A 54,082-nucleotide genomic window follows, 5' to 3' on the forward strand; every position below is an offset into this window, starting at 1 on the left:
GCGTCCTGTACGACGGCGACCTCGTCGCTGAGGGGTCACCAGCGGAACTGACTGACGGCGTCGAGTCCGGGAGCACGCTCGAAGACGTGTTCCTCGACGTGACCAGCGAGCACCCGGGTGAGCGATGAGGCGGCCGAACGGACGACGGATGCGACTGATCGCACGGACGGAACTGCGCCGTACCTGGCGCAAGCTCATGGGCACGGCGCGCGGGACGCTCATGTTACTTGGCGGGGGGCTGGGCATCACCGCATACAGTCTCGCTATCGGCGCTGGGGCGTTCTTTTTCGGTGGCGTTCTCGCCGACAGCGACCCCCACACGGTCAGACTCGCGACGACGGCGGGCATCGTCGGACTGCTCGGACTCGTCGGCTTTTTCACACTCCAGCATACGGTGAAATCGGCCGGCGAACCGGACGCTGCCGACGGCCTGCTGACGACGGTCCCCTACGAGGACGCGGCGGCCGGGCTGCTCGCCGCTGAGGTTGGTCGAGTATTGCTCGCGCTCACCATCCCGATTCTGGCGCTAGTGGGCGGGCTTGCAGTCGGTGATGCCGGGGTACTTGTCGCTGTCGTGGCCCTCATCGGGTCGGTCACGGTTGCCCTGCTGGGAACGATCCTCGGCTTTGCTCTGGGGCTAGTGACGAAACTGGTCGCGAACCGCTCGGCCTTCATTGCGCGGCATCGCGCGAGCGTCGGGGCTGCCGTCTCGCTCGTCCTACCGCTTGGCTGGGTCGCGATGACGACCGTCCCGACGGTACAGTTTCGCGTGCTCCAACTGGCGACCCAGTCCCCGCTCTCGTGGCCCGCCGACGTAGTCCTGCTCGTGCTGGGGGCCGGCGGCGATCTGGTCGCTGCCACCATCGCCACAACGGGGATTCTCGGCGCGCTTCCGGTCGGCGCGGTTGCGTGTCTGTGGCTAGCTGCGCGGGCCTGGTATGTCGATCCGGTCCAGCCTGACTACGAGTTCGACGCAGACAAGCAGACACTCTCGGACCGTCTGCTGAGAGGACGAGTCTCGACGGCGACCCGCGTGGTCGCCCAGAAGTCGTGGCTCCGTGCCAAGCGAGCACCCATTTCCGTGCAGTTCGCGATCATGCCGTTTTTCTTCCTGGTGTATCATCTCCAGATCGTCATTCTGGAGCGAGTGGTCCCGCCAACGCTCCCCCTCAGCGCTGGCCTCGCCAGCGCGGCGGCGTTCGGGGCCGCGTTCTCGCTCAATCCGCTCGGCGGCGAGGAAGGAGTGCTGCCGTTGACGCTGACCGCTAACGTTTCCGGCCGAGCGTTCGTCACCGGGCTCGTTCTCGCGGGCGCACTCCCCGGTGTCGTGATGACGACGCTACTGGTCGTCGGTCTCGGTGTCGCCGCCGGAACGCCACCGGTCACGCTCGCTGCCGGACTCACAATCGCACTGGCCGCAACCCTCGCCGCACCGGCTATCGCCGTCGGAGCCGGCGTCGTGTTCCCGAAGTTCGAGTCGTCGTCAGTGCAGGGCCGCGAAGTAGTGGTTCCGAGTGGCTGGGCGTTCGGGCTGTACTTCCTCGTTCTCGGTGTGGCCGTCGCGCCGGGGAGCCTGACGTACCTGCTCGCCGTCCGTGACCTGTTCTCGCTACCGTTCGACAAAATGTGGTTCCTCGGCGGGGGTCTGGTGGTGAGCACTGGGATCGCCACCGCTGGCGCTGTCGCCGGGTTCCTCTATGCCGCCAATCGCGTCGCGACCTACCGACTTGACTAGCAGACCGGCTTCGGGTCCAACCCCATCGCCTCCAGCGTCTCCGCGTAGTCGTCGTACGCCGCTCTAATGGCCTCCGTCGCGGCCGCCGCTGCCGTCTCGCGCTCGGATTCCGAGAGGTGTTCGAGGGCAGTCACCCCGTCGTCAAGTGCCGACGCCTCCCGTCGAATCTCGCGGAACATATCGGCCCGCTGTTCATCCGCCTCGTTGATGAAGAAGCTCACCACCTGCAGGTAGAACCGGTCGGCGACCAGCGGCGCGGCGACGAGGCCCGCCCCGACGCGCCGTGCAGTCCCGCTGACGGTTTCGAGGTGGTCGATGAATCCATCTGGGCCACCGGCGTCTGCGTCGATGCGGTCCGCCCGCTCGGTCGCGGCCTCGGCGGCTGCCTCGAACTGCGCCGCCACGTCGCTGTCTGTCTCGGCGGCCCACTGGCCGAGGATATCTGCAAGCCCGGACTCGCGGGTCGCCGCTGCCGTGAGCACCGCCTCCGTCTCCAGTGTCGCATCTGTCGCTGCGATAAGCACTTTGTCCGATCCCAGCCTGTCCCGTTCCGTCTCAGTCTGGTCACGCACAGCATCGATAGTAGCTCCGGCGTCCATACGTCCGCTGGGCGCGGCGGGGGCTTCAAATCCCCGCCCGATTTATCCGCCGGGGAGCGCTACAGTCGATATGGCCGAGGACTACCCTGACCCGCCGACGGACCCGCCGTCACTATCGGCAGCAACGTTGCAGGCGAAGCTGGACGCCGGTGAATCAGTCCGGCTGCTCGACGTTCGCGACCGTGACGAGTACGAGGAGTGGCGACTCCGCGGCGAGTCAGTAACAGCAACACAGCTCCCCTTTGCGAAGTTCCTCCAGGCGAAGGTGACCGGCGAAGTGGACAGCCTCGTCGCAGATGTGGCCGGCACCGGCCCGATAACGGTCGTCTGTGGCCGCGGCGAAGCCAGCGCCTTCGTTGCCGGACTGCTGACTCAACATGACATCAAGGCGCAAAACCTCAGTGACGGCATGGAGGGGTGGGCGCGGCTCTACGAGGCCCACGAGATTCCCTGCGATGACGCAACCGTCCTCCAGTATCGCCGTCCGTCATCGGGCTGTCTCGGCTACATGATCATCAGCGACGGCTCAGCCGCTGTCGTCGATCCGCTCCGGGCGTTCACCGACCGGTATGCCGCCGACGCTGCCGACCACAACGCCTCGCTCACCTACGCTATCGACACGCACGTCCACGCCGACCACGTGAGTGGCGTTCGCCGCCTCGCCGAAGAAACCGGTGCTGAGCCGATCCTTTCCGAGCGGGCGGTCGCCCGCGGTGTCGAGGACGTGACTGCACTGGCCGACAACGAAACGCTACGTGTCGGCTCGGCTACGCTGGAGCCTTGTCCCCTACCCGGCCATACGACTGGCATGACTGGCTTCACTATCGGCGACGTGCTTCTGGCCGGCGACAGCGTCTTCCTCGACAGCGTCGCCCGCCCAGACCTCGAAGCCGGGAGCGACAGCGCTCGTGACCTCGCCCGCGACCTCCATCACACGCTGACCAACCGACTCGCAGCGCTATCCGACGAGACACTCGTCGCCCCGGGCCACTACAGCGAGTCGACAGTCGCGGCTGACGACGGCACGTTCACAGCCTCGCTGGGCACGCTCCGAGACCGAGTCTCAGGGTTCACAATGGACCGCGAGGCGTTTGTCGAGTACGTCTGTGACGATATCCCGCCGCGCCCCGCCAACTTCGAGCGGGTTATCGCAATCAACCTCGGAACGGAGACGGCCGACGACAACACCGCATTCGAACTCGAACTCGGCCCGAACAACTGCGCGGCTGCGCCGATGGACACAGTGTGACAGGGACACGAGAGAGTCGCAGCTACAGCGGGAGCAGCTTGCGAATCTGGTCGAAAATCGATTCGTCCTCGTCCGGCAGTGACTCACCCACCACGCCCTCTCCTGGCAAAATCACAGTCCGTTCCCCGTTGTCCTCGACCTCAATGAGGCCGTCCGCCTTGAGAGCCGCAAGTGCATCCTCAATGCGGTCGATATTCTCTTCCGTCCGCGACCGTAGCTCGAAGACAGTCATCCCCTCATCGCGGCGGTCAGCGAGCGCATCGAGCACCGCAACCTCAGTGTCGTCCCGGTCGCGATACTCCGGCTTCGCTCTCATATCTTCCTCTAAAACCGGCTGGGTCTAATCTTTGTCCCTCGGAATTGTGATATGCGTGCTCTGTGCGGCAAGTCGGGAACTGTCATAACAGACCAGAGACCGTGTTGCTTTGCTCAACTGCCACGGGCTCTGCGGTCGCTTCTTTCGTTTCTGCCGGTGTCGGTGGGGCCTATCGTCTGACTGTCTTGGCGTCGCTGGCGCGCGAGCGAAGAAACAAACACACACTGCACGCTATTGACCGGTCGACAGTTGACACCTCTCACTCGTGTTGTTTCGACAAGTGACCGTCGTGGCACCTGAGAAGCTCAGTCGTCGCCGACAAACGCTCTGTAGATTATGATAACGAGGTCAGTAACTCGCTACTTCCACTTGTCATGATAGGCTGGTCCCTCTTTCGTGGTAGAGCCATACTTTGCCATGAACACCCGGAGTGACCATTCATCGGTGTAGTACTTGTACGCCCAATTGTACTTGATATAAGTTGTCTCGAAAGCCCCACCGTCCTCGGTAACGAATGTTATATTGACAGTGTCGGGGATGTACGTGTGGTCCCGATCTGAATAGCTATCGTCATTATCATTGTAGTCTTCAACAATAACATAGTAGTTCCAAAGTGGGTCAAGCCGGTCATCTACGGTTTTAGAACGATTTGTGGTGTCCCGCATCTGGATAGTCATGTGGTATGAGTCGTTTTCAGGGAAAATTTCTGTCTCGGCAGACCGATTATAGTCGAGTTTACGGTATATCCGCTGCATATTTTCATCGAACTTCTCAAACTTCTCTGCCTTACTGAGTTCCCTTTCAGTGGCAGATTCGGTTTTTGTTTCAACTTCCTCAGTAGCAACTGGCTTATTCTTGGTTTCCGTAGGTACGGGCGTTGTAGTCTCAGTAATCTCTGTCATCGGTTCTGGCGTCTGTGTCGGCATATCTGTCTCCTCAGCTGGTCCGCTCCCCCCGATAAACGTGGAACAGCCGGCAGACATGATCAGGAGAGCGAGCGCAACACCGCCAAACATAGTTTTGATGTTAGTCATAGCTCTTGAGTATCGTTATTGAGGGACGTGCCCTTTCTGTTTCTTTAGCAAGAGAATCAGATTTTCAGTCAAGCCTTGCATTATTTCTGGTGTCAAGCCAATCACCAATTCGCCCCAATCCCCCGCTGAAAGTGAACTAAACACACTCCGATAGCTAGAAATCAATAATATGATTCCACAGATAGAAGGAACAAAACCTCCCGCGTAGGTGAACGTAGTCGGGCCGCTGTCGAACTCCTCCATAGACGGTATACTGGGCATCCGTGAAGACGCATCTGTTGAGCTGAAACCATTCATCGATATAATAGCTAGAGCGATGACTGAGGGGGGATCCCTGCAACTGTTGCTAACTGATCGGCTGCTCTCAACCTGGCTTTCAATTTTCTCCCCATCTCGTTAGAAAATTACGATAGTATTCTTTATAAATTCTATTATTTTATATAGGTATCGAATAGATCACCAAAGACCCCATCCTCCGTCGCTGTCGTCGCCGTTGTCTTCGTTGCCACCGACTCCAAACCAACCACCATCGTCATCATCATCATCATCATTATCGTTGCCACCGGCCTCGCCGCCGAGTAGACCACCGAGGATACCTCCATCATCCTCATCAGCATTGCCATTACTATCGCCGGCACTACTACTATCCTCACTATTTCCGGTACGACCACTGTCACTACTGCTGCTTCCGTCATCATCGTTGTCATAAGACCAGTCGTACCCACCATCGTTCCCGTTACTATCTTCTTCACCGCTTGGGTTCATTAGGTTGTTCGGCACGCTAGAGTTTGGGCGGGTGCTACCACCGTCATCATGAATACCGTCGCTTGAACCGTCGTTATTGGGTTTTTCAGGCTCTTCAGCAGCGGCATCTCGTTCTTTTATTTTATTTTTTTGCTCGTCAATAGTCTCTTTACTGAACGTGCCTCCGTAGCCGTCCTCAGAGTACTTGTTCATATTGTCTTCCGAGATGATCTTGGTAAGTTCACTGTCCATGTACAGCCACAGACCGTCTCGGCCGTCAGTATCGACGATGGTGTCGCCGATGGTCATGGCGGCACTCGTACAGCCCTTGTTTTCACCATCGACGTAGTAGCTCCCACTGCCGCCCGGACAACTGTCGACACCGCCGCTGCCACCGTTGCCAGATGAGCGGGCGACTTGGATCGTCCGATTAGCGACGCCACGCCGTCCGGCGGCATCGTAAGCGATCGCACGGACGGAGACAGAGCCGGAGTCGTTGAACGTGTGCGTAATGGTTGAGGTGGCGTTCTCACCGGTGAGTCGCGTCTGGTTTTGTGCGGTGCCGTTGACGGCCCAGGCGAGCGTTCGGAGGTCAGCATCGCCGGCAGTCACGTTGGCAGTCAGATTCCGCCGGAGACCAATGGGTACCGCGGCCGGGGCTGAAACTGAGACTGACGGCCCACCGGCGGCCACCACGTCGACATGAAGCGTGTCCGAACGCGACACACCGTCGTCATCAGTGACGGTGACAGTGACGTTGTATTGGCCGGTGTCGGCCGGTGAAAACGTCGTCTGGACGCAGGTTGGGCAGTCGGGCGTGTGTGTGGTGCCGTCCGGCGTTTCGATGGACCACTCGATATTTTTGATTGTGCCGTCGGGGTCACGCGAGCCGTTAGCGTCCAGTTGGACTGTCGTTGCTCGCTCAGCGGACTGGTCCAGCCCGGCATCAGCGAGCGGTGGCTGGTTCCCGGTCGCCACCGCTGTCCCACCGAGGAGTGCCGAGAGGGCGAGGACCGACACCACGAGTGTCGTCGTCCGCTGCATTAGCGTAGCGTAGCATCTGTATCGGTATAAAATTTCACAAACTAGGTTGAAATTAACATAGCGGCGTCGCGAAACAGGTAGCTTCCCGCCACGAATGGTCGAGCCAACGGGCAGGGTTTAAGTACACCACGGTGGGAAGTTCTGGCAATGGGTCTCAAATGTTCCGTCCTCGGGCACAAGTACGGTGAGACCACCGTCGAGCGCGAGCGCGAAGAGCAGGGTAGCGAAGTCGTCATCACCATCCAGGAACGGGAGACCTGTGAGCGGTGTGGAAATACGCGCATTGTCTCGGAGAACAAGGAGGTAACGGCTATCGAGACGCCGTCGGATATCGCCAGCGACCTCGTCGAAGACGAGTCCAAATCCGAAACGGCGGAACCCGAGTCACCGCCGGAAGACCAACCGGCTGATAGCGCGGCCGAACCCACAGGCGAGGGAACAGAGCGCTCGGACGGCTGGGACAGCGTCGACGACCCGGTCAAAGCACCAGGAGAAGCGGGAGTCGGCGACGACAAGGACGACGGCGAAGCGGTCGACCCGTCGGCCGACGACGCCGAGATCATCGACGACAGCGATAGCGAGGGCAGCGGCGACGTGGAACTGGACGAGCCGACGACGATGGTTGACGTCCCGGACGCCGAGGGTGAGGAGCCGGTGACCGAAGACGAGACTGATCCGGAGAAAGACGACGGGGTCATTCTCGGCGAGGAAGAGGAATCGGAGTCAGCCGGCGACGACCGACAGCCTGGAGAGTGGCCTGATGAGCCGGGAGACGACGGAGACGGCTGGTCGCCGGAAACGATGCCGGTCGACACTGGAGCGGACGACGATTCAAGTGTTGAGTCGACCAGCGACAGTGCCGTGACGGTTCCGGAGGGCGAGTTCGCCTGTCCGGAGTGTGGATTCACCACTGAGGTGGAGTCGACATCGTTGCGCGCCGGGGACTTCTGTCCGGAGTGTCACAAGGGGTCACTTATCACCCGTGGCGAGGAGTGAACGCAAAGGGTAAGACAGCCCCTCGCAAAAACTCGCCCATGCGAGAGTACAAGATGCGACGGGGCGAGCATCTCGAAGACCGCGTCCCTGACATGGAAGCGTTCGTCGAGGAGTATTTCGGCGAAGTAACGGATACAGAAGAGTACGAAGATACCGACTTGCTGGTCGTCGACGACCCCGACAACCCCGTGTTTGACCGGGTTGTCGCGGGCCGCGTCGAGTACGGCTCAAAGAAAGACAAAATCGCGCTCCACATCGACGAGCGACCGGCTGAGGATGTCATCGCCGAAGGCAACGTCGATGCGGCCGAGGACGCTGTCGCCATCAAGAACGATTTCCTCGAGGAGGCAACCGACCGCGACGCAAAGGCACGACGTGACTCGCTGAAGCGCTCGGTTGAGGACGACGCCGACGCCCCGGACAACGTCTAACGACGGCTGTCGACCGCGCGCAGTCCGTGAGTGTCGGCAGACCGATACTGCGCTATCGCATTCAGCACGGCTCGCGTAGCCGTTCGGAAATTCTTCGATACCGTACATCGCCAGTATCACTCAGCGTCAGACGGGCGTCACATCTAAATACGCTTGTGTCATACATTCGCATACGCCTCACCCGGAGGCGCGCACAAGTATCCGGGGCACGAGATACCCCTCGTGTTGCCACGGCAGCGGATTCCGGGGCAACCTGTCATAGTTTGTCCGCCCGCCGGAGCGGACCCAATCCGGCATTCGCGGCCAGGTCAGTTAGCGAGTCGGCATTTCTGTTTTATCGGCGTGAGATTGGTGGCAGGGTTTGTTAATGACTGGAAATAGGTGACGGACAGAACGGCGCTATTCGGCGAGTCCGTAGCCGCGCCTGAACAGCACGTAGTCGATTGACAGCACAACCACGGTCGTCCCGGTCAGAACGGCCAGCGACGTGTTCGGGTCGATTTCGGTGACGCCGATCATGCCGTAGCGCACGCCATTCACCATGTACACCATCGGGTTGAGCAGCGAGACGTTCCGCCAGAATGCCGGAAGAACTTCGAGCGAGTAGAACACCGCGCCGAAGAACACCAGTGGCCGGAGGATGAACTGATTCATCACCGTCAGGTAGTCGAAGTCACTCGCCCAGAGGCCGCCGATGACGCCGAGTCCGCCGAACAGCGTGGTAATCACCAGCAGGAACGAGACAAGATACACGGGGTTAGCGACCGGAACCGGAGTGAATATCAGTCCCACGCCGACGATCAGCAGCGACGTGACGACCCCCCGGAGCGCGCTGGCCGAGACGTAGGCCGCCACCATACTTCGGTTCGACATCGGCGATGTAAGCACAGCCTGAATGTAGTCGTTCCAGCGTCCGTGGAAGATAGTGAAGGAGGCGTTCTCGAAGCTGTCTGAGATAGCTCCGAGCACAACCAGTCCAGGCAGGACGAACTGGAGGTAGCTCACGCCAGCGATTTCACCGATTCGGCTCCCCAGAATCACGCCGAACACGGAGAAGTACAGCGCGTTCGTGATGATCGGCGGGAGGAACGTATTGTACGGCCGGCGCACGAACCGAAGGATTTCCCGGCGGACCAGCGTCAGAAACTGCGTCGTGTTCTGGTTCATGCGGACACCTCCGCGTACTCGCGGTCGTCGCGGGTCATGTCGACGAACACCTCTTCGAGGGACGCGCGGCGGATGTCCAGCGATGTGACAGTGTGGCCCTGCGCTTCGAGGTCACGCATGATCGCCGGGGCGGTCTGGCTCCCGCCCATTGCGGTGACGGCCAGCCCCTCGTCAGTCAGTTCGATGTCGGTGATCCCGTCAACGTCGAGCCTCGGGGCTGTCCGTGGCATCTCAGCGAGTTCGAGAACGATAGTGTCCGTCCCGCGGGCCATCAGGTCGTCGGGGGTCGCCACTTCGACTTTCTGCCCGTCATCCATGATTGCGACCCGGTCACAGAGACGTTCGGCCTCCTCGATATAATGGGTCGTCAGCAAAATCGTCGTCCCAGCGTCATTCATCCGGTTGATAATATCCCAGAGATCGTGACGAAGCTGGACATCGACCCCGGCCGTCGGCTCGTCGAGGATGAGCAGGTCCGGGTCAGAGACGAGCGCACGCGCGAGGACGAAGCGGCGTTTCATGCCGCCAGAGAGCCAGTCGAAGCGCGTGTCTCGCTTGTCCCAGATCCCGACCGTCTTCAGCGCGTCTTCGGCGCGCTCGCGGGCCTCGGCCCGACCGATGCCGTGGTAGCCAGCCTTGTGTTCGAGCACCTCGATGATAGGGAAGAAACGGTCGACGTTGAACTCCTGTGGCGCGACGCCGATACGGTCACGAGCCTCTCGGTAGTCGTCTTCAACGTCGAATCCGAACACCTCAGCGGTCCCGCGGTCCTTGTGGACGAGGCCGACCAGCGTGTTGATGAATGTCGTCTTGCCGGCTCCGTTTGGCCCGAGCAATCCGAAGAACTCACCCTGTTCGACTGTCAGTTCCAAGTCGTCAAGCGCTTGCACATCGCCGTAGCGCTTCTGTAACCCACTGGCGCGTATCGCCGGTTCAGTCATTGCCGCCCTTAGCGTGGCGACACCGAAAAACGCATTGAAGCCCCCGAAAACCGGCAGTTAGAGTGATACAGGCTGACAAGATCGATCGAACAGCAATGTCGCATCGACCGGACTATACACTCCTATCGGCCGAGTCGTTCCCGAGAGATGCCGACGCCAGCCGGCGTGATGATGAGCTGGTCGTCATCCTTCTGGACGATGTCGCCGCCGACCTCGTTGGCGACCTGCTTGAGTTCGTCGCTGATGTGTTCCATCGTGCGGTCCTGCGTGGAGTGGCGCGTGATGTCCGCGACGACCACGTCGCCGTCGTAGACGGCGTCTTTGATGTCGATGACGTCCTGCTTGTCGCTGATGCGGGCGATCCGGACCTGCCGTTCGAGTTCCGTCCCGGTCATCTCGAATTCGTTCGCGTTCAGTTCGACGTAATCCTCGGTGTTCCGAGAGGATCCAGACTCTCCGAGGATCTTGCTCATCAGTCCCATGTCACTCACGGCGTGCGCTACCCGTTTCAACTTTTCGTCCATCGAACGTATCGCTACAGCACACCCTGATCTGCCGTGGTGGCGATTGAGGGCGGGGCGCGCTGCACAAAACGTTATGCGGGTGATCAGACAACTATCGACACGGATGCGCCTGCCCTCCATCGGGATGACTCCCAGTGCCGTCGCAGCCGGCGGCGGCATCCTCTATGCCATCGGTGTACTGTCGTGGTTGTTTGCAAACGGCGTCCACTTCGCGTCACAGGACACAGCGGCCCTTGCGTTCGGTGCCAGTTATGCTGTCGTCGGGATGTTCCTCACGGGTGCCGTCCCGCTGTATCTCTGTAGCCGGTTCTCGCTTGGTACGCCGGTGTTCGTGACGCTCTGGCTACTCGGAAAGACGGTGTCTGAGTGGCTGTACGGGACGCATCTCCACCCGCTGTCGTCGTATCTCACTGTCTGGCCACTACTGCTCGGGGTAGCTGTGGGCGCTGGCGTGGCCGAAGCGGTTGTTAGAATCAGCATAGACCGTACCCTCGACCGGTTCGGGCTCGGGCCACTGGTGTGACTGGAATGCGATACCAGTAAACTGCACTACACCGAGAACTCGAACAGGTCGTCGCCGACGTGGTGGAGCGATTTGACGACCTTCCCGCTGTCACCGACCATGTCGTCGCCGTCGGTCTGTGCGCGGCCGACAGCGAGGAACTTCCCATGGGACTCCTCGTTGATGACGATCAGGTCGTCCTGACTGATGTCGTCGTCGGCCTCGGTGATACCCGGGCGCATGATGTCAGCGCCGTCCGAGACAAAGGAGACAGCCCCGGCGTCGACGGTGACGATGTGTTTCTCCGGCGGGTACTGATTGGCACCCTGAACGGTCAGGAACGGTTCGCCGTTCAGATAGAGGACGAGCGGGTCGCCGTCGACGAGGACGACGTCCCAGTCGCTGTCGTCGAACTCGACTTTCTCGAAGCTGTCCGCGTCGAGTTCGACACCGAGGTTCTCCGACAGTGCCGTCGTGATGGTGTCGACCTCATCCGAACGGAGGTGGTGTCGCGACTTGACTTCCATGCTCGCGTCTCGTCGGCGACAGAGGGTAAGCGTAACGAAGCGTGTGGGCGATGTGACGGACGCAGGTTTTTGTCCGCGCGGCCTAAGGTCAGAGTATGCGAGTCGTCACGCTCCTGCCCTCAGCGACGGAAATCGTCTACGCGCTTGGCGTCGAGCCAGTCGGTGTTTCACACGAGTGCGACCATCCGCCAGCGGCCCGCGAGAAGCCGTCAGTCAATCGCTCGCGAGTCGACCCGACGGCATCGAGTGGCGAGATCAACGAGCAGGTCGCGGCTGCCGAAGAGAGTGCCGGCGTCTACGCCATCGACCATGGGACACTCGCAGAACTGGACCCTGACCTCATTGTCACCCAGGGCGTCTGTGACGTGTGTGCCGTCGACCACGTGGTGGTCGCCGAAGCCGTCGAGGAACTGGGGCTGGACGCCGACGTCCTGACACTCGATGTCCACAGTCTCGACGACCTGTTCGACTCCATCCACCGGGTCGGCGCGGCGGTCGAGCGCGACGAGCGCGCCGCCGAACTCGTTGCGGACCTCCGGGACCGCGTCGCAGCCGTGGAGACAACAGCGGCACGAGCAGAGACGGTCCCCCGCGTGGCGGTGCTCGACTGGCTCGACCCGGTGATGGCTGCCGGGCACTGGGTCCCGGAAATGGTCGAGATGGCTGGCGGTGCCTACGGGATGGAGGAGGACGGTGCGCACTCCCGACCGCGCGAGTGGACGGAAGTCCGCGAGTACGATCCCGAGGTGCTGGTGGCCGCACCCTGTGGCTTCGACGTGGCACAGACCCGCGAGAACCTCGCCGACCTGACCAGACGGCCCGGCTTCGAGGATCTGACTGCAGTTCGGGACGGCCGGGCCTACGTGGTGGATGGCCACCACTACGTCAACCGGTCAGGGCCGCGGCTGGTCGATACGCTCGAGTTCCTGGCGGCGCTCGTCCATCCGGACTTGTTCGAGACGCCACCGCGGGACGCCGTCGTCGAACTCGGGACGGTCCGGGCCTAAGCGGCGGCCGCGACCAGGCCGACATAGGTGTTGCCGAGGACGACAACCGCGCCGAGGGCGACGACAGACAGGAGCCAAGCCCGCCACAGCGGGACCTGCTCAACCACGTCGCGACACTCCAGCAGGACGACGCCAACGTAGAGGACCACGGCCATCTTCAGGGCAATCACGAGCAACGGTTCGTGGATAAGGAGGGTCCGTATCCAGGGGTTTGCTTCCAGCCCTGGCCCGGCAAACTGCGCGGCGAACAGCGTCGACAGCGCGTCGCCAAAGCCCCAGACGAGCACCAGCGAGAACACCAGTTCGATGTAGCTAGGCTTTTCGAGGCGAACTAAGAAGGGACGAAATGCGTGGTCAGGGCGGGCCATCTAAATCGATACCACTACTGTCGACTATTAGCGCATAAAGCTCGGTTCCGCAGTATCAGCCGTGAGAATTAGGCCGGAAGACGGAGCGGGTCCACTCAGTCCTCAGCGAGCGAACAGCGACCCTCGTAGCTGGCGTCGGCGACGCTCGCGATGGCGGGGTCGTCGCCACAGACCGGGCAGTTCGGCCTCGGCGCGATAGGGACCTCCTCGAAAGACATCTCGGCGGCATCGTAGGCGACGAGCCGCCCCTCCAGCGTCTCGCCGTAGTCCATCGCGAGCTTGACGACTTCGGTCGCTTGCATACATCCGATAGTGCCCGGGAGCACGCCAAGAACGCCCGCAGTCGCACAATCGGGGACGGTCCCCTCCGGCGGTGCTTCGGGGAACAGACAGCGGTAGCACGGGCTGCCGCCGGAAAACGTCGTCACCTGGCCCTCGAACTGGAAGATAGCCCCGTGAGAGAACGGCGTACCTGAAAGCGTGCAGGCGTCGTTGACAAGAAAGCGCGTGGCGAAGTTGTCGGAGGCGTCGACGACAATGTCGTAGTCGGCCACCAGGTCGGTCGCGTTCTCCCGTGCCAGCCGCAATTCGTGGCGGTCAACGGTCACGTCGGGGTTGAGTCCGGTGACGAACTCAGCGGCACTGTCGACCTTTGGCCGACCAATGTCATCGTCCCTGTGGATGACCTGGCGCTGGAGATTCGACCGCTCGACCACGTCATCGTCGACGATTCCGAGCCGACCGATGCCCGCAGCCGCGAGATACTGGAGGACTGGTGCGCCGAGACCGCCGGCCCCAACGACCAGCACGTCGGTGTCGAGCAGTGCGGCCTGGCCCTCCGGCCCGACGTCGTTCATGATGATGTGCCGGGAGTAGCGATCAAGCTGTTCTGGGTCCAGATCCGGTCGCATAGTGGCCGTATGCCACCCGGAGAAATAAACGACTGGTTCGTCTCGGGCGTTTCGAGCTGTAGGGCCGAGGTGTCCAGCCGGCTCAGTTGTTGCGCTGGAGGTCCGCAACGAGGTCGTCTATCGCCTGATTGATGTCGGTGAGAAGGTCCGTTTGCTCATCGGATTCTTCGGCGATGTCAGCCGTACTGTCGGCGATGTCCTCGGCTGCATCTGTGGACTGGTCGATCATGCTCGCCACTTCCTCTGTCGAAGCAGCCTGCTGGTCTGTGGCTGTAGCGACCTCCTCGATACCGTTGTTGACTTCGCGGACGGTATCGTCGATCTCTCCAAGGATTTGGGTCGACTCCTCGACGGTGTCAATACCCTCGTCGATTTCGTCGTTACTCTCTTCAAGGCTCTCGACGGCGTTCTCAGTATCGTCCTGGATGCCATCGATCATCTGCTCGATGGTCGTCGCCTGCTCCTGTGACTCCTCGGCGAGGCTCTTGACTTCGTTTGCCACAACGGCGAACCCTTCGCCTGCCTCGCCGGCGCGAGCAGCCTCGATGGACGCGTTTAGCGCCAGCATGTTGGTCTGGTCAGCGATGTCGTTAATCACTTCGACGATCTCGTCAATCTCCTGTACGCTCTGCTGTATCGTCTTGACGTCCTCGGCGACGCTGTCGGCTGCCTGCTGGATGTTCTCCATCGCCTCGTGGACATCGTCAGCGTTCCCCTGCCCGCGCTCGGCGAGTTCCTTCGCTTCGCGGGAGGCCGCGGAAACCTCTTCGGACGACGAAGCGATCTGCTCAACTGACGCAGAGAGGTTCGATACCTCGTTTGCGATGTCTGTCAGGCTCTCGTACTGCTCGGCAGCCTGTTCTCGGATGTCGGCAGTTTCCTCGGCGATACCGACCGACGACCCCTCCAGATCAGCCAGCATCGTCTGTATTTCGCTTGCAGCGGTGTGGCTGTAACCGGCCTCCGTGTCAATGTCCTCCGCGATATCGTCCTGAATATCCTCGTCGATATTGTCGTCGATCCCCGACTCTGTTTTTGCCCTTACATTTTCGGACGGTCTCTCAGCCATAGTGGTCGTCACAATGGGCGGGGAATATAAAACGAGTTGCCCAATAGTATCAGAGTCGATATCTGGAACGGGGTTCGCCGGCCGTCGTGTCAGCAGTCGTACAGCGTGCGGTACTTCTCCTCGGCGTAGTTGAGGAAGTGCTCGGCAGTGAAGGATTCACCGGTCGCTTCTTCCACGAGGTCGTCGGTCCGGTAGCGAGCGCCGTGTCGGTGGATGCTCTCGGTGAGCCAATCGTGGATAGGGTCGAACTCGCCGGCACGGACGTGGTCGTCGAAGCCGTCAATGTCCTGCTGAGCGTGATGGTCCAGTTGCGCGGCCAGCACCGACCCGAGCGTGTAGGTCGGGAAGTAGCCGAAGGACCCGTTGGTCCAGTGGATGTCCTGCAGACAGCCCTTGGCGTCGGTGTCGGGACGGATGCCAAGATACTCCTCCATTTTGTCGTTCCAGACCGCCGGCACGTCTGCCACGTCGAGGTCCCCGCGGATGAGGTCCCGCTCAATTTCGAAGCGGACGATGATGTGCATGTGGTAGGTCAGTTCGTCTGCTTCGACCCGAATGAGGTTGTCGTCGTACACCTCGTTGGACGCCTCGTAGAACTGCTGGGCGGTGGCGTCGGTCCCGAGGTGGTCGTTGGCCGTCTCAGTGAAAAAGTCCCAGAACGGCTTCGAGCGGCCGACGTGGTTCTCCCAGAAGCGAGATTGTGACTCGTGGACGGAGAGGTCGCGGTTGTCGCCCAGCGGCGTGCCATAGGCCTCCTGTGGCAGACCGAGCGTGTATGTGGCATGGCCGAACTCGTGGATTGTCGAGCCCAGCGCGTCCAGCGGGTCCTCGGGGGTAAAGCGGGTGGTGACGCGGGCGTCGAACTGCGTCCCCATGGAGAACGGATGGGGGGCGGTGTCGAGACGACCACGGTCCCAGTCGTAGCCCAGCGTGTCAAGTGCTGTCTCGACGAGGCCGTGCTGGGTGTCGTCGTCGTAGGTCCCCTCGAACGGGTCCGCAAGCGTCACGTCGCTGTCGGCGATGTCGTCGATGAGCGGGACAAGTGCGTCCCGGAGGTCCGTCAGCACGTCCTCGGCGGTGTCGATACCGAGGTACGGTTCGTACTCCTCGAACAGCACCTCGTAGGGGTCGCGGTCGGGGTCGATAGCGGCGGCGTACTCCCGGCGGAGTTCGACCAGTTCTTCGAGCGTGTCAGCGAAGGCATCGAAGTCGTCCTCAGCCTTGGCCTCTTTCCAGACCGGCAGGGCGTTCGAGGACGCCTCGGAGATGCGTTCGACCAGATCGGCGGGAACCTTGGTGGCTCGCTCGTGGTCCCGCCGGACCTCTCGAACGACGGCCTCCTGTTCGGAGTCGAGGTCGGCGTCGTCGAGTTCGTCTAGCCAGTCAGCCAAGTCGTCGTCGGTCAGCAGCTCGTGATGGAGCGTGGAGATGGCGGAGGTCTGCTTCGCCCGGGCCGGCGTGCCGGCGTCGGGCATCATCACCTGCTGGTCCCAGTTGAGGACGCCGCCGGCGTCCCCGACGTAATAGAGGCGGCGGACGTGATCCAGAAACTGCTCGTACGTGGACTCGCTGTCCTCGCTCGCTGTTGCCATACGGCCGGGTTAGGCCGGCGACGGTAAAGACCCGATGCCGCCGGTAAGGGGTGCACCGGTTAGCCCTGCCAGGCTATACCGTGCTTGCTCAGAAGCTCTCCCCGAGCGTCTGCGGGTCGATTTCAAAGCCGTCAGTGAAGATACCTTTCGGGATTTTGCCGTGAATGCCTTTGTTGATATCGACTATCTGCGAGACGTTGAAATTCCCGGCAAGGCTCAGTAGTCGATACGCCTCCGTCGGCGTCATATCCTTCTGGTGGACGAGCACCGATATCGCTTCTCTGAGGGCCTGCTCCATCGCGTTGTCGAGGTCGTCGTTAATTCCCATAACGTAAACGTCCTCGTCGGTCTCAGCGACGGGCCAGTCCATCTGCTGGGCGTTCTTGTGCAGCGTGAACCGGAACGTCGGCGTTAATGACGTCTCCAGGGCGGTGAGGTCTACCTCGCCGTTGCCCTGAAGCGCGTGTCCGTCGCCGGTGAAAAACAGCGCGCCTGGGGCGAACACAGGGAAGTAGAGCGTCGTCCCGATGCCAGTACCTTGAATATCGATATTGCCGCCGAACGGGCCCGGCGGGACCGAGTTCACCCGCCCCGTAGTCGCTGTCGGACCGACGGCCATGATTCCTTGGAACGGCTCCAGCGGGATTTCGGTCGTGTCACTGAGTTCGGCCACGCCCCGGTCAAGGTCGAATTCAATTACCTCGCTGTCGTTCCACGTAAACTCCGATGGGAGGCCACCCTTCCGCTGTCGCATCGTGTTCGCGCCGTAGGGAACACGGAAGTCAATGTCAAGCACTTCGACCTCCAGCACGTCGCCTGGTTCGGCGTCCTCAATGTACACCGGCCCGGTGACAACGTGCGGCCCGGCTCCATCGTGTGGGACCTCCTCGTAGACGCTGACCTGATCCTCTAGGATGTCCGATTCCGGAATCCCCGCATTCGTGAAGAACTCCTCCGGCCCCGGCTGGTCCTCTAAGATGCCCTCGTGGGATATCGTCTCGATTTGGACGACCGAGCCAGACTCGACACGTTCTATTGGCTCTTTCGTCGGGTCGATCGCGCCCCAGACCACGTTTTCCGTCGTCGATTCAACGACTGTATCAACTTCGTAGTCGCTGTCGCCCTCCTGCGTGTCTGTCTCGTCGTCGGCCTGTGCGGCCGCGATGTCGACGTTGTCTCCGAGAACCTGTGAGCCGGTCCCCGCTCCGAGGAGACCCAGCGCGCCTGCCGCTTTCATGAGTCGTCTTCGTTTCATCGCTCCACGTCGCGGGAAGTGTCTGTCATGTAAAAGGACAGACGAAATGACAATTATTTCGTCAATCAAACATCAATATACCAGATTACGAATGATAGTCGACTGTTCGTCGTATTTTCTCCCGTTTGACAAAACAAACACAGACAACCGCGCTCGCTTCAAGACGGAGTCCACCCAGCGGTAGCTCAGCGGGACGGCCACGACTCGGCGACGCACTCGTAGATGTCCCGGCACCGCTTGACGACAGTCAGCGACACGCTCTCGTCGGCGGTGTGTGCCTCACCGGGTTCGGCCGCGCCGACAACGACGCAGTCCGTTCCGGCCTGGGCGAGCCAGCCGGCGTCGGTCGCGTGCGGTTTGACGACGTGTTCGGGTGTAGCGTCCTGAGCCGCGGTAGCGGCGTCGAGCACCCTCTCCGCGAAGCCGGCGTCGCCACAGGCCATCGGCGGGAGGTCCTGGTCGACGCGCCAGGACACGCCGTCGATGGCTTCGACCCTGTCCAACGGGGCGCGCTCGCCGGGGACTGTCCGCTCGTCGACGGTGACCACACAGCGTTCGGGGATGACGTTCCAGGCCGAGCCGCCGTCAATTTCCGTGACGGCGACGCTCCCGCTCATCTCGTGGCCCAGCACGGTCGTCGACGGAAAGTCGAGGTCCCGGACCACGTCGACGGCGTCGGTGGCGCGGTAGATGGCGTTCGCGCCCGCGGCGGGTTCGCTGGCGTGGGCCGCCGCGCCGTCGCCAACAATAGTCGACCCGCGCCGGCCCTTGTGCGCGACGGCCACATCCGTCGTTCCGGGTGCGGAGTAGCCGGTCGACCCCTCGCCGACGACGGCGTAGTCGGGCGCGAAACCGTCCTCGATAGCGGCCTGACAGCCGACGCCACCCTGTTCCTCGCCGACGAAGGAGGCGAAGACCAGTTCGCCGGCGGGGTCGGCGTCCCGGAAGGCCAGCATCGCCGCGGCGACACACCCTTTCATATCCGCCGCGCCGCGGCCGTAGAGGCGGCCGTCGCGTTCCTCGACGACGTACTCGCCGTCGGCACCGACCTGCGACTCGTCCGGTGGGACCACATCGTGGTGGCCGACGAGTGCCAGCGACGTGTCGCCCTGGCCCTTGCGAGCGATAACGTTCCCGTGGTCGTCACGGGTGACTCGTGCGTCGGTGTGGTCCCGGAGCCACGCTGTGATGTACTCCCCAGCAGCCGCTTCGTCATCGTGACTGGGGATCGAAACGAGGTCACGAGTCAGCGATGTGAGCGTGTCCATATCCGTGGGTCGGGAGCCGGCAGAACAAAAATCCGCGGCAGGCGACACTCGCGTTGGCTGACTGGTCAACGCCGACTCGGTCCGAAAGGTGGGCGTCAGTCTCCCAGTAACTCTGTATCAGGCCTGAAACGGATTCGAGGGGCGCGGTTTTCACTGAGACCTCTGGTGTCCGTATCGAACCGAACACCTGTCTGTCCAGAGCGGCAATACTCGGTAATGCTGGGCTACGCTGCGATGAACCGGACGCTCCGAGAGCGTGACCCGCCTCGCCGGTGCAATCGCGACATGCAGAAGAAGACCTGGGAATCCGAGGGTATCGAGTACGCGGCCACGCTAACTGCGAAGAACTTCGAGGACCTGCGCGAGATTCTGCTGTGGAACCGCGACCACGGGATCAACTTCTATCGCTGTAGCTCCAAACTCGTCCCGTGGAACTCACAGTTCGACATTACTGCCCTGCCGAACTACGAGCGGGTCCAGTCACTGGCAGCGGAGTGTGGTGCGCTCGTACAGGACAACGATATGCGCCTGACCTTTCACCCGAGCCACTGGTGTAAGCTGGCGAGCGAGTCCGAGGATACCGTCGCTCGTTCCGTCGAGTCAGTCGAACACCACGGCCGCTGGCTGGACTTGATGGGACTCCCGCGGTCGCCACGGTACGCGATTAACGTACATATTGGCGCTCATTACGGTGACAAGGCGGCGACAGCCGACCGGTTCTGCGATGTCGTCAGCGACCTTGCGCCGCGGGCTCGCGACCGGCTGACTGTCGAAAACGACGACGCCGAGTCGCTGTGGAGCGTCCAAGAACTCGTCACGGACGTCGCCAGTCAAGTCGATATTCCAGTGACGTTCGACTACCACCATCACAGCTTCACTGACCGCGGGCTCACCTATCGTGCGGGGTTCGAGTTAGCCCGGGAAACGTGGGACGGCGTCCGGCCAATCACACATTACTCGGAGCCGGCGTGCCTCCGGCCAGACAGCGATGCGAGCCCACAGGCACACGCTGACCACGTCGGTGCTGTCCCGACATGGCTCACCGAACAATCGGACGTGATGATTGAATCCCACGGCAAAGAACGGTCGTTGTTTCGCCTGCGAGCGGCCGACACCGACCGTGCGCCAAGCCCGGAGTGAGCAGCACGCTATTCAGTGTCGAACGTCAATCCGGAGCGGGAGACTCCACACCCTTATCAACGGCAGTCTCCAACGTTCGCGTATGGAAATTGTACCGGACACGAGCGTGGTCATCGACGGCCGCGTGTCCGACCAAGTGAAGGCCGACGCCGACCCCGACACGGATGTCGACGGCATGGGCTTTGCCGGCGCGACGGTCATCATTCCCGAAGCCGTCGTCGGCGAACTCGAAGCACAGGCGAACGACGGCCGCGAGACGGGCTGGGAGGGGCTCGAAGAGCTCCAGACGCTCGTCGACCTGGCTGAGGAAGGAACCATCGACGTGGAGTACGTCGGCCGGCGGCCCGACGCAATCGAAAAGCGCGAGGCCGGCGAAGGCCAGATTGACGCGCTCATCCGGGACATTGCCGGTGACCGCGACGCGACGCTCGTGACCAGCGACGACGTACAGGCCGAAGTCGCCCGCGCGAAGGGCCTCGCAGTGGAGTTCGTCGACCCAGTCAAGCGAACAGTCGACCGCCTGCAAATAGAGAACTTCTTCGATGAGGGGACGATGAGTGTCCACCTCAAGGTCGGCGTCGAACCCTACGCGAAGAAGGGCTCTATCGGCGACATGCAGTACACACCGATCCGCGACGACCTCGCGACAGAGAGCGAACTCCGGGAGTACGCTGCCGACATCGAGGAGAGCGCACGCGCCTCACCGGACGGCTTCCTCGAACTCGACGAGCCCGGCATGACAATCACCCAGTTCCGGGACTACCGCATCGCCATCGCACGACCGCCCTTCTCGGATGCACTCGAAATCACGGCCGTCCGGCCCATCGTCAAGACCGAACTGGATGACTACGAGTACGCCGACGAACTGCGGGACCGCTTCACCGAACACCAGCGCGGTGTCCTCATCTCCGGGTCACCCGGGGCCGGGAAGTCCACCTTCGCCCAAGCGGTCGGCGAGTTCCTCGTCGACGCCGATTACGCGGTCAAGACGATGGAGAAACCGCGGGACCTTCAGGTCGGCCCGAACATCACGCAGTACACCGAACTCGGCGGCTCGATGGAGAAGACCGCCGACTCGCTGCTGATGGTCCGGCCTGACTACACCATCTACGACGAGGTACGCAAGACCGACGACTTCGAGGTGTTCGCGGACATGCGACTGGCCGGCGTCGGCATGGTCGGCGTCGTCCACGCGACCCGCGCCATCGACGCGCTCCAGCGCCTCATCGGCCGCGTCGAACTCGGGCTCATCCCCCAGATCGTCGACACCGTCGTCTACATCGAAGCTGGGGAAGTCGACACGGTCTACGACGTGACGACCGAAGTCAAGGTCCCACAGGGGCTGATGGAAGAGGACCTCGCGCGACCGGTCATCATGGTTCAGGACTTCGAGACCGGTCGGCCGGAGTTCGAGATCTACACCTTCAACAACCAGGTCGTCACCGTCCCGCTGAACGACGACGAGGACCAGCCGGACTCCGGCGTCGACCGCCTCGCCAAACAGGAGGTCGAACGCGAGATCCGCTCCATCGCCCGGGGCCACGTCGAAGTCGAACTCCGCGGCCCGAACACTGCTGTTGTCTGGGTCGAAGACGACGACATCTCGCAGGTCATCGGAAAGGGCGGCGGCCGCATCTCCGACGTGGAGAACCGCCTCGGCATTGACATCGACGTTCGGACCTTCGAAGAGCGACCGTCCGGGCCGTCTGGCGGTCCTCAGACCGACTCCGGCGGCAAGCAGGGCGAAATCGTCCAGCCGGAGGTCACCTCCCGACACGTCATCGTGCCGCTCGACGGTCACGCCGGCGATACGGTCGAACTGCAGGCTGACGGCGAGTATCTCTTTACCGCGACGGTCTCGCGTGGCGGCGAGATTCAGGTCTCGCGCGGGTCGGGCATCGCCGAAGAACTGGAGCGAGCTATTGACCGCGGAAGTACGATTACCGTCGTGCCGTCGTAGGGTTCAGCGAGCAGGACAGACACGCGGTTAGTGCCCGGAAAGTGGGGCTAAGCTGGCGAAAACGACAGCTAAATTCCGCTGGAACCCGACGTTCTAGTATGACCGATGCAGTCGTCGGCAGGCTACAAGACCAAGAGACGCTGGCCGCCCGAGTGGAGCGGGGCGACGCGCCAGAGTGGGTCGGGGCCCACTGGCGGACCTTCCGCGAGGGGTTGACCGGTAAGCGAAACGGCTCCCCGTTCCCCTGTTTCTTCGGCGCGGAGTCAGTTCGGGACGGCGAACCGCTTTACACGGCCGTCCCGTCGATGAGTGACCCGGACGCGCTGTTCGACCTCGGCCAGACGCTACTGAAGTACCTCGACACCTACCAAGACCACAGCGAGAGGGCCTCGCTGGTGACGTTCTTCCGGTCGCCAGAACGGCCGATGACAGAGTCCGAGTACCACGACCGGCTCTGGCACATTCTCCAGTTCCTCCACGTCCACGACCCGGAGCCGTGGCCCGAGGATATCCCAACCAACCCGGACGACCCGCACTGGGAGTTCTGTTTCGGCGGCAAGCCGATGTTTCCGACCTGCCGCGCGCCGTTCTACGACACGCGAAAGAGCCGCTACTGTCCGGTCGGACTGGAAATCACGTTCCAGCCACGGGCGCTGTTCGAGGACCTGAACGTCACGGCCGACACCGAGGCCGGTCAGCACGCTCGCGATGTCATTCAGGGTCGACTGGAGGAGTACGATGGCGTCTGTCCCCACGCCGACATAGGCGACTGGGGCGTCGATGGCGACCGGGAATGGCCCCAGTACATGCTGTCCTCGGACGAGGACGCATCGCCCAATGAGTGCCCAATGACCGTGACGCGCGAGCATCCGAAATCGAGGTGGCTCATCGAAACGCCCGCACCGGAGCCGGCCGACTGAGATGGTTGTACTGCCCGAGACACCGGTGCTCGTGCTGGTCGACTTCCAACAGGGGTTCGACGAGTCGCGGTGGGGAACACGGAACAACCCCGACGCCGAGGCGAACGCGGCGCGCTTGCTTACGGCGTGGCGAGAGCGCGGTCTGCCAGTTGCGCACGTTCGCCACAACTCGGCGGAACCGGACTCACCGCTTCGGCGCGGCGAACCGGGGTTCGCATTCAAGCCGGAGCTGGAGCCCGACGCGGGAGAAGCGACGTTTGAAAAGCGCGTCAACGGCGCGTTCATCGATACCGGACTGGCGGACTGGCTCCGCGACACTGCCTCTGAGACGCTCGTCATCTGTGGCCTGACGACCGACCACTGCGTCTCGACGACGACGCGGATGGCCGAGAACCGGGGGTTCAACGTTGTCGTTCTAGGCGACGCGACGGCGACGTTCGACCGAACGCTCGACGGCGAACGCTTCGAGCCGTCGCTCGTTCACCGGACTGCATTGGCGCAGCTACGCGGTGAGTTCGCGACGATCGCGACGACGGACGACGTGGTCGCGTCGCTGTAACGACAAGCTCCCGGCCGCGCTGAGAAACAACGAGCGAGAAGGCGAGTCAGTCCGAAACTGCGGCGTCTGCTTCTGCCGGTTGTTCGGTAATCTCGTAGAGGTTCTGTCGCGCGTCGGCGAAGTACACGTCTTCTTCGATAACACCGACTTCGTCGAGTCGTTCCAGAGCGTAGCGGACGGTCCGTGCCGAAAGCATCGACTCCTCGACGATGCCTTTCTGTGTCAGTGGGCCGTCGTACTCCAGAACCTTGTACACGAGCTTTGCGCTCGGCGGAAGGTCTGCGATGGCTTCCCCATCAGAGTCCGTCATTACCCGTAATCACAAGCGCCGGGCGCATAAAGATTGAGGAGTCAGTCTCACCGGCACATGCATTTGCGACCGCGTCACAGTGCTGAACCGCGCACCTTTTGGTTGCGGGTAGTGGAACGTGTGGTATGGCTACGGAAACGGCGGACGGAATGAGCTCCCATATGCGGGGGCTCTCTGTCACGACGCTGACAGCCGTCGCTGGCATCGCCGCCGCGTTTGGTTCCAACGCGCTAGCGGCCACGCCAAACGACCCACAAGGCGTGCTCGTCCTCGCGGTCGCTATCGCAGCACAGTTCCCGATTCTGCGGGTGATCGGCATCGACACGGACGACCTCTCGACGAAGGACGTGCTCTACGTCGGCTTCATGACGTTCGCACTGTGGTTCGTTTCGTGGGGCATCCTGCTGACGACGGGAGCGTAACGATGGCCGAGGACAGTATCGCAGTCGTCGATCTGGAGCGGTGCCAGCCCGACCGCTGTAACTACGAGTGCATGAACTACTGCCCGCCCAACCGCAGCGGGAAAGAGTGCATCGTCAAGCGGGAAGACGAGTACGAGGAAGACGAGCCCTTCGAGGGCCAGCCCGACCAAGTCCGCATCTCCGAGGAAATCTGTCTGGGCGAGTCCTGCGGGATTTGCGTGAACAAGTGTCCGTTCGACGCGATCGAGATCATCAATCTCCCACAGGAACTGACCGACGAGCCGGTCCACCGCTACGGGGAGAACGCCTTCGCGCTGTACGGGCTCCCAAGCCCCGCCGAAGGCCAGGTCACCGGGATTCTCGGCCCGAACGGCATCGGGAAGACCACCGCTGTGCGCATCCTCGCCGACGAGATGCAGCCCAATCTGGGCCGCTACGGCGAGGAACCGAACTGGGACGAAATTCTCGACGAGTACCGCGGGACCGCCCTGCAGGAGTACCTCGAACAGATGCGCGACGGCGACGTGAGCGTCGCCCGCAAGCCCCAGTACGTCGACCGGATTCCGGACCAGTTCGACGGCAAGGCAAGCGAACTACTGAACCAGACCGACGAGCGCGGCGAGCTCGACTATCTCATCGAGCGAACCGGCATCGGCCCGGTCGTCGACAACCACATCGACGACCTCTCGGGCGGGGAACTCCAGCGGGTCGCCCTTGTTGCTACGCTGGCTCGTGACGCGGACTTCTACTTCCTTGACGAGATCACGCCGTATCTAGACATCGGCCAGCGGATGACCGCCGCGCGACTCATCCGCGAACTCGCCGAAGACGAGGACCGTTCGATGCTTGTCGTCGAGCACGACCTCGCGATTCTGGATCTGCTCGCCGATAACATCAACGTCGCCTACGGGACGCCCGGCGCGTTCGGTATCATCACACCGCCCAAGTCGACGAAGAAGGGCATCAACGAGTACCTCTCGGGCTACCTCGAAAACGAGAACATGCGCGTCCGTCAGACCGAAATCGAGTTCGAGGAGCACGCGCCACGGACCGCATCCGCTGGCGACGTGGTCATCGAGTACCCCGAACTCCAGAAGAGCTACGGCGACGGCGAATTCTCGCTGTCCGTCGATGCCGGGACCATCCGTGAGAGCGAGGTGCTGGGCGTCGTCGGCCCGAACGGTATCGGGAAGTCGACGTTTGCGAAGATGCTCGCCGGCCGGTTGGAACCGAGTGCGGGCGAAATCGACACCAGTCTCGATATCGCCTACAAGCCTCAGTATATCGAGATCGACCAGCCGATGCGGGTCGACGCGTTCCTCGCGTCGATTACGGACGACTTCGGGAGTTCCTACTGGAACACCGAAATCGCACAGCCCCTCCAACTCGAATCGGTGATGGAACAGCAACTCACCGACCTTTCGGGCGGGGAGCGCCAGCGGGTCGCCATCGCGGCCTGTCTCTCGAAGGACGCCGACCTCTACCTGCTGGACGAGCCCTCGGCCCATCTGGACGTGGAACAGCGGGTCATGGCGACCTCGGCCATCCGGCGCTACGCCGAGAACCACGACGCGACGGCGATGGTCATCGACCACGACATCTACATGATCGACCTGCTGGCCGACCGCCTGCTCGTCTTCGACGGCGAGCCGGCCAAGAACGGCCACGCCGCGCCGCCACAGGGCATGCGCGAGGGCATGAACGAGTTCCTCCAGAACCTCGACATCACGTTCCGCCGCGACGAGCGGACCTCACGGCCGCGCATCAACAAGCCCGACTCGCAACTGGACCGCGAGCAGAAGAACGCCGGCGAGTACTACTACGCGCCGTAGGCACAGCGTGGTCGGGACTGGAGACAGCAGGATTGGACCGCATTATACCCTACGAGAATTACGCCGCGGGATCACTGTCACTGCCCGTCTCAGACCCCGCAACCGCATCGTCTAAGCCGTCGGCGACTTCTGCCGGATCGAACTCCTCGTCCGGGTTGAGTTCGCGGTCCGTCTGCTCGTCTGTCTGGGACTCAGTGACCGCTTCATCGCCGGTGACCGTCACGAAGATGTCTCGCAGTTCTGCAACGCGTTCGGTGGACTGACTCTTGCTCATCGCGTATGTGTACAAGTACCACAGAAGTGTAGGCGCTATACCGAATCAGTTTGGTATCCGTTCGCAAACTACAGCACGTTTCGCTGGCAAGAGCCACACAGCGAGACTTCCTTCACGTCGACCTGTCGGACAGTGGGGGAGAAGTTCATCACGCAGCGCTTGTTATCGCAGTGTTCCAGCCCGAGCGTGTGGCCGACCTCGTGGACGACTTCTTTTCGAACCCGCTGTGAGAAGATCTCACCGGCAGAGCGGTTCGAGAAGCCGCCATCGGAGGATGTCTGGAGCCGGTACGTGGAGATGACGCTGCCGGAGCCACCGAGGTATGCGAGTCCAAAAACGTAGTTTCGACGGCGGTAAAAGAGGTCTTTCGGCGTGATAGCGATATTTTTACCGCCAGAGCCGACCCGGCGAGCGAGGTCGATAAACTCCTCTGCGCGGTACTGGTCGCGGTCCCCATCGTACGCGCCGGCAGGAATGGACTGTGGCTCGTGCATCGAGACCTCACAGTCGTAGACGGAGCGAAGTCCGTCCGAGGCCTCGCGTTTGACTTGGGCTGAGACCTCGCCCACCGGCACGATGTCGACGTGCATGGGAACGCATATGCGCCCGCATCTCATAAATTGTACGACGTGACCGACACCACCGGCCCGCTCGTTGACCGACTGGCGTCCGTCGATTCCGTCGTCGAGGTCGGCATCGGAAACCACCCTGACGTAGCCGCGGCGCTAGCGGAGCGAGGCGTGGATGTGACCGCGACGGACATCGTCGAACGAGATGTCCCCGACGGGGTGCGGTTCGTCGTGGATGACATCCTCGATCCCGATCAGTCCGTGTATGTGGATTCAGACATCGTATTCGCCCGGAATCTCCCGCCAGAACTGCATCGGCCGACGCTGACCGTTGCCGACGCCGTTGGGGCCGCGTTCTGGTTCACGACGCTGGGCGGCGACCAGCCAACGGTCGACGCCGAACGCGAGCAGCTCCGTGGCGGGGAGACGCTGTACCGGGCGAAAGATAGCAAGGCGCTTGAGTGAGGACTGCCTTCGCTCGCCCATGCAAGTCGACGCGGTCGTCCTCGACATCGACGGCGTGCTGGTGGACGTGGCCGACTCCTATCGCCGAGCGATCATCGAATCCATCGACCGGGTGTACGGTGATACGATCGAGAAGTCAGCGGTCCAGCAGTTCAAGGATGCCGGCGGGTTCAACAACGACTGGGAACTGACCTATGCAGCCGCGCTGTTCGTCCTTGCCGGCCGCGAGTCGGCCGTCGCCGACATCGCAGCATTCACCGACGCCATCGCCGAACGCGGCGGCGGTCTCGGCGCAGCCGAAGCCGTGGTCCATGACCTGCTCGATGACCCGGCCGAAACGCGGGTTTTCGACGCCTGGGACCGCGAACAGCTCCGGGACGTGTTCCAGACGCTGTATCTCGGCACCGATCTCTATCGCGATATCGAGGGCGGCGAACCGCCGTTTGCCGCGCCGGGGTACATTCACGACGAGCCGCTGCTGGTCGACGACGAGACGCTGTCGGCCCTGCAGAACCGCTTCGCTGTCGGCGTCGTTACCGGCCGACCGGCCGCCGAGGCAGACATCGCGCTGGAACGCGTCGGCCTCGACCTGCCAACGGAGCACCGCTTCACCATGGACGACTGGGGAGAAGGGAAGCCCCACCCCGCCGCCCTGCAGACGCTCGCCGAGCGCTTCGACGCCGAGCGGGTCGCCTTCGCCGGGGACACCCTCGACGACGTAGCGACGGCAGTCAACGCCGACGAAGCCGACGACGACCGTGTCTACTACGGCATCGGCGTCTTGACCGGCGGGCTGACCGGCGACGCCGGCCGCCAGACGTTCGCCAACAACGGCGCGAGTGCCGTCATCGAATCGGTCACCGACCTGCCCGAGCTTCTCGATACGGCATAACTGGGGTGGCCGGGCGTCGGCCACCGACCGGCGGTAAACGGCAACGGTTTCACTGGCGGGACAGAGACCACGGATATGCGACGACTGCCGACGTTCGGCTGGGCGCTGCTGGTGAGCATCTGGGCCGGACTCGTCGGTGGCGCGGTCATTCGCGAACCGTCAGTCGACTTGGTGCCGCTGTACGCCGTTATCTGCCAGCTACTCGGACTCGTCGCGGCCTACGGGACGATGCGGAAACGGGATCACATCCTCGAATCCGTTCACCGGCCGGGCCGCGTCGGGATGTTCATCATCGTCCTCTTTTTCGTGATGGTCCCGCTCTCCACTGTCCTTACCCTTGCGCTTGGGGACTCGTCAGTCGTTGGCATCGCGACGCAGTGGGTTAGCTATCTGGTGGGCCTCGGGAGTGCGCTGTACGTCGCCTTCGCCGGTGGGTTCGACCGGGCCTGGGAGAAGTACACCTGAGTGAACCTGTCACACAACGTTTATTCAGTGGTCGGCCTACGCCGTAGATATGGACATCGCGTTGCTTGGCGGTACTGGAGACATCGGCCAAGGCCTCGCCCTCCGCTGGGCTGATGACACCAACCACACGATCACCATCGGCTCCCGGAAAGCCCAGAAAGCGGCGAACAAAGCCGAGGAGTACGAGACAGAACTGGCCAGCCGCGGCCACGATGACCCATCAATCGCCGGCCTGGTGAACGAGGAGGCCGCCGCCCGCGCCGACGTTGTCGTCGCCGCCGTCCCGGCCTACCACCTCACGGACACTATCGACGCCGTCGCCGACGAACTCGACGACACCACGCTCATTGCCCCCGCCGTCGGGATGCAACGCGACGAGGACGGCTTCCACTACAACCGCCCCGGTGCCGGCAGCGTCACGCAACTGGCCGCCAACGCCGCCCCCGACGACACGCCTGTTGTCGGCGCGTTCCACAACCTCGCGGCCGGCCGGCTCGCCAACCTCGACGCCGACCTGAACTGGGACACCATCGTCGTCGGCGACGACACCGACGCCAAAGAAACCGTCTGTGAACTCGCCGAGGGCATCAAGGGGCTTCGTGCCCTTGATGGCGGCCCGCTCGCCAACGCCGCCGAAATAGAGGGACTGACCCCGCTGCTCATCAACGTCGCCCGGCACAACGACGGCCTGCATGACCTCGGCGTGAAGTTCCAATAGTACCTTTTTACGTCACCCCCTCTCTTCGCGCGCTCTGTGAGTGCGTTGCGGGGAGCGGGTTCGCAAAAATCTACGCTAAAAACGACCTCCGAGTCGCGCTCTGTGAGCGCGCTCAGAGGGAAACCGCTCGCCGTCGGCGAGCGGTATGCCCGCCGCGACCACCCAACCGCCGGCAGCAGTGCCGTTCCGCATCCCGCTTCTACTGCAGGCCTGCCCTTCCCCGCCGCCAGCGATGAAACGCTGGCGCGGCCTGAGGTGATGGAGCGCGGTTTCATACAGTTACCAGATAGGCACAGACGAGCAGCAAATACTTGCGTACTGCAGCCATGGAAGTAGAGGATGGAGACGGAAGATTCGCTCTCAATACTCCATGTCGACGACGACGCGGCGTTGGGAGACCTCGTGGAATTATATCTCGAACGAGAGGACAGCGGCCTCGATTGTACCGTCACGACGGAAACGAACCCAGAAGCCGCGCTGTCGCTGATTCGGTCGTCGGAGACCGACTTCGACTGTGTCGTCAGCGATTACGACATGCCGGAGATGAACGGTATCGACTTCCTCGAAGCCGTTCGGGAGACACATCAGGAGTTACCCGTGTTGCTATTCTCTGGTGAGGAGACCGGTGACGTCGCCGCCGAAATCATTCAGGCCGGCGTCACCGACTACCTGAAGAAATCCGTCGGAACGGACCAGTACACGTCGCTCATCCGCCGGGTCGAACACGCCGTCGATTCGGACGGGAGCTTCGAGACGGGCAACGAAGTCAAACTCAGCGGCGTCGGCGTCATCGGCACGGATGAGCGCTTCGAGAGAGTCGACGAAACCTACGCCTCGTACTACGGCTATGAGTCGGAGGAGCTCGTCGGCAAGCACTGGTCGGAACTCCACCCGAGCAACGAGGTCAAGCACATCAGGACGCACGTCATTCCCGTCGTCAGAAGCGGCGGGAAGTGGACCGGCCAGAGCAGAGGGCTGCGGGCCGACGAAACCACCTTCACCGAGTCGAAGATGGTGACGGTACTCGACGGTGGGCGGATGCTGATCGCCGTCGACGAAATCGACGATTCGGGACTGGCCGAACAAGAGTGATCCAGCGGCCGCTACTGGCCGTGTGACGAACCGCAAAAGTGACCGCGTTACGCCGAGGCCTGCTGCAGCGCGTCGTCGATGTCGTCTGCCTGCGTGACGCCGACGAAGCGCTCAACGATGCCGTCGTCGTTCTCGATGATGAGCGTCGGGAGGGAACGTACCTGATACTCGTTGGCAACGTCCTGTTCCTCGTCGACGTTGATCTTCTCGAACTCGACGTCTGCCCACTCCTCTTCGAGGTCTTCGAGGATCGGGTCCTGCGTTTTGCAAGGGCCGCACCAGTCCGCGTAGAAGTCCTTCAGTGTAACCGTCATAGTACTCTGTTCGTGTTAGCCCGCGGTATCTGATAAGGGTTATCCATGTGTACCTTGGCCACGCAATCACGGGCGACCCGAAAGGCTTAGTGTTGGTGATACACCACCCTGAAGTATGAGTGGTAGCGACGGCGGCGGACTGATGTCCAGTGCGGGACTGGTCAGGTATTTCGACGCTGAAGACCAGAACACGATCCGTATCGACCCTCGAACAATCGTCGCGACCGGCGTCATGTTCGGGCTGTTGATGCTCGTGCTGAACGCGATGATCGTGTAGGCGATTCCGCACTGTTTTCCTCTCCCCGCCACTGACTCGCGGGTATGCACTTCACGCAACGCGAACAGCAAGCGCTCCGTGACGCCGGTGTCGAGCAGGACACCATCGAAGCGGCCTCCGACGCAGTGGTCGAAGCCACCGACGACGCGGCCGCGGCGCTCGAAGCCTTCTTCGACGGCCGCGAGACGGTGTACTCGGATATGGATATCGCCCACAGTTCCAGCGAGATTCAGGAACACGCCGTCGAGTACTGGGACCTGTTCACCCACGCCGACGACATCCGGGGCTACCTCCGGTTCGACACCTGGGGAGTTCCGGTTGAGGGCGGACGCGTGCTGAGCGAGGGGAAAGTAGAGCTCTCGCTCGGGCCGACGGTCCACGGGCGGGTCCGTTTCGCCGCCGACGAGGACGCGCTATGACCGTCCGGGTCAGGGGCATCTACGCGACGGCACTGACCCAGTTGCTGCGCGAGGCGGGACACGAGGTCGTGCAGGCGTCGGGACCCATCGAGGACCGCTTCGACGGCGAGTTTCCCGACGAGCGGGCGGCGGTCACCGTGACGACGACGGACGATCAGCAGGGCGTCGGCGTCGTCGGCGACCACGAAGCTGCCGCGGCCGTTACGGACCGCCTGACAGAACTCGGGCGAGACACGCTCCACTGGGCCGACCCGACGCCAGCGGGCGCAATCTACGCCGGTACCGTGACCGAGACGCTGGGGAGCGGCGCTGTCGTCGACCTCGGTGACGGCGAGGGCTTTCTCCCGTACTCGTCCTCGGACGAGCGCGTCAAGACGGGCGATGCGCTCCGGGTGCAGGTTGTCGAGGCGAGCGCGCCGTGGACGAACGGCCGGCCCGTGCTGGACACCACCATCGCGGTTCGCGGGTCGCTCCTCTCGCTCGTGCGTGGCAGAAGCGGGCCGTCGTCGGGGACCGGCGGCCCGGCGATGCTGGACCTCATCGCCGCGGAGCCCCGGGACGGCTGGGGCGTCTCGTGGGAATCGGCGAGCGAGGACGCCAGCTTCGACGCGCTGGCCGACGCGCTCGACGCCGCAAACGAACGTGCGGCAGCCATCGACGACGCGCTTGCGGGAGCCGACGCGCCTGCAGACTGCGCGCCCGCCCGGTACGTCGCGGGGTTCTCAACGTCGTGGCTGTGGTTCGGCCGCGAGAGCCGGTTCGCGCTCGACGAGGCCCGCCGCGAGGTGACGGCGACGATGCCGGGCCACCATCGCGTGAAGGCCGGCGACCGCGCGGCCAGTGCCGCCGTCGACTACGTCGAAGCGCTATGCGACGACATCGGGACCGGTGAGACGGACTTCCCCTTCGCTGTGACGGCCCGGCAGTTCGGCCCGCAGGTCGGCGGGTCCCTGTCGCTGGGCCACGGCAAGCCCGACGGCCGACTCATCACGCTGGGCAACGGGGAGGTACAGTCCGTCGACGACGACGGGACGGTGACCATCGAGCGCGAGATGAGTCCCGGCGGCACCTACGACGCGCTCGGCGTCCCGAAAGAGGCCGGCGACATTGCCGAGACGAAAGTCAAGGAGGGCCGCTGGTGGTACCCGACCGTGTACCGCGACAGCGACGGCGAAAAGAAGGGCACGTACGTCAACGTCTGTACGCCTGTCGAGGTGTTCCCCGACACCGCCCGGTACGTCGACCTCCACGTCGACGTGGTGAAACACGCCGACGGCACCGTCGAGCGGGTCGACGACGACGAACTCGACGCGGCCGTCGAACGCGGCCACATCTCCGAGCCGCTGGCCGAGCGCGCACGGAGCGTCGCCGCCGCCGTCAAGAGCGCGCTGGAGTAACAGAACGGAGCACAGTCAGGCGGTGCGAGGTCAGTCTCGCCGGCGTCGGGCGCGCCACGCTGCCAGCCCGACGGCTGCGACTGCCGACCCGACACCGAAGCCGGGACCGCCGACGCCCAGGGAGGTACCATCAGTGCTGTTAGCGCTGCCACCCTCGTCGCCCGTGGCCGTCGGCGTCCGTATCTGCGGGTCAGGAAAGGTGTACAGTCCGGGCTGGACATCCGTTCCCCGGCTCGCGTTCGTGCTCCCGGCGACGAAACAGCCGGCGGCCCGCTGGGCGGTCCAGAAGGAGGTCGCTTCGGTGTCGCGCCACTCGAAGACCTGTTCGGGCGCGGTCGCGTCGGTCAGGTCGTGGACCCGGACCCCGCCGTTGTACCACGCCGAGTAACAGCGGTTGTCGGTCAGTTCGAAGTTGTGTGCCGTCGTGAGGATGCCCCCCGGCGACGGGTCTGAGGTTGGCGGCGGGTCGAGCGTCGACAGCAGGTCGGCGTCGGTCGGGTCGCTGATGTCGTACAGTTCGATGCCGCTCGGACCGCCGCTGTCGTCACCTCCGAGGTCCCACGATTCGCCGCCGACGCCCAGCAGCGACGCGTCCTCGTTGACCGTCACGAAGTGGTCGTTGCCCGGCGGTTCGCTCCGCTCGGTTCCGGGGTCATCGATTGCGGCGAGGTCTTCGGGGGAGCGCCCGCGGACTTTCGCTACGGGCGAAATGTCGCTCGGGTCGGATACGTCCACGACCCACGTTCCGCCGTCCCAGTACGCCAGATAGGCCCGGCCGTCCTGTACCCATACGTCGTGCAGCGGCCAGAGGCTCGTCGGCACGTCGGTCCAGGCGTCGCCGGCGTCAAGCAGTGACCACTCGCCGACTTCCTGTTCGGTCTCGGTATCGGCCACGAGCAAGGGGTTGCCGTTGCGGTCGTTCGCAGTCAGATAGGCGTAGCGGCCGTCGAAGTCACAGTTGTGGACCCGCGTGTCCAGTTCGAGGCCCGCGATCTGTGTTGGGTCCTGCCGGTCGCTTACGTCGAAGACGACGAAGCCGTGAGCGCCGTCGGCAGGGTGGGCCGGCCCGGCGGCCAGTAGCCGTGAGCCACTGACAGCGAGGTCCTGCACGCGCTGTATCGGTCCGCTGTCGCCCTCGGCCAGCAGGTCGGTTCGTCGGCTGAGCAGTCGCGGACTGGTCGGCGTGACGAGGTCGACGAGCGCGATGCCGTCACCCGTCGCGACGTAGGCCGTGTGTCCGTCGGGACTGGTGACGACCTCGTACACCGCCTCCATCTCCAGCACGCCCAGCGGGTCCCCGCCGGTCGGGGTGTCGGAGGCCGCTGGCTCGGCCGTTCCATTACCGGTCGGCATCGGGTGACCTCGGGTCGTCCCCGTCGCGAGGCCGACACCTGTTCCTGCGAGGGCGAGTCGTTGGAGGACCGTCCGGCGGCGCATAGCGGTTCTTGGGGGAGCCAGGGCAAGAAGGATTCCGGTGGGGCGTCAGTTCCCCTGAATCGCGTCGATAACCATCGCCGCAGCGATGATCGGCTCTTTCGGAACCGTGCTGGCGTCGTCGATAGTGATCTCGTAGCGGTCTTTCAGCGAGAACTGCCCGTCGATGTTGCCGACGTGGTTGCCGTCCTGGTCGGTGATCTCGTACTTGTGGGGAATCCAGCCGCCGAACGGGACGACGTTGCGCGCGATAGTCACGAGTGCGCCCTGAGAGTTGATCTCGGCGATCTTCGCCTCGGTACTGGCGTCCCGAACCTTCCACGTGTCCTGAAAAATCGAGTAGTCGTTGTCGAGGATGACGATGTCCTCGCCGGTCTTGGAGTCAGTGAGGACGTAGTTGCCGGCCACGTCGATGATGCCGCCGGCCTTGACCTGAAACACCTCGTTGTCGTTTGCGTCGACAAACGGGAACTCCTCTTTCATCTTCAGCATCTTCTGTTTCCCGCGGAGGACGACGTTCCCGGCTGCGTCCATCGCCTTGTACTTGTTACGGATCAGGCTCTGTTCGACTGTGTAGCTGTCGTCGGAGAGGTCAATCCCCGCAATGTCGTAGTCGCTTGTTCCCATACCAATCTCATATTCGATATAGGTGGTAAATCTTTTGCCATACTGTTCAAAATAAAAACAGTCACGGGCGGAATCGTTTATCCACACCCGAACCGACAGGGTTTCCCCCCTGCCGGCCAAGTAAAATCCAAGGATGAGCAAGGATATAATCGAGGTCCGAGGGGCCGAGGAACACAACCTCAAGGACGTCGACGTGGAGATTCCACGCGAGGAACTGACAGTCGTCACTGGGCTGTCGGGGTCGGGCAAATCCTCGCTCGCATTCGAGACGGTGTACGCCGAGGGCCAGCGGCGCTACATCGAATCACTCTCCGCCTACGCACGGAACTTCCTGGGGCAGATGGACAAGCCACAGGTCGAGAACGTCGAGGGGCTGTCGCCGGCCATCTCCATCGACCAGAAGAACGCCGCCAACAACCCCCGCTCGACGGTCGGGACCGTTACCGAACTACACGACTACCTCCGCCTGCTGTACGCGCGCGTCGGCACGCCCCACTGTCCGGAGTGTGGCCGCGAGGTCGGCGAGCAGTCCGCTCAGAACATGGTCTCCCGGCTATTGGAACTCCCAGAGGGCACCCGCGCCAAACTGTGTGCGCCGGTCGTCCGCGACCAGAAGGGTGCCTTCGAGGACTTGTTCGACGACCTCGTCGGCGAGGGGTACAGCCGTGTCGAGGTCGACGGCGAGGAGTTCGACCTCACGCTGGACCGACCCGAACTGGACGAGAACTACGACCATACGGTCGATGTGGTCGTGGACCGCGTGAAGATCTCGCCGGACGCTCGTTCGCGCATCACTGACTCCGTCGAGACCGCGCTGGAAGAGGCCGACGGAACGCTGAAGGTCATCCTCCCGGACCCGGCAGAAGGCGCGGCGGAGACGCTCGGCGGATCAGACGCCAGGGCAACCGGCGACCTTGCCGACGGGGACGAAGGTGGCGACGGAGCCACCTCGGACCGCGTCGTTGTCGAACTCTCCGAGGACCTTGCCTGCACCCACTGCGGTATCGACATCTCCGAGATCGAGACGCGGTCGTTCTCGTTCAACTCACCGCACGGGGCCTGCCCGGAGTGTGAGGGGCTGGGCGAGACGAAGGAGGTCAGCGAGGATCTCGTCATCACCGACTCGTCGAAGCCGCTCAAGCACGTTTTCGAGCCCTGGAGTTACGACCGGACGTACTACTCGCGGCAACTGGACAACGTCGCCGAGCACTTCGGCGTGGACCTCACGACGCCGTTCGAGGAGCTAGACGAGTCCGTCCAGCGGCAGTTCCTCTACGGGACCGACAGCAGAGTCCACTTCGAGTGGCGGACGAAGAACGGGACCCGCGAGAAGACCGAGCGGTTCGAGGGCGTCATCCCAAACCTGGAGCGGCGACACATCGAGACGGATTCGGACCGCGCCCGCGAGCATATTGAGGAGTTCATGGCGACGACGACGTGCCCGGTCTGTGAAGGGACACGGCTCAAAGCGGAGTCGCGGGCGGTGCTCGTCGACGGCACCTCGATAACCGCGGTCAACGAGATGTCCATCAGTGACGCGTTGGCTCACTTCGAGGGGATGGAAGAGCACCTCTCGGCCCGGGACCGAAAGATCGCTGAGGAGATTCTCAAGGAGATCCGGGCCCGCCTAGGCTTCATGACCGAGGTCGGCCTGGACTACCTGACGCTCGACCGCGAGGCGTCGACGCTGTCCGGCGGTGAGAGCCAGCGCATCCGGCTGGCGACCCAGATCGGGAGCGGCCTCGTCGGTGTTCTCTATGTCCTCGACGAGCCCTCCATTGGCCTCCACCAGCGGGACAACGACCGCCTGCTGAACACGCTCGAAGAGCTTCGGGACCTCGGAAACACGCTGCTCGTGGTCGAACACGACACCGAGACGATGCGCCGGGCCGACCAGATAATCGACATGGGCCCCGGTCCGGGCAAGCGCGGCGGCGACGTCGTCGTCAACGGCCCGATGGACGCGGTCATCGACACCGAGGAGTCGGTGACCGGGGAGTACCTCTCGGGCGAGCGGACGATTCCGGTGCCCGACAGCCGCCGTGAGGCCGACGGCGAACTCACCGTTCGGGGCGCTCGCCAGCACAACCTCGACGACCTCGACGTGTCCATCCCGCTGGGGACGTTCACCGCCATCACGGGCGTCTCGGGCTCCGGGAAATCCACGCTGATGCACGACGTGCTGTACAAGGGGCTGGTGCGCCGGATGAACGACACCGACGTGAACCCCGGCGAACACGACGCTATCGACGGCCTCGACGACATCGAGACGGTGCGGCTCATCGATCAGTCGCCCATCGGCCGAACGCCCCGTTCCAACCCCGCAACGTACACCAACGTCTTCGATCACATCCGCGAACTGTTCGCCGAGACGAGCCTCTCGAAACAGCGCGGCTACGAGGTTGGCCGATTCTCGTTCAACGTCAAGGGCGGCCGCTGTGAGGGCTGTGGCGGTCAGGGGACGGTCACCATCGACATGAACTTCCTCTCGGACGTGACGGTCCCCTGCGAGGAGTGTGGCGGCGCGCGCTACAACGACGAGACGCTGGACGTGACCTACAAGGACGCAACCATCGCCGACGTGCTCGATATGACCGTCGAGGAAGCGTATGACTTCTTCGAGAGCCACGGCGGCATCCGCCGCCGGCTGGAACTCCTGAAGGACGTGGGGCTTGGCTACATGCGGCTGGGCCAGCCCTCGACGACGCTCTCGGGCGGCGAGGCCCAACGCGTGAAACTCGCCGAGGAACTCGGCAAGAAGGATTCGGGCGAGACGCTGTACCTGCTCGACGAGCCGACCACCGGGCTCCACCCGGAGGACGAGCGAAAGCTCATCGACGTACTCCACCGGCTCACTGACGACGGCAACACCGTCGTCGTCATCGAGCACGAACTCGACCTGATAAAGAACGCCGACCAGATCATCGATCTCGGTCCCGAGGGTGGCGAGAACGGCGGCGAACTCGTCGCTCAGGGGACGCCGGAGGAGGTGGCCCGAACCGAGGCATCCTACACCGGGCAGTATCTCCGTGACCTGCTACCGAACGTCGATCTGGAGGGACCGCGAGCGGACCGCGACACAGCAGCCGAACAGCCGGCCGCGGACGACGACTGAGACAATCGCTACCATGAAAGCTGGCAATAGCTGAAACGGCCACCAACGTTTTTGACAGTAGCGAAACCTGATACAGCCAGTTATGGCGCAGTCGACAGCGGACCGCGTCGAGCGGAAACGGGGTATCGGTGGGCTGGCGAAGCAGGCGAACCCGGCGTTTGCTGTGGGAGCAGTTGCCGTCCCGCTCATCGCGTTTGCGGGGGCGCTCGCCAGCGGGAACATTCGGGCGCTGACCTACGTGCACGTGATGGCCGGGGTGCTGTGGACCGGTATCGACCTGTTCATGGGCCTCGTGTTGGGACCAGTACTCGGCGGCCAGGAACCAGAGGCACGGGCCGACTTTTTCGCGTCGTTCACGCCCAAGATGACATTCCTGATGCCGACGCTGGCGACGGTGACCATCGCCGGCGGCATCCTGTTGGCGCTCAGGCTCGGGAAGTTTCCCAACGCCGACCCGTGGCTGGCGATTCTGACCGCCGCGACACTGATTCCGGTCATCCTCCTCATCGGCTACCAGTTTGACGCGCTGACCGACCCGAAGACGCTGGGCGTCCTTGGTATCGCTGTCGTTGGCTCCGGCGCGTATCTCGTGACGACGCTGCCGGCTTTCGCGATGACGTCGTGGTGGATCGTGGCTACGCTCGGTATCGTGACGCTGCTGTCCGTGCAGGGCTTTGGCGTCGTTCTGCCCGGTGAGGTCCGCATTTACCGGGAGGTAATTTCCGAGAACCCGGACGTCGACCTCGTCTCCGAAATCGGGATGCGAAACGCCAAACTGGGCGGCTTGCAGGGTTTGATGCAGTTGGCTATCGTGTTCGTGATGGTCGGCCTGCGCTGGTGGACGCCGTAGGCCCGGTCACCGGTATCAAACCCTGTGGAGAGAGCCAGTAGCCGCTTTTCCGTCCACGCGAAGCCAGTCTGACGCGGGCTGGGAGGCGTGCTGGCTGTCGAAGGATCTCTGCCCAACTAATCACTACCGTGACGGGTGTAACAGCGCTTATCACCCTGCCTGCCGAGCGTTTCTGTCAACGATGGTCTGGTGGGGGCATACCGAGAGCCAGTGTGCATTCACAGTCGACCGCACGGAGTTGGACGGCGAAACCGAACAGGAATGGCGCTGTCCACACGGCGCACTCGAAGGCAAAGAGCGCTGTCCGTTCCACTGCCAGCCCGAGGATGTCCCCGACAGCGTGGACGTGTCCGAGGCGTTCCCCGGCGCTTTCTTCGTCGCGCTGTACGTCTTCGCGTTGACACGGTCAGTCAGTCGCTGACCACCGCCAGCTTTCTTCGCTCGGGCGTCGTACAGTCGGTTATGCACACCGTCTACGCCGCGCTCGGGGACCGCGTCCTCGTCGGCGACAGCCGCGGCGGCTGGGACGACTGCCTTCGGGGCTACGACATCGAGTGCGTTGCCGCGGAAGCCGCCGAGCCGGAGCGTGCCTTCGTGGGTACCGCAGATACTGGCCTCCAGCGGACGACCGACGGCGGCGCGACGTGGGAGACAGTCCTCAACGCCGGCGACCGAGTGACGAGCGTCACAGTCAGCCCGCACGACGCTGGCGTGGTGTGGGCCGGCACGGAGCCAAGCGCGGTCTACCGCTCGACTGACGGCGGAGAAACGTGGACCGAGCGCCCCGGACTGACCGACCTCGACTCGGCGTCGCGGTGGTCGTTCCCGCCGCGGCCACACACCCACCACGTGCGCTGGCTCGCCCTCGCCCCGGACGACCGGGAGCAGGTGTACGCTGCCATCGAGGCCGGCGCGTTCGTCCGCAGTCCTGACGGCGGCGAGACGTGGATCGACCACCCTGACGGTGCTCGGCGGGACAACCACACGCTGGCGACCCATCCTGACGCCCCGGACCGGGTGTACACCGCCGCCGGCGACGGCTTCGCGCTGTCGACTGACCGGGGAGCGACGTGGACCCATCCGCAGGAAGGGCTGGCCCATCGGTACGTGTGGGGGTTGGCCGTCCACCCCGACGACCCGGATCGCGTCGTCGTCTCGGCCGCCAGCGGCCCCCGGTCCGCTCACAGCACCGGCGGCGAGAGCTACGTGTATCGATGGGACGGTGACCGGTGGACGCAATCGATGGACGGCCTGCCGGGACCGGCGGGGCTGGCCCGACCGGTTCTCGCTGCTGACCCGGACGATGGCTTTCTCGCGCTGACGAACCGCGGCCTGTTCCAGTCGAAACACGGTGAGACGTGGGTTAAGCAGGACCTCAATGGCGGGGACTGGACAGCCGAGTACGACCAGGTCCCGAGTGGACTGGCCGTCGTCTGACTCCGTTTTCTCGGTGAGAAGTTGTGTTCATACTACTAATATGTCGGCGGTGCCAGCCGGGAGTACGATGGACGTTCCAGACGCCTACGACGACTGCGACCGGGTCCTCGATACGATTTCTGAGAGCGTCGTCGCCGAGCGGGAGTTCCTCGAAACCGTGTTGACTGCCGTCCTCGCCCGTGGTCACGTGCTCATAGAGGACGTACCGGGAACTGGAAAGACGCTGACCGCCCAGAGCTTCGCATCTGCGCTGGGGCTCTCTTTCTCGCGGGTCCAGTTCACGCCCGACCTGCTGCCAGCGGACGTGACCGGGACGCACGTCTACCGCGAGGGCGACGGCGAGTTCGAGTTCTCTGCGGGTCCGATCTTCGCCAACTTCGTGCTGGCCGACGAGATCAACCGCGCGCCGCCGAAAACGCAGGCCGCGCTGCTTGAGGCGATGGCTGAGGGACAGGTGACTGTCGACGGTGACACCCACTCGCTGCCGGAGCCGTTCGTCGTCGTTGCGACCCAGAACCCTGTCGAGAGCGAGGGCGTGTTCCCCCTGCCCGAGGCCCAGCGCGACCGCTTCCTCGTCAAGACCAGCATCGGTTACCCTGAGGCCAGTGCCGAGGAGGGGCTGCTCCGCCAGCGGACCGAGCGAGAGTCCAAGACCCCCTCTGTCGACGATGTCATCGACCCTGAGGGCGTGCGCCGCTTGCAGTCCGTGCCCGAGCGAGTGACCGTCGACGACGACATCCTGAGCTACCTCGTCGACATCGTCCACAGAACCCGTCAGGACACCCGGACCGAAGTTGGCGTCTCTCCCCGTGGGAGCCAGCGCCTGCTCGAAGCCGCTCGGAGCCACGCGGTAATCGCCGGCCGGGAGTACGTGCGCCCGGTTGACGTACAGACCGTCGGTGCGCCGGTCTTGGCCCACCGGCTGGTCATGACCACCGATGCGACCGTGGACGGGACGACCGCCGATGATGTCGTCGCGGACGTGTTCGACAGCGTCGCGGTGCCAACGGTGTCGGCGGCTGCCCCCGAGACGCCGGCGGCCGGGGAGTGAGTCGGATGGTGGAAAGACAGTCGCTCCGGCAGACCGGAGCTGGCAATCGGGGGGCGTAAGCGTGGCACGGTTCGGCTCGCTGGCTCTGGCTGTCCTCGCCGTCGTCGCGTTGGCGATGGTCGCCGCGTCGCTCAACACCGTTTCGACGGCACCAACGGTGACGACCGGGGAATCGACGGTCGATTCGACGCCGCCCCCGCAAGGGCCGGGCGGTGGCGGACCCGGTACCCCAGCAGGGACCCAGTCGGCGACCAGAGTTCCGGAGACTGAAACGGAGACAGCAGCCGCCTCAAAGGCAAGTGACGGACCGCCGCGCTGGCAGGTCGTCGCCGGCCTCGCACTCGTCGTGCTGGGCGGGCTGGTCGTCCTGTACGAACTGACCCGCGGCGAAGCAAGCGATCCGGAGTCCGGCGATGAGGACCCGCCGCCCACGCCGACAGCACCCGCGGCCGATTCCGTGTTGCTCACAGGAGACGTACCGCCGGAAAACGACGTGTACCGGGCGTGGTCAGCGCTCAGGAACCGGGTCGAATCGGTCGACGAAGCGTCCGGACAGCCCGCCCAAGAGCCAGTGACTCCCGCCGACGTTCGGGAGGGGGCAATCGAGTCCGGCCTCCCACAGCAGCCGGTGACGGCGCTGACCGAACTGTTCTGTGCGGTCCGGTACGGCGACGCGGCCGCGACACCGGAGCGGGAGCGGCGAGCACGAGCGGTCGCAACCACGCTGTCGCTGGAACGCCTGTCCGGGGTGATGCATCGTGAGGCTGCGACGCATTCCGACTATCGTCGGCCTCCTGGCTATCAGTGTCGGCGTGCTCCTGCTGGCACTACCCGAACTGGGCGGTGGACTTCTGCCCCGCGTGGCCGCGACGCTGCTGACAGTCGGGGTTGGGGCCGCGGCGGTGGTGCTCGCGGCCAGAGAGCTGTTCGACAGCGACGACCCGGAGCTACGGCTTCCGACGCCCGAGTCCCGGCCCCAGTATCAGGTCCCTGGGGCGGCGTTCGCCGAGCGACTCGACCGGATCAGCACCGTCGGTCGCCGCGCTGTCGACGACGCGGACGAGTGGGACGGGACGCAGGAGCGCACACCCAGGGAGCGCGTGTACGCGTCGCTCCACGAACTTGCCGTCGATGTACTCGGGCGGACAGACGGGGACAGGCCGGGCGCGGCCGCCGACCGGCTCGCGGACGGTGAGTGGACTGACAACGAGGCGGCCGCCGCCTTCTTCGCCGACGGGCTTTGCCCGCCGCTGCCGCGTCGGGCGTCACTCCCCCTCGTTCGACCCGAGCTACCCGTGGTGCGTCGGGCGCGCCACGCCGTCGCCGAGTTAGCCGAGCGGCTGGCGGCCGACGCGCCCGACCCGGCCAGCCGGCTCGCTCCGGTCGAAACGATGGGTGATGAGGCGTCCCAGGGCGAGTACTGGCCCACCGCCGAACTCCCCCGAACACGGTCGACCGGGCGGACCAGACGCGTCGCCGTCGCGGTCCTGCTTGTCAGCGCGGGTGGCGTCGTGATGGGCGTTCCCGGAGCGGTGCTGACCGCCGCGTTCGGGGTCTCACTCGCCGGGGCCGCGCGAATCCGGGAGCCGACGGCCGACATCGAGCTCGCCCGGACGCTCGAACCGCAGACGCCGACGCCCGGATCAACCGTCGAAGTCACCGTGACAGTGCGGAACGTCGGCGAGACGACGATTCCGGACCTCCGGCTGCTGGACGGCGTTCCCGCCGGACTCAGCGTCCGCTCGGGGTCGCCGCGGCTGACCACCGCGTTGCGGCCCGGCACCGAACGGTCGTTTACCTACGCGCTGACGGCGGTCCCGGGCATCCACACGTTCGAGTCGCCGCTCGTGATCGCGGGCGATTTCGCCGGCGCGCGTGAGACGGTTCAGACCGTCGCGGTGACGGACGGCCAAGACAGCCTGGCATGTGGCTTCGAGCGGCGCAGTGACGACGCCAGCCCGCCCCGAGAGCAGGCGACGCAAATGCCGGGGCAACAGAAGGCAGGAGTCACCGGGAGCGGCGTCGAGTTCGACTCGCTGCGCGCGTACCGCCCCGGCGACCCGGCATCGAGGATCGACTGGCACCACCGCGCAAAGACCGGCGACCTGGCGACAGTGGAGTTCCGGGAGCCGCGACGGCCGCGGGTGGCCGTGGTCGTCGACGCCCGCCGGGCGGCGTACGTCGCGGCGACAGCCGGCGATATCCCAGCGCCGCGCTACGGCGCGTCGGCCGCCTACAGCGTCGCTGCTCGGTTGCTCGACGACGGGGTCCCTGTCGGAGTGGGGACGGTCGGGGCGGGCGACTGCTGGCTGCCGATGACGACTGGCGAGGCCCACCACGAGGCCGTCCGGACGCGCCTTGCCGGTGAAAGCGCCATCCCGTGGACGCCGCCAGCAGAGCCGACGCAGGTCGCCGATGCCGTCGACCACCTGACGGCGCGGCTCAACCCCGATGTTCAGGTAGTCGTCGTCTCACCGCTCTGTGACGACGACGGTGTCACTCTCGTCCAACAACTTGAGGCGGCCGGCAACAGTGTCTCGGTGGTGAGTCCGGACTGTACGGACCCGTCAACGGTCGCCGGAGCCTACGCACACCTCGCCCGTGAAAACCGACTCTCGACGCTTCGTGGGGATGATATTCCCGTACAGGACTGGGACCCGACGACGCCGCTCAGGGAGGTGCAGGCCCGTGCCGCAGCCGTCTGATCGGAACCACTCGTCCGTATCGGGGCTCCCGCGGTTCAGTGCCGGCGTCAGCGTGGTTTCGGTCCTCGCCGTTGTCGGACTCGTCGCGTCCGACCCCGCGTCGGTGGCGTTAGCTGTCATCAGTGGGTCGGCGGTCGGCATCGGTCTACTACGGCGGTCCGAGTTCGCGCTGACGGCCGGCGTCGGCGGCATGTTCATAGCCGTGCTACAGGCCGGGGCTGACGGCTCGCCGGAGTGGGTCCTCTGTGCGACGGTCCCGGTCGTACTGGCCTGGGTGACCGCCAGACACGCGCTGCGGTTGGGCGCGCAGATCGGCTCCGCAGCCCCGACGCTCCGGGTCGAACTCGTCCACACCGTCTCGGTCGTGGTACTCCTGACCGCGGGCGGAGGTATCGGCTATCTCGTCTACCGATCCGTTACGGGGACGCCGTCGCCACTGGCACTGGGCCTGCTCCTGCTCGCTGTCGTCGCATTTACAGTCTCACTGCGGTGACAGTGGGGGCCGATTACAGGATGGTGATGACTGCGTACCCGATTCCACTCGTCACGATCGTCGCGGCGGCCGAGAGCAGGAGGATTTTCGCCGCTTTTCGCCGATCAGCGCGAACAGCCTCGCTTGTGTCGACGCTTCCGCTTTCGCCGCCGGACCCCGAGAGGTCGTAACGGGCGAGCGCACCGAAGGCGACACAGAACCGGAAGTAGTCTTGGAACGCGCCGACGTACCCACCGAAAATGAAGGGGACAGTTGCCCACAGCGACAGTTGCGAAACTGCGCCGACCACCGATACGACGACGACGATGCCGATGGCGACCGCAAACGAAGCAACGGCCGAGAGGCGACGAGCGCGGCGCTGGTTCGCTCCGATGTTACATACCCCGGGCTGATACTCTGCCATATGCGATAGCAGGGGCTACACCGACAAAGACGCCCTGATTCGGGCAGTGGCGCGACGGGTAGCTGACCCGGCTGTCGTCCGGTGAGACAGGCACAGCAGGCCGTATGAATCGAGAAGCTATTTGGTTCGTGACACCGAGAGAACGTGTATGCACGATGTTGTGGTGGTCGGCGCGGGTCCGGCTGGGTCCCGGTACGCGCGTCAGGCGGCGAGCCGGGGACTCGACGTGGTGGTGTTCGAACAAGGGGAGATCGGCAAGCCACTGGCCTGTTCGGGCCACGTGAGCACGGATATCTGGGAGTTTACCGAGGACGCCCGCGACGAACTGTTCCAGAACGAGATTTCCGGCGCACGCTTTCACACGGGCGGTCCCGGAAGTCAGGACCACCCCTTCTACAAGGACGAGGTCATCTCGAACGTCATCGACCGCGTCGGTCTGGACAAGCACCTCGCGGAAGTGGCCCGCGACGCCGGTGCCGACGTTCGTGAGGAACACTCCGTCGTCGGCGTCACTGAGAACAGGGACGGCGTCACCGTCGAAGTCCGCGGCGACGACGGCGTCGAGACACACCGAGCGAAGATGGTTGCCGGCTGTGACGGCCCGAAAAGCCGCGTCCGGCGGGAACTCGACCTCCCGGAGCCCGACGAACTGCTGCATGGCGTCCTCGGGTTCAGCGACGAGGTGGACCACGGCGATTTCGTCGATGTCCACCTCACCGTTCCGCGGTTTTTCGCCTGGCGTATCCCGCGGGGCGAGGCTGGCGTCGAGTACGGGTTGGCGGTACCGCCGGGCGACGACGCTCGCGGCCGCTTCGAAGCGTTCGTCGACGGCTACGGCGTCGAAACCGACCATCGCTGTTCTGGACTCATCCCAATCGGCCCGCCGAAGCGAGTCACCGGCCGGCGGTCGTTCCTCATCGGTGACGCCGCGGCCCAGACCAAACCCTTCACCGGCGGCGGCATCCGCTACGGCATGACTGCGGCCGACCACGCAGCCCGGGAAATCGATCCCGAGGACCCGGCGACGCTGGGCGAGTACGAGCGCGCGTGGCGGGACGACCTCCGACAGGAGATCCGCCTCGGCCACGTAGTTCGTGCCGGCTACTCTGCGCCGGAACCGATACAGAAAGCCGGGATGAAAGCCTTCGAAGGCGAAATCGGCGTCCACATGGACCGGCCGACGACGCTGTTCTCCCGGGAGCAGTTAGCAGCGCTGTTCTCCCGGTCCTGACGGACGTGTTACCGAATTATCGTGTGCAGGTAACGTTTTTACCGGCCGATTGAAAAGGACGTGCGTGGTAACACGCCGACGAACCTACGTCCTCGCGAGTTTGCTCGTTCTCACCGGCTGCCTGACGACAGTCCTGCTCGCGCGAGTGCTATCGACGATCTTCTTCGCAATCACGGTCGCATACGTGCTGTTTCCCGTCTCGGAATGGCTCGGACGCCACGGGCTCAACAAGCGGCTGTCGGCGGCCGTGACGACGGGTATCGCCTTTGTCAGCGGCACACTCATCGTCATCCCGCTCGGGGCCGTGCTGTATCTCCGCCGCCGTGACCTGTTCACCTTCTTCCAGCAACTCCCACCGATGGTATCCCTCGAAGTCGGCGGCTTTAGCTATCCGGTCGAGATTACGCCGACGTTGCTCTCAGCGCGACGGATACTCACAGATTTTGCAGTCGACCTCGCCGCGGAATCACCCGTGCTGGCGCTGAAAGCCGTGCTGTTTGCGATTCTCGTCTATGCGATGCTCTGGCAGCCACAGGCCCCAAAAAAGGCCGTCTATCGGACGGTGCCAGCGTCGTATCACGAGGTCGTCAACCGACTCCATCAACGGCTCCGTGGGACGCTGTACGCGATTTACGTTCTCCAGGCGGCGACGGCGTTCGGAACCTTCGTCGTGGCGTGGGTCGTGTTCTGGCTGCTGGGCTATCAGGGCGCGTTCGCGCTGGCGGTCGTCGCCGGCATCCTGCAGTTTGTCCCCGTCATTGGCCCCAGCGTGGTTGTCCTTACCATCGCTGTCGCGGATGTCATCAACGGCAACATCACCGGGGCGATACTGGTGACCGTGTTGGGGCTCGTCCTCGTCGGCTTCCTCCCAGATGCAGTCATCAGGCCGAAACTGGCCCGCTACACGACCGGGCTCCCTGCCAGCCTCTACTTCGTCGGGTTCACCGGCGGCGTGTTGACGCTGGGCGTCATCGGTTTTATCGCCGGGCCAGTCGCTATCGCGCTACTGGTCGAACTGTCGTCGCTGCTGACGAGCGAGCGACAGGGGGACCAGCAGAAGCTAACCTAAAACAGGCTGTACCGGCAGTCGCTGCAGCAAGTCAGTTCGTCTCCAGCGGCCGCCCCTGTGCCTCCCATTCGGTGAGGCTCCCCTCGTAGAAATCCACCTGCTCGAAGCCGAGATGGCGGAGGACGACGTACGTGTGGCTGATTCGACGGGCAGTGTTACAGTAGAGGACGACGCGTTTCTCGGGGACGATGCCCGCACTTTTGAGAACTGATCGTGCCTCATCTTGCGGAAGCAATCCCCGTGTCTCGTCGTCGACGAGGTCCCGCCAGTCCAGCAGGACTGCTCCGGGAATGTGGCCCTCGTTGTACTCCTCGTCCTCGCGGGTGTCGACCAGCACTGCATTGGGGTCATCCGCGGCGTCAGCGACCGCGTCCGGGCCGACCAGCGGCGTCGAGTCGGGTCGCGTCACATCATAATCAGTCGGTTCGACAGCCGGCGTCTCGCCCGTCGTTTCCCGTTCGAGTTGCCAGCTGGAGAAATCACCGTCGAGGAGATGCAGCCGGTCGGAGTCGTGGCCGAACAGTTCCGCAGTGACCAGAAACCGTGCGGCGAAGACGCCGTGGTGGTCGTCGTACGCGACGATTTCGCTCTCCGGCGTGATGCCGGCCGCCGAGAGTACCTCCGCCCAGTCGTCTTCGTCGGGCAGCATTCCGTCGCCGGCATCGGACGCCGCACCGTGTTCGTCCGCCCGGAACGAATCGAAGGGCACGTTCACCGCGCCCGGGAGGTGTCCGAGGCCGTCGTACTCCCACGCGTCCCGCACGTCAACCACCCGGAGGTCGTCGCCCCGACTCGACACCCACTCAGCAGAGACGAAATCAGTCATCATCCACGCGTTACCGCTCCGTCCGCTTGAAAACTCCCATCACAGCCGGTCGAAGGTGGATGCAAATGCTGCCGCCTCTCGTGAGAGAGCGGCCTGACTCACATCCGGACATGGCACGCCATGGCTCCTGCCTGCTGGGCGGCCGAAGGACTGACTTTCTATCTACAGCAGTGAAGGCAATATATGCCGGCACGGTGGATGAGTGGCCGAACATGCCGAAAGTCGTGGTAATATATGTCTGGTAGACTTACGCTTCGATGCATTATGACTGACTACGCTAACGACGTGCTCGTCTCGGCCGACTGGGTCAGCGAGCATCTGGACGAGTTCCAGAGCGACGACCCAGCTCACCGACTGGTAGAGGTGGACGTCGACACGGAACTGTACGACGAGAGCCACGCGCCCGGCGCGCTCGGCTTCAACTGGGAGACGGACCTTCAGGACCAGACCACCCGTGACATCCTCGACAAGGATGACTTTGAGGACCTGCTCGGTGCCCACGGCATCAGCGAGGACTCGACAGTCGTTCTCTACGGTGACAACTCCAACTGGTTCGCCGCGTACACATATTGGCAGTTCAAGTATTACGGCCACGACGACGTGAAGCTCCTCGACGGCGGCCGCGAGTACTGGGTCGAGAACGACTACGAACTCACCGACGAAGTGCCCGAGTTCTCCGAAGTCGACTACGAGGCCGCCGGCCCGCGCGAGTCCATCCGTGCCTACCGAGAGGATGTTGAGAACGCCATCGAGCGCGAACTACCGCTCGTCGACGTTCGCTCGCCCGAAGAGTTCTCCGGCGAAATCCTTGCACCTCCTGGACTCCAAGAGACCGCACAGCGCGGCGGCCACGTGCCCGGCGCACAGAACATCTCTTGGGCGGCCGTCACCAACGACGACGGGACGTTCAAGGACTACGACGAACTCGAAGAGCTTTACGCCGAGTACGGTATTGACGGCGACTCCACGACAGTCGCATACTGCCGCATCGGTGAGCGTTCCTCTGTCGCCTGGTTCGCCCTGCACGAACTGCTGGGCTACGACGACACCATCAACTACGACGGCTCCTGGACCGAATGGGGCAATCTAGTTGGTGCGCCTATTGAGAAGGGCGAGGCTGAGTAAGCGACAGCGCACGAAGCCTCGAATCGAAGCGGGACGCTTTACTTTCTGATTTTTGTGGCGCTGTTCGAGAACGAGAGCGCCGCTGAGCCAGACGTCCGCGCCGAACAATCAGTTGCCGACCTCGGAATACAGCAGTGTTCCCAACCGTACATTCAAGTCAGATGCGGGTCCTACACCCGGGTGTGGACCGAACGGAACTCGAACGGGAACTCCGCGACGCTTTCGACGCCGATCCGGACATCGTCACGGTTGTCGCCAGACAGGCGCGAGACCTCTCGGAGTCGGACCAGTTCGTGACCGACTTCGGGGCGGAACTAACCGTTGAGGATGTCGTCGATAACCTCGCGGACGCGCCCGACGATTATCAACTCGCCGAGCGATGGAACTGGTGGCTGGGTGCACTTGACCTCTCACACGGCGGTTACGCGCGGTTTAGCGTGCGACAGGACATCGACAAAACGTCCTGACCTGTCGCTGGCGGATTTTTGTGTACGAAAAACGACGCGACGCCAGTCAGTGTACGCTAAGCCCGTGTGCCTCTCGTGCGTGTTCGAGGAGTTCCTCCGTTGTGTCAAACTCCTCACCGCAACTGCACGTGTGGTACGTCGTCGGGGATTGCTGGCGTGTCGCCATGACAGATAGATAATGAGCCCCGAGTATAATAATTGTTTATGCTAGCGTGATAACACTGCCCAGTCGACGTGTTATCTGTACACAATACTGGAAGCGAAAGTAGCTCCCTGACGATTCATAGCCACTGAGAGTCCAGATATCGTCATATTCTGGTTCAAACGTATTCTGGCTATCAAGCGGTCGACGACACGGTTCGGTGGGAACCGACGAACGGAAACGGACAGGCCGCTTCCGTCCTGATAATGGATGTGCAGTTTCTCGGCGGGGCGGGTGAGATCGGTCGAAGCGCCGTCCTCATCGACGAGTCGCTACTGCTGGATTTCGGGATGCTGACTGACTCACCGCCACAGTTCCCGGTGCGGACGCCGTCGCCGGACGCCGTCGTCGTTTCGCACGGCCACCTCGACCACGTCGGAAACATCCCAGCGCTGGTGTCGGGCGACGCGCGGCCGCCGATTCACTGGACGCCGCCGACGTACGAACTGGCGATGACGCTCGCACGGGACACGCTCAAACTCCACGGCGGGACGGTCAACTGTCCCTTTACCGAGACCAACGTCAGGCGGGTGACGCAGGTGTCGGAGACGCACGGCTACCGCGAGTCGTTCGAGGCTGCCGGCTACGAGGTCACGTTCTACAACGCCGGCCACATCCCGGGAAGCGCACACGTTCTCGTCGACGATGGCGACGCCAGACTGCTGTACACGGGCGATTTCCACACCGACGACCAGCGTCTCGTCTCTGGAACAACGGCCCGCCCGGACGCGGATGCGATTATCTGCGAGAGCACGTATTCCGATGTTGACCACGAGTCACGAGAGACAGTCGAGGGGCGGTTCGTCGAAAGCGTCGAAACGACGCTCTGGGAGGGCGGGACCGTCGTCGTGCCCGCCTTTGCCATCGGACGAACGCAGGAGATGTTGCTCGTCTGTGAGGCACACGACATCCCGTGTTACGTCGACGGAATGGGGAAGCAAGTGACCGAGATGCTCGGGCAGTACCCCGAGTTCGTCCGCGATGCGGACGCGCTCCAGCGGGCAAAGTCACACGCCCGGTTCGTCACGGGCAAAGACGGCCAGCGCAAGCGTATCACCGACCAGAAGGCGGCAATCGTCACCACCAGCGGGATGCTCTCTGGCGGCCCGGCGATGACGTACATTCCGGAAATCCGCGGCAATCCGATGAACAAAATCACGATGACCGGGTATCAGGTCGAGGGGACGCCGGGACGGGACCTGCTGGAGACGGGGAGTGCCGAGATAGACGGCCGGATTATGCCGGTCAGCGCACGAGTCGAGCAGTACGACTTTTCAGCACACGCCGACCGAGACGGGCTGTTTGCGTATCTCGATAGCTACCGTGACACGCCGGTACTCGTGAACCACGGCGACCGCTGTGAGGCCTTCGCAACCACGCTGCGGGCGGACGGCTACGACGCGACAGCGCCCGAGCTAGGCGCAACCGTCGCCATCCAGTAGGCAGTTACATCTGCGACCGCGGCTCCGCTCAGTTAGTCTCATCCGCATCCTCGGCAGCACGCTGTTTCAGCCACTCGTCAAGCAGGTCGCGGACCGCAGCGTCCCGGTTGTCGCGGTGGTCGGCGAACGCCTTGTCGTCAATCGCGTCAAGCAACTCCTCGTCCAGTTCGACCTCAATCGATTCAAGGTCGAGAAACGCTTCGTCCATTGATTACGGGGAGTTGGATGGCCAGAGAAATATATCCTCGTCAGACAACCGTCGGTCAGTCGCGTGACAGGGGCGGCGAGAGCGAGGAACTCCAGGAGAGTGTCAGGAAACCGCCGTGCTTTGATTACGACTCATGGCGTATCCGCGCGGTGATGGGTTCGCTACAGTCTCTGATCGGCCCCCACCGACTCGACGCTCTCGGCGCGTGGGCGGTAACGGGAATTCTCACGGGTAGTGTCGGACGGTTCGCGGCCGGTGGCGAGTTTGATTGGGCAGTGCTCACGGCGTTCCTCGTCGCTATCGCAGTCACGGTTCCGATCGCCACGCAGGACCTCGAAACGACGGTGCCCGCGGAGTTGCTCGGACTGGTCGCGGTGCCGGTACTCGTTCGGGCGTTCGGTGGCCTCCCACAGATCACGCCGTTCCTCGTGATCGCTGGGATCGCACTGTTGTTGGCTGTCGTCCTCGATGCGTGTACCTCACTGACGATGACGCCACGGTTCGCAACGGTGTTCGTTGTCATCGTGACAATGGCCGTTGCAGGCGTCTGGGCGGTCGGTATCTATGCGACTGACACGCTACTGGGAACCACGTTTCTCGATGGACAGACAGAGCTGATGTGGGATCTCGTCACTGCGGCGGCCGCCGGTATCGTCGCCGGCGTCGTGTTCGAACTGTACTTCGAGCGGTCAGCACGTATTGCCCGACTGCGCGTCTCAGGATCTGATCTATCGGAGTTTGACCAAACGGGAGCGTCTCTTCCCGGAGACGATCAGCGCCATCGTCTCGCGGTCCGGGCGCTACAGGCTGTGCTCGGTGTAATAGCTGCATTCGCACTCGCACAGGGCAACGTAACGCTGTTCGTCAACAGCGGCGGCCCGCTGGCGATAACGTTCCTGCCAGCGCTGTTCCGCCGGGAGTACGGCTACGCAACGAACACTGGTCTTGTGCTGTGGATCACAGTGGCATCGACGCTGCACGCGGCCGGCGCGTTCGAACTGTACGAAGCGGTTGGCTGGTACGACAGTCTGGCCCATGCCGTCTCAGCGTCGCTCGTGGCCGGCGTGGGATACGCGATCGCACGAGCGGTCGAACGCCACTCCGGGGCGGTTGATTTCAACAGGGAGTTCCGAGCGACCTTCGTCGTCCTGTTCGTCCTCGCTGTGGGTTTCGGCTGGGAGATCCTTGAGTTCGCCAGCGGCGGTATTGCGTCGATCATCGGCGGCGAGGCGGTCCTCGCCCAGTACGGGACGAGCGACATCGTGAACGACCTCGTGTTCAACACGGTCGGCGCACTCATCGTCGCTGGCTGGAGTACCGCTCATTTCGAGGGGCTTGCAGCCCGGCTCACCGGGCGGGTCGGGAGTCTCGCGGGCAGAGAGTGAGTCGTGTGAGACCGGTCCATCGACGAAAGCGACTCGGTTGCACGGCCGGACAGGCAGATATGGAACAGACGCGTCTCGAGTTCGGCCGCTACTTCGAGGTCGCCATGGAGACTGACGAGGCACAGGTCGCGGAGATGACTGTCGAGCCCGGCCGGTCCGTCGGCGGGCCGGAGAACTATCATGAGGACAGCGACCAGTGGCTGTTCGTGGCCAGCGGTACCGGCGTCGTTACCGTCGATGGTGACACCCACCGCATTGACGCTGGCGACCTCGTCCGCATCGAGGCCGGTGAACGCCACAGCATCGAAAACGACGGGGACGGGCCGCTGGAGACGGTCAACTTCTACACGCCGCCGCAATAACCGTCTCAGGTTCCCGTCCCGTCGTTCGGAGTGGACAGTTCGTAGCAGGTGCCGTCCCGGATGACAAATCCCGCATCCGACGCTGCGAGTGTCTGAGCTGGGTCATCAGTGACAGTCGACGCCGCATCCGGCTGGAGGGTCGCGTCGAGTGCCTCAACTTGGGCGGCGTCGAGTGACAGCGGTTCGAGCGTTACACATCGGTTGCCGTCCGTCGGTTCGACCGAATACCTGACTACGGTGGGCTTGTCGGCGGTGTCCTCCAGCGAGAACACGTAGTACGACCCGTTGTAGGCGTACACCGAGCTGTTTGGCTCGAAGCCGCCCTTATCGGAGTCATAGCGGTGCT

59 protein-coding genes and 1 pseudogene (2 of these 60 only partly in view) are annotated in these 54,082 nt (G+C 63.5%); 36 read left to right on the forward strand and 24 right to left on the reverse strand.

The features are described from left to right. Both ACODNH_RS07685 and ACODNH_RS07690 read left to right on the forward strand, forming a co-directional pair. On the forward strand, positions 1-128 hold the end of the coding sequence (locus ACODNH_RS07685) for an ABC transporter ATP-binding protein (RefSeq protein WP_306708936.1). The gene continues 613 nt to the left of window position 1, outside the view; the window shows 128 of its 741 coding nt (coding positions 614-741); the start codon falls outside the window, past its left edge; it ends in the stop codon at positions 126-128. A 20-nt stretch (positions 129-148) separates the two neighbouring features. Next, positions 149-1,735, forward strand: coding sequence for a hypothetical protein (locus tag ACODNH_RS07690; RefSeq protein ID WP_306708938.1), 1,587 nt, complete (start codon positions 149-151; stop codon positions 1,733-1,735). On the opposite strand, the gene ACODNH_RS07695 is transcribed toward ACODNH_RS07690, so the two are convergent. Further along, a complete protein-coding gene (locus ACODNH_RS07695) occupies positions 1,732-2,334 on the reverse strand; it encodes a transcription antitermination protein (RefSeq protein ID WP_434531219.1) in 603 nt (200 codons plus the stop codon). The genes ACODNH_RS07690 and ACODNH_RS07695 overlap by 4 nt on opposite strands. 70 nt (positions 2,335-2,404) lie before the next feature. Between ACODNH_RS07695 and ACODNH_RS07700 the strand changes: the two genes are divergently transcribed. Beyond that, positions 2,405-3,583, forward strand: coding sequence for an MBL fold metallo-hydrolase (locus ACODNH_RS07700; RefSeq protein WP_434531220.1), 1,179 nt, complete (start codon positions 2,405-2,407; stop codon positions 3,581-3,583). 22 nt (positions 3,584-3,605) lie between these two features. Here the strand turns inward: ACODNH_RS07700 and ACODNH_RS07705 are convergent, their stop codons facing one another. The 3 genes from ACODNH_RS07705 to ACODNH_RS07715 all read right to left on the reverse strand — a co-directional run bounded on the left by ACODNH_RS07705 (position 3,606) and on the right by ACODNH_RS07715 (position 6,721). After that, positions 3,606-3,899, reverse strand: a complete 294-nt coding sequence (locus tag ACODNH_RS07705; protein ID WP_434531221.1) for a DUF6432 family protein — start codon at positions 3,897-3,899, stop codon at positions 3,606-3,608. A 359-nt stretch (positions 3,900-4,258) separates the two neighbouring features. Beyond that, positions 4,259-4,933 carry a hypothetical protein gene (locus ACODNH_RS07710; protein WP_434531222.1) on the reverse strand — a complete coding sequence of 225 codons (675 nt, stop codon included), beginning with the start codon at positions 4,931-4,933 and terminating at the stop codon, positions 4,259-4,261. 456 nt (positions 4,934-5,389) lie between these two features. Beyond that, a complete protein-coding gene (locus tag ACODNH_RS07715) occupies positions 5,390-6,721 on the reverse strand; it encodes a PKD domain-containing protein (protein WP_434531223.1) in 1,332 nt (443 codons plus the stop codon). A gap of 147 nt (positions 6,722-6,868) precedes the next feature. Here ACODNH_RS07715 and ACODNH_RS07720 point away from each other — a divergent pair, with 147 nt between their 5' ends. Next, entirely contained in the window at positions 6,869-7,717 is an 849-nt protein-coding gene (locus ACODNH_RS07720; protein ID WP_434531224.1) for a DUF7093 family protein, read from the forward strand. 38 nt (positions 7,718-7,755) lie between these two features. Next, positions 7,756-8,148: a DUF5611 family protein gene (locus ACODNH_RS07725; protein ID WP_306708954.1), complete on the forward strand. Its 393-nt coding sequence runs from the start codon at positions 7,756-7,758 to the stop codon at positions 8,146-8,148. Between the two features lie 399 nt (positions 8,149-8,547). Here ACODNH_RS07725 and ACODNH_RS07730 read toward each other — a convergent pair whose 3' ends face one another. The 3 genes from ACODNH_RS07730 to ACODNH_RS07740 form a co-directional block, all read right to left on the reverse strand. Then, positions 8,548-9,315 carry an ABC transporter permease gene (locus ACODNH_RS07730; protein ID WP_306708955.1) on the reverse strand — a complete coding sequence of 256 codons (768 nt, stop codon included), beginning with the start codon at positions 9,313-9,315 and terminating at the stop codon, positions 8,548-8,550. Beyond that, entirely contained in the window at positions 9,312-10,256 is a 945-nt protein-coding gene (locus ACODNH_RS07735) for an ABC transporter ATP-binding protein (protein ID WP_306708957.1), read from the reverse strand. Before ACODNH_RS07735 ends, ACODNH_RS07730 begins: the two co-directional genes overlap by 4 nt. Before the next feature lie 122 nt (positions 10,257-10,378). After that, a complete protein-coding gene (locus ACODNH_RS07740) occupies positions 10,379-10,738 on the reverse strand; it encodes a cell division protein SepF (RefSeq protein ID WP_053967843.1) in 360 nt (119 codons plus the stop codon). Positions 10,739-10,883: 145 nt separating this feature from the next. Between ACODNH_RS07740 and ACODNH_RS07745 the strand changes: the two genes are divergently transcribed. Then, positions 10,884-11,303 (forward strand): hypothetical protein, encoded by a 420-nt coding sequence (locus tag ACODNH_RS07745; protein WP_434531225.1) that lies wholly within the window; start codon positions 10,884-10,886, stop codon positions 11,301-11,303. A 26-nt stretch (positions 11,304-11,329) separates the two neighbouring features. Here the strand turns inward: ACODNH_RS07745 and ACODNH_RS07750 are convergent, their stop codons facing one another. After that, complete coding sequence (locus ACODNH_RS07750; RefSeq protein WP_306708960.1) at positions 11,330-11,809, reverse strand: RNA-binding protein; 480 nt, start codon at positions 11,807-11,809, stop codon at positions 11,330-11,332. 95 nt (positions 11,810-11,904) lie between these two features. On the opposite strand from ACODNH_RS07750, the gene ACODNH_RS07755 reads away from it, so the two are divergent. Next, positions 11,905-12,816 carry a cobalamin-binding protein gene (locus ACODNH_RS07755; protein WP_306708962.1) on the forward strand — a complete coding sequence of 304 codons (912 nt, stop codon included), beginning with the start codon at positions 11,905-11,907 and terminating at the stop codon, positions 12,814-12,816. On the opposite strand, the gene ACODNH_RS07760 is transcribed toward ACODNH_RS07755, so the two are convergent. The 6 genes from ACODNH_RS07760 to ACODNH_RS07785 all read right to left on the reverse strand — a co-directional run bounded on the left by ACODNH_RS07760 (position 12,813) and on the right by ACODNH_RS07785 (position 19,279). Further along, on the reverse strand, positions 12,813-13,184 hold the full coding sequence (locus ACODNH_RS07760; protein ID WP_306708964.1) for a DUF5658 family protein: 372 nt from the start codon (positions 13,182-13,184) through the stop codon (positions 12,813-12,815). The two genes, ACODNH_RS07755 and ACODNH_RS07760, sit on opposite strands and share 4 nt — an antisense overlap. Before the next feature lie 95 nt (positions 13,185-13,279). Beyond that, positions 13,280-14,095: an SAMP-activating enzyme E1 gene (gene ubaA, locus ACODNH_RS07765; protein ID WP_306708966.1), complete on the reverse strand. Its 816-nt coding sequence runs from the start codon at positions 14,093-14,095 to the stop codon at positions 13,280-13,282. Positions 14,096-14,177: 82 nt separating this feature from the next. Beyond that, a complete protein-coding gene (locus ACODNH_RS07770) occupies positions 14,178-15,164 on the reverse strand; it encodes a methyl-accepting chemotaxis protein (protein WP_306708968.1) in 987 nt (328 codons plus the stop codon). Positions 15,165-15,253: 89 nt separating this feature from the next. Further along, positions 15,254-16,756 (reverse strand): carboxypeptidase M32, encoded by a 1,503-nt coding sequence (locus tag ACODNH_RS07775; RefSeq protein ID WP_306708970.1) that lies wholly within the window; start codon positions 16,754-16,756, stop codon positions 15,254-15,256. Positions 16,757-16,844: 88 nt separating this feature from the next. Then, complete coding sequence (locus tag ACODNH_RS07780; protein WP_306708972.1) at positions 16,845-18,011, reverse strand: acetamidase/formamidase family protein; 1,167 nt, start codon at positions 18,009-18,011, stop codon at positions 16,845-16,847. 185 nt (positions 18,012-18,196) lie between these two features. After that, a complete protein-coding gene (locus tag ACODNH_RS07785; RefSeq protein WP_306708974.1) occupies positions 18,197-19,279 on the reverse strand; it encodes a M20 family metallopeptidase in 1,083 nt (360 codons plus the stop codon). A 216-nt stretch (positions 19,280-19,495) separates the two neighbouring features. On the opposite strand from ACODNH_RS07785, the gene uvsE reads away from it, so the two are divergent. The 4 genes from uvsE to ACODNH_RS07805 all read left to right on the forward strand — a co-directional run bounded on the left by uvsE (position 19,496) and on the right by ACODNH_RS07805 (position 23,858). Then, positions 19,496-20,419 carry a UV DNA damage repair endonuclease UvsE gene (uvsE, locus tag ACODNH_RS07790; RefSeq protein WP_306708976.1) on the forward strand — a complete coding sequence of 308 codons (924 nt, stop codon included), beginning with the start codon at positions 19,496-19,498 and terminating at the stop codon, positions 20,417-20,419. Positions 20,420-20,501: 82 nt separating this feature from the next. Continuing rightward, positions 20,502-22,379 carry a PINc/VapC family ATPase gene (locus tag ACODNH_RS07795; protein WP_306708978.1) on the forward strand — a complete coding sequence of 626 codons (1,878 nt, stop codon included), beginning with the start codon at positions 20,502-20,504 and terminating at the stop codon, positions 22,377-22,379. Positions 22,380-22,477: 98 nt separating this feature from the next. After that, a complete protein-coding gene (locus ACODNH_RS07800) occupies positions 22,478-23,299 on the forward strand; it encodes a YqcI/YcgG family protein (RefSeq protein ID WP_306708980.1) in 822 nt (273 codons plus the stop codon). 1 nt (position 23,300) lies between these two features. Continuing rightward, entirely contained in the window at positions 23,301-23,858 is a 558-nt protein-coding gene (locus ACODNH_RS07805; RefSeq protein WP_434531226.1) for a cysteine hydrolase family protein, read from the forward strand. A gap of 46 nt (positions 23,859-23,904) precedes the next feature. On the opposite strand, the gene ACODNH_RS07810 is transcribed toward ACODNH_RS07805, so the two are convergent. Beyond that, positions 23,905-24,168 carry a winged helix-turn-helix domain-containing protein gene (locus ACODNH_RS07810; RefSeq protein ID WP_005537476.1) on the reverse strand — a complete coding sequence of 88 codons (264 nt, stop codon included), beginning with the start codon at positions 24,166-24,168 and terminating at the stop codon, positions 23,905-23,907. 161 nt (positions 24,169-24,329) lie between these two features. Here ACODNH_RS07810 and ACODNH_RS07815 point away from each other — a divergent pair, with 161 nt between their 5' ends. Further along, complete coding sequence (locus tag ACODNH_RS07815) at positions 24,330-24,590, forward strand: hypothetical protein (protein ID WP_188853416.1); 261 nt, start codon at positions 24,330-24,332, stop codon at positions 24,588-24,590. 2 nt (positions 24,591-24,592) lie between these two features. Next, positions 24,593-26,422: a ribosome biogenesis/translation initiation ATPase RLI gene (locus ACODNH_RS07820; RefSeq protein WP_306708985.1), complete on the forward strand. Its 1,830-nt coding sequence runs from the start codon at positions 24,593-24,595 to the stop codon at positions 26,420-26,422. A gap of 58 nt (positions 26,423-26,480) precedes the next feature. Here ACODNH_RS07820 and ACODNH_RS07825 read toward each other — a convergent pair whose 3' ends face one another. Both ACODNH_RS07825 and ACODNH_RS07830 read right to left on the reverse strand, forming a co-directional pair. Continuing rightward, positions 26,481-26,696 (reverse strand): hypothetical protein, encoded by a 216-nt coding sequence (locus ACODNH_RS07825; RefSeq protein WP_306708987.1) that lies wholly within the window; start codon positions 26,694-26,696, stop codon positions 26,481-26,483. 68 nt (positions 26,697-26,764) lie between these two features. Continuing rightward, entirely contained in the window at positions 26,765-27,286 is a 522-nt protein-coding gene (locus ACODNH_RS07830; RefSeq protein ID WP_004514915.1) for an archaemetzincin family Zn-dependent metalloprotease, read from the reverse strand. A gap of 30 nt (positions 27,287-27,316) precedes the next feature. On the opposite strand from ACODNH_RS07830, the gene ACODNH_RS07835 reads away from it, so the two are divergent. The 5 genes from ACODNH_RS07835 (at position 27,317) to ACODNH_RS07855 (ending at position 30,897) form a co-directional block, all read left to right on the forward strand. After that, on the forward strand, positions 27,317-27,730 hold the full coding sequence (locus ACODNH_RS07835; protein WP_306708995.1) for a UPF0146 family protein: 414 nt from the start codon (positions 27,317-27,319) through the stop codon (positions 27,728-27,730). Positions 27,731-27,749: 19 nt separating this feature from the next. Continuing rightward, positions 27,750-28,622 (forward strand): TIGR01548 family HAD-type hydrolase, encoded by an 873-nt coding sequence (locus ACODNH_RS07840; protein WP_306708997.1) that lies wholly within the window; start codon positions 27,750-27,752, stop codon positions 28,620-28,622. A 75-nt stretch (positions 28,623-28,697) separates the two neighbouring features. Beyond that, positions 28,698-29,087, forward strand: coding sequence for a hypothetical protein (locus ACODNH_RS07845; RefSeq protein ID WP_306708999.1), 390 nt, complete (start codon positions 28,698-28,700; stop codon positions 29,085-29,087). A gap of 49 nt (positions 29,088-29,136) precedes the next feature. Then, entirely contained in the window at positions 29,137-29,805 is a 669-nt protein-coding gene (gene npdG / locus ACODNH_RS07850) for an NADPH-dependent F420 reductase (protein ID WP_434531227.1), read from the forward strand. 339 nt (positions 29,806-30,144) lie between these two features. Continuing rightward, positions 30,145-30,897, forward strand: a complete 753-nt coding sequence (locus ACODNH_RS07855) for a response regulator (RefSeq protein WP_434531228.1) — start codon at positions 30,145-30,147, stop codon at positions 30,895-30,897. Between the two features lie 47 nt (positions 30,898-30,944). On the opposite strand, the gene ACODNH_RS07860 is transcribed toward ACODNH_RS07855, so the two are convergent. After that, on the reverse strand, positions 30,945-31,211 hold the full coding sequence (locus tag ACODNH_RS07860) for a thioredoxin family protein (RefSeq protein ID WP_004591027.1): 267 nt from the start codon (positions 31,209-31,211) through the stop codon (positions 30,945-30,947). Positions 31,212-31,326: 115 nt separating this feature from the next. On the opposite strand from ACODNH_RS07860, the gene ACODNH_RS07865 reads away from it, so the two are divergent. Genes ACODNH_RS07865 through ACODNH_RS07875 form a run of 3 tightly spaced genes read left to right on the forward strand, consistent with a single transcriptional unit; the run spans position 31,327 to position 33,304 of the window. Next, on the forward strand, positions 31,327-31,488 hold the full coding sequence (locus ACODNH_RS07865) for a preprotein translocase subunit Sec61beta (RefSeq protein WP_004514908.1): 162 nt from the start codon (positions 31,327-31,329) through the stop codon (positions 31,486-31,488). Positions 31,489-31,532: 44 nt separating this feature from the next. Continuing rightward, positions 31,533-31,907 carry a DUF7532 family protein gene (locus ACODNH_RS07870; RefSeq protein ID WP_306709007.1) on the forward strand — a complete coding sequence of 125 codons (375 nt, stop codon included), beginning with the start codon at positions 31,533-31,535 and terminating at the stop codon, positions 31,905-31,907. Further along, positions 31,904-33,304 (forward strand): DUF402 domain-containing protein, encoded by a 1,401-nt coding sequence (locus tag ACODNH_RS07875; RefSeq protein ID WP_306709009.1) that lies wholly within the window; start codon positions 31,904-31,906, stop codon positions 33,302-33,304. The genes ACODNH_RS07870 and ACODNH_RS07875 overlap by 4 nt, the downstream gene beginning before the upstream one ends. A 30-nt stretch (positions 33,305-33,334) precedes the next feature. Here ACODNH_RS07875 and ACODNH_RS07880 read toward each other — a convergent pair whose 3' ends face one another. Together ACODNH_RS07880 and ACODNH_RS07885 are read right to left on the reverse strand one after the other, a co-directional pair. Continuing rightward, positions 33,335-34,741, reverse strand: a complete 1,407-nt coding sequence (locus tag ACODNH_RS07880) for an LVIVD repeat-containing protein (RefSeq protein WP_306709011.1) — start codon at positions 34,739-34,741, stop codon at positions 33,335-33,337. Positions 34,742-34,786: 45 nt separating this feature from the next. After that, on the reverse strand, positions 34,787-35,365 hold the full coding sequence (locus ACODNH_RS07885; RefSeq protein WP_306709013.1) for an LURP-one-related/scramblase family protein: 579 nt from the start codon (positions 35,363-35,365) through the stop codon (positions 34,787-34,789). A 133-nt stretch (positions 35,366-35,498) separates the two neighbouring features. Here ACODNH_RS07885 and uvrA point away from each other — a divergent pair, with 133 nt between their 5' ends. The 8 genes and pseudogenes from uvrA to ACODNH_RS07925 all read left to right on the forward strand — a co-directional run bounded on the left by uvrA (position 35,499) and on the right by ACODNH_RS07925 (position 45,016). Next, positions 35,499-38,480 carry an excinuclease ABC subunit UvrA gene (gene uvrA, locus ACODNH_RS07890; RefSeq protein WP_306709015.1) on the forward strand — a complete coding sequence of 994 codons (2,982 nt, stop codon included), beginning with the start codon at positions 35,499-35,501 and terminating at the stop codon, positions 38,478-38,480. Positions 38,481-38,562: 82 nt separating this feature from the next. Next, positions 38,563-39,330 (forward strand): hypothetical protein, encoded by a 768-nt coding sequence (locus tag ACODNH_RS07895; RefSeq protein ID WP_306709017.1) that lies wholly within the window; start codon positions 38,563-38,565, stop codon positions 39,328-39,330. 181 nt (positions 39,331-39,511) lie between these two features. Continuing rightward, on the forward strand, positions 39,512-39,751 hold the full coding sequence (locus ACODNH_RS07900) for a hypothetical protein (RefSeq protein WP_306709020.1): 240 nt from the start codon (positions 39,512-39,514) through the stop codon (positions 39,749-39,751). Between the two features lie 41 nt (positions 39,752-39,792). Next, entirely contained in the window at positions 39,793-40,767 is a 975-nt protein-coding gene (locus tag ACODNH_RS07905; protein ID WP_306709023.1) for a hypothetical protein, read from the forward strand. 67 nt (positions 40,768-40,834) lie between these two features. Beyond that, positions 40,835-41,818 (forward strand): AAA family ATPase, encoded by a 984-nt coding sequence (locus tag ACODNH_RS07910; RefSeq protein ID WP_306709024.1) that lies wholly within the window; start codon positions 40,835-40,837, stop codon positions 41,816-41,818. A 115-nt stretch (positions 41,819-41,933) separates the two neighbouring features. Further along, a pseudogene (locus tag ACODNH_RS07915) lies at positions 41,934-42,470 on the forward strand (DUF4129 domain-containing protein); the annotation flags it as partial. Between the two features lie 106 nt (positions 42,471-42,576). Continuing rightward, positions 42,577-44,523 carry a DUF7269 family protein gene (locus tag ACODNH_RS07920; RefSeq protein ID WP_434531229.1) on the forward strand — a complete coding sequence of 649 codons (1,947 nt, stop codon included), beginning with the start codon at positions 42,577-42,579 and terminating at the stop codon, positions 44,521-44,523. Beyond that, on the forward strand, positions 44,507-45,016 hold the full coding sequence (locus ACODNH_RS07925; RefSeq protein WP_434531230.1) for a DUF7519 family protein: 510 nt from the start codon (positions 44,507-44,509) through the stop codon (positions 45,014-45,016). The genes ACODNH_RS07920 and ACODNH_RS07925 overlap by 17 nt, the downstream gene beginning before the upstream one ends. Positions 45,017-45,029: 13 nt before the next feature. Here the strand turns inward: ACODNH_RS07925 and ACODNH_RS07930 are convergent, their stop codons facing one another. Next, positions 45,030-45,419 carry a hypothetical protein gene (locus ACODNH_RS07930; protein WP_434531231.1) on the reverse strand — a complete coding sequence of 130 codons (390 nt, stop codon included), beginning with the start codon at positions 45,417-45,419 and terminating at the stop codon, positions 45,030-45,032. Positions 45,420-45,567: 148 nt separating this feature from the next. Between ACODNH_RS07930 and ACODNH_RS07935 the strand changes: the two genes are divergently transcribed. Then, the gene (locus ACODNH_RS07935; protein WP_306709033.1) at positions 45,568-46,650 is read left to right on the forward strand and encodes a geranylgeranyl reductase family protein; all 1,083 of its coding nucleotides are present in this window, start codon (positions 45,568-45,570) and stop codon (positions 46,648-46,650) included. 64 nt (positions 46,651-46,714) lie between these two features. After that, entirely contained in the window at positions 46,715-47,719 is a 1,005-nt protein-coding gene (locus ACODNH_RS07940) for an AI-2E family transporter (protein WP_306709035.1), read from the forward strand. Positions 47,720-47,750: 31 nt separating this feature from the next. Here ACODNH_RS07940 and ACODNH_RS07945 read toward each other — a convergent pair whose 3' ends face one another. After that, positions 47,751-48,545 carry a sulfurtransferase gene (locus tag ACODNH_RS07945; RefSeq protein WP_306709037.1) on the reverse strand — a complete coding sequence of 265 codons (795 nt, stop codon included), beginning with the start codon at positions 48,543-48,545 and terminating at the stop codon, positions 47,751-47,753. 264 nt (positions 48,546-48,809) lie between these two features. On the opposite strand from ACODNH_RS07945, the gene ACODNH_RS07950 reads away from it, so the two are divergent. The 3 genes from ACODNH_RS07950 to ACODNH_RS07960 all read left to right on the forward strand — a co-directional run bounded on the left by ACODNH_RS07950 (position 48,810) and on the right by ACODNH_RS07960 (position 51,781). Further along, positions 48,810-49,670 carry a sulfurtransferase gene (locus ACODNH_RS07950; protein ID WP_306709039.1) on the forward strand — a complete coding sequence of 287 codons (861 nt, stop codon included), beginning with the start codon at positions 48,810-48,812 and terminating at the stop codon, positions 49,668-49,670. 161 nt (positions 49,671-49,831) lie between these two features. Beyond that, positions 49,832-50,137, forward strand: coding sequence for a hypothetical protein (locus ACODNH_RS07955; protein ID WP_306709041.1), 306 nt, complete (start codon positions 49,832-49,834; stop codon positions 50,135-50,137). A 408-nt stretch (positions 50,138-50,545) separates the two neighbouring features. Further along, on the forward strand, positions 50,546-51,781 hold the full coding sequence (locus ACODNH_RS07960; RefSeq protein ID WP_306709043.1) for an MBL fold metallo-hydrolase: 1,236 nt from the start codon (positions 50,546-50,548) through the stop codon (positions 51,779-51,781). 28 nt (positions 51,782-51,809) lie between these two features. On the opposite strand, the gene ACODNH_RS07965 is transcribed toward ACODNH_RS07960, so the two are convergent. After that, a complete protein-coding gene (locus ACODNH_RS07965) occupies positions 51,810-51,989 on the reverse strand; it encodes a ribbon-helix-helix protein, CopG family (RefSeq protein WP_306709046.1) in 180 nt (59 codons plus the stop codon). Between the two features lie 17 nt (positions 51,990-52,006). Here ACODNH_RS07965 and ACODNH_RS07970 point away from each other — a divergent pair, with 17 nt between their 5' ends. Both ACODNH_RS07970 and ACODNH_RS07975 read left to right on the forward strand, forming a co-directional pair. Next, entirely contained in the window at positions 52,007-53,374 is a 1,368-nt protein-coding gene (locus tag ACODNH_RS07970; RefSeq protein ID WP_306709047.1) for a hypothetical protein, read from the forward strand. Positions 53,375-53,433: 59 nt separating this feature from the next. Next, positions 53,434-53,736: a cupin domain-containing protein gene (locus ACODNH_RS07975; protein WP_306709048.1), complete on the forward strand. Its 303-nt coding sequence runs from the start codon at positions 53,434-53,436 to the stop codon at positions 53,734-53,736. A gap of 5 nt (positions 53,737-53,741) precedes the next feature. Here ACODNH_RS07975 and ACODNH_RS07980 read toward each other — a convergent pair whose 3' ends face one another. Then, positions 53,742-54,082: the 3' end of a hypothetical protein gene (locus ACODNH_RS07980; RefSeq protein WP_434531232.1), read on the reverse strand. 439 nt of this gene lie beyond the right edge of the window; 341 of the gene's 780 nt are visible here — the last part of the coding sequence; the start codon falls outside the window, past its right edge; its stop codon occupies positions 53,742-53,744.

Source organism: Haloarcula sp. NS06, from assembly GCF_051122755.1.
GTDB lineage: Archaea > Halobacteriota > Halobacteria > Halobacteriales > Haloarculaceae > Haloarcula.

Bases quoted from the DNA above. Each gene is read 5' to 3' on its own strand.
- ACODNH_RS07690 (WP_306708938.1), top strand. From the start codon at position 149: ATGCGACTGATCGCACGGACGGAACTGCGCCGTACCTGGCGCAAGCTC.
- ACODNH_RS07695 (WP_434531219.1), bottom strand. From the start codon at position 2,334: ATGGACGCCGGAGCTACTATCGATGCTGTGCGTGACCAGACTGAGACG.
- ACODNH_RS07700 (WP_434531220.1), top strand. From the start codon at position 2,405: ATGGCCGAGGACTACCCTGACCCGCCGACGGACCCGCCGTCACTATCG.
- ACODNH_RS07705 (WP_434531221.1), bottom strand. From the start codon at position 3,899: ATGAGAGCGAAGCCGGAGTATCGCGACCGGGACGACACTGAGGTTGCG.
- ACODNH_RS07710 (WP_434531222.1), bottom strand. From the start codon at position 4,933: ATGACTAACATCAAAACTATGTTTGGCGGTGTTGCGCTCGCTCTCCTG.
- ACODNH_RS07715 (WP_434531223.1), bottom strand. From the start codon at position 6,721: ATGCAGCGGACGACGACACTCGTGGTGTCGGTCCTCGCCCTCTCGGCA.
- ACODNH_RS07720 (WP_434531224.1), top strand. From the start codon at position 6,869: ATGGGTCTCAAATGTTCCGTCCTCGGGCACAAGTACGGTGAGACCACC.
- ACODNH_RS07725 (WP_306708954.1), top strand. From the start codon at position 7,756: ATGCGAGAGTACAAGATGCGACGGGGCGAGCATCTCGAAGACCGCGTC.
- ACODNH_RS07730 (WP_306708955.1), bottom strand. From the start codon at position 9,315: ATGAACCAGAACACGACGCAGTTTCTGACGCTGGTCCGCCGGGAAATC.
- ACODNH_RS07735 (WP_306708957.1), bottom strand. From the start codon at position 10,256: ATGACTGAACCGGCGATACGCGCCAGTGGGTTACAGAAGCGCTACGGC.
- ACODNH_RS07740 (WP_053967843.1), bottom strand. From the start codon at position 10,738: ATGGGACTGATGAGCAAGATCCTCGGAGAGTCTGGATCCTCTCGGAAC.
- ACODNH_RS07745 (WP_434531225.1), top strand. From the start codon at position 10,884: ATGCGCCTGCCCTCCATCGGGATGACTCCCAGTGCCGTCGCAGCCGGC.
- ACODNH_RS07750 (WP_306708960.1), bottom strand. From the start codon at position 11,809: ATGGAAGTCAAGTCGCGACACCACCTCCGTTCGGATGAGGTCGACACC.
- ACODNH_RS07755 (WP_306708962.1), top strand. From the start codon at position 11,905: ATGCGAGTCGTCACGCTCCTGCCCTCAGCGACGGAAATCGTCTACGCG.
- ACODNH_RS07760 (WP_306708964.1), bottom strand. From the start codon at position 13,184: ATGGCCCGCCCTGACCACGCATTTCGTCCCTTCTTAGTTCGCCTCGAA.
- ubaA (WP_306708966.1), bottom strand. From the start codon at position 14,095: ATGCGACCGGATCTGGACCCAGAACAGCTTGATCGCTACTCCCGGCAC.
- ACODNH_RS07770 (WP_306708968.1), bottom strand. From the start codon at position 15,164: ATGGCTGAGAGACCGTCCGAAAATGTAAGGGCAAAAACAGAGTCGGGG.
- ACODNH_RS07775 (WP_306708970.1), bottom strand. From the start codon at position 16,756: ATGGCAACAGCGAGCGAGGACAGCGAGTCCACGTACGAGCAGTTTCTG.
- ACODNH_RS07780 (WP_306708972.1), bottom strand. From the start codon at position 18,011: ATGAAACGAAGACGACTCATGAAAGCGGCAGGCGCGCTGGGTCTCCTC.
- ACODNH_RS07785 (WP_306708974.1), bottom strand. From the start codon at position 19,279: ATGGACACGCTCACATCGCTGACTCGTGACCTCGTTTCGATCCCCAGT.
- uvsE (WP_306708976.1), top strand. From the start codon at position 19,496: ATGCTGGGCTACGCTGCGATGAACCGGACGCTCCGAGAGCGTGACCCG.
- ACODNH_RS07795 (WP_306708978.1), top strand. From the start codon at position 20,502: ATGGAAATTGTACCGGACACGAGCGTGGTCATCGACGGCCGCGTGTCC.
- ACODNH_RS07800 (WP_306708980.1), top strand. From the start codon at position 22,478: ATGACCGATGCAGTCGTCGGCAGGCTACAAGACCAAGAGACGCTGGCC.
- ACODNH_RS07805 (WP_434531226.1), top strand. From the start codon at position 23,301: ATGGTTGTACTGCCCGAGACACCGGTGCTCGTGCTGGTCGACTTCCAA.
- ACODNH_RS07810 (WP_005537476.1), bottom strand. From the start codon at position 24,168: ATGACGGACTCTGATGGGGAAGCCATCGCAGACCTTCCGCCGAGCGCA.
- ACODNH_RS07815 (WP_188853416.1), top strand. From the start codon at position 24,330: ATGCGGGGGCTCTCTGTCACGACGCTGACAGCCGTCGCTGGCATCGCC.
- ACODNH_RS07820 (WP_306708985.1), top strand. From the start codon at position 24,593: ATGGCCGAGGACAGTATCGCAGTCGTCGATCTGGAGCGGTGCCAGCCC.
- ACODNH_RS07825 (WP_306708987.1), bottom strand. From the start codon at position 26,696: ATGAGCAAGAGTCAGTCCACCGAACGCGTTGCAGAACTGCGAGACATC.
- ACODNH_RS07830 (WP_004514915.1), bottom strand. From the start codon at position 27,286: ATGCACGTCGACATCGTGCCGGTGGGCGAGGTCTCAGCCCAAGTCAAA.
- ACODNH_RS07840 (WP_306708997.1), top strand. From the start codon at position 27,750: ATGCAAGTCGACGCGGTCGTCCTCGACATCGACGGCGTGCTGGTGGAC.
- ACODNH_RS07845 (WP_306708999.1), top strand. From the start codon at position 28,698: ATGCGACGACTGCCGACGTTCGGCTGGGCGCTGCTGGTGAGCATCTGG.
- npdG (WP_434531227.1), top strand. From the start codon at position 29,137: ATGGACATCGCGTTGCTTGGCGGTACTGGAGACATCGGCCAAGGCCTC.
- ACODNH_RS07855 (WP_434531228.1), top strand. From the start codon at position 30,145: ATGGAGACGGAAGATTCGCTCTCAATACTCCATGTCGACGACGACGCG.
- ACODNH_RS07860 (WP_004591027.1), bottom strand. From the start codon at position 31,211: ATGACGGTTACACTGAAGGACTTCTACGCGGACTGGTGCGGCCCTTGC.
- ACODNH_RS07865 (WP_004514908.1), top strand. From the start codon at position 31,327: ATGAGTGGTAGCGACGGCGGCGGACTGATGTCCAGTGCGGGACTGGTC.
- ACODNH_RS07870 (WP_306709007.1), top strand. From the start codon at position 31,533: ATGCACTTCACGCAACGCGAACAGCAAGCGCTCCGTGACGCCGGTGTC.
- ACODNH_RS07875 (WP_306709009.1), top strand. From the start codon at position 31,904: ATGACCGTCCGGGTCAGGGGCATCTACGCGACGGCACTGACCCAGTTG.
- ACODNH_RS07880 (WP_306709011.1), bottom strand. From the start codon at position 34,741: ATGCGCCGCCGGACGGTCCTCCAACGACTCGCCCTCGCAGGAACAGGT.
- ACODNH_RS07885 (WP_306709013.1), bottom strand. From the start codon at position 35,365: ATGGGAACAAGCGACTACGACATTGCGGGGATTGACCTCTCCGACGAC.
- uvrA (WP_306709015.1), top strand. From the start codon at position 35,499: ATGAGCAAGGATATAATCGAGGTCCGAGGGGCCGAGGAACACAACCTC.
- ACODNH_RS07895 (WP_306709017.1), top strand. From the start codon at position 38,563: ATGGCGCAGTCGACAGCGGACCGCGTCGAGCGGAAACGGGGTATCGGT.
- ACODNH_RS07900 (WP_306709020.1), top strand. From the start codon at position 39,512: ATGGTCTGGTGGGGGCATACCGAGAGCCAGTGTGCATTCACAGTCGAC.
- ACODNH_RS07905 (WP_306709023.1), top strand. From the start codon at position 39,793: ATGCACACCGTCTACGCCGCGCTCGGGGACCGCGTCCTCGTCGGCGAC.
- ACODNH_RS07910 (WP_306709024.1), top strand. From the start codon at position 40,835: ATGGACGTTCCAGACGCCTACGACGACTGCGACCGGGTCCTCGATACG.
- ACODNH_RS07930 (WP_434531231.1), bottom strand. From the start codon at position 45,419: ATGGCAGAGTATCAGCCCGGGGTATGTAACATCGGAGCGAACCAGCGC.
- ACODNH_RS07935 (WP_306709033.1), top strand. From the start codon at position 45,568: ATGCACGATGTTGTGGTGGTCGGCGCGGGTCCGGCTGGGTCCCGGTAC.
- ACODNH_RS07945 (WP_306709037.1), bottom strand. From the start codon at position 48,545: ATGACTGATTTCGTCTCTGCTGAGTGGGTGTCGAGTCGGGGCGACGAC.
- ACODNH_RS07950 (WP_306709039.1), top strand. From the start codon at position 48,810: ATGACTGACTACGCTAACGACGTGCTCGTCTCGGCCGACTGGGTCAGC.
- ACODNH_RS07955 (WP_306709041.1), top strand. From the start codon at position 49,832: ATGCGGGTCCTACACCCGGGTGTGGACCGAACGGAACTCGAACGGGAA.
- ACODNH_RS07960 (WP_306709043.1), top strand. From the start codon at position 50,546: ATGGATGTGCAGTTTCTCGGCGGGGCGGGTGAGATCGGTCGAAGCGCC.
- ACODNH_RS07965 (WP_306709046.1), bottom strand. From the start codon at position 51,989: ATGGACGAAGCGTTTCTCGACCTTGAATCGATTGAGGTCGAACTGGAC.
- ACODNH_RS07970 (WP_306709047.1), top strand. From the start codon at position 52,007: ATGGCCAGAGAAATATATCCTCGTCAGACAACCGTCGGTCAGTCGCGT.
- ACODNH_RS07975 (WP_306709048.1), top strand. From the start codon at position 53,434: ATGGAACAGACGCGTCTCGAGTTCGGCCGCTACTTCGAGGTCGCCATG.